Source organism: Clostridium sp. CTA-5 (assembly GCF_054768135.1).
Map to the genome: position 1 here is coordinate 1 of NZ_BAAAAT010000004.1, position 57671 is coordinate 57671.

General features: G+C 25.1%; 44 protein-coding genes, 1 tRNA gene, 2 pseudogenes and 1 CRISPR repeat array (1 of these 48 running past the window's edge). Of the genes and pseudogenes, 36 read left to right on the plus strand and 11 right to left on the minus strand.

Going from position 1 to position 57671, the window contains the following annotated elements:
* Positions 1–387: 387 nt before the first annotated feature.
* Positions 388–630: a hypothetical protein gene (locus ACYUET_RS09635; protein ID WP_460278807.1), complete on the plus strand. Its 243-nt coding sequence runs from the start codon at positions 388–390 to the stop codon at positions 628–630.
* Between the two features lie 59 nt (positions 631–689).
* On the opposite strand, the gene ACYUET_RS09640 is transcribed toward ACYUET_RS09635, so the two are convergent.
* Complete coding sequence (locus tag ACYUET_RS09640; RefSeq protein WP_460279138.1) at positions 690–1283, minus strand: sigma-70 family RNA polymerase sigma factor; 594 nt, start codon at positions 1281–1283, stop codon at positions 690–692.
* A 187-nt stretch (positions 1284–1470) separates the two neighbouring features.
* Between ACYUET_RS09640 and ACYUET_RS09645 the strand changes: the two are divergent.
* From ACYUET_RS09645 to ACYUET_RS09680, 8 genes and pseudogenes are all read left to right on the plus strand, one after another.
* Positions 1471–1737 (plus strand): annotated as a pseudogene (locus ACYUET_RS09645) (N-acetylmuramoyl-L-alanine amidase); the annotation flags it as partial.
* A 332-nt stretch (positions 1738–2069) separates the two neighbouring features.
* Positions 2070–2720: a CRISPR-associated endoribonuclease Cas6 gene (locus ACYUET_RS09650; RefSeq protein ID WP_460279140.1), complete on the plus strand. Its 651-nt coding sequence runs from the start codon at positions 2070–2072 to the stop codon at positions 2718–2720.
* Positions 2720–4123 carry a hypothetical protein gene (locus ACYUET_RS09655; RefSeq protein WP_460279141.1) on the plus strand — a complete coding sequence of 468 codons (1404 nt, stop codon included), beginning with the start codon at positions 2720–2722 and terminating at the stop codon, positions 4121–4123. Before ACYUET_RS09650 ends, ACYUET_RS09655 begins: the two co-directional genes overlap by 1 nt.
* A gap of 16 nt (positions 4124–4139) precedes the next feature.
* Positions 4140–5060, plus strand: a complete 921-nt coding sequence (locus ACYUET_RS09660) for a DevR family CRISPR-associated autoregulator (protein WP_460279142.1) — start codon at positions 4140–4142, stop codon at positions 5058–5060.
* A gap of 23 nt (positions 5061–5083) precedes the next feature.
* Complete coding sequence (locus tag ACYUET_RS09665; RefSeq protein WP_460279144.1) at positions 5084–5722, plus strand: hypothetical protein; 639 nt, start codon at positions 5084–5086, stop codon at positions 5720–5722.
* 13 nt (positions 5723–5735) lie between these two features.
* Entirely contained in the window at positions 5736–7814 is a 2079-nt protein-coding gene (gene cas3, locus ACYUET_RS09670; RefSeq protein WP_460279146.1) for a CRISPR-associated helicase Cas3', read from the plus strand.
* Between the two features lie 204 nt (positions 7815–8018).
* A CRISPR array of direct repeats spans positions 8019–9683; the repeat unit is 29 nt; unit sequence GTTAATGTTTAATAATGTATTATTTAAAG.
* 357 nt (positions 9684–10040) lie between these two features.
* Entirely contained in the window at positions 10041–10127 is an 87-nt protein-coding gene (locus ACYUET_RS09675) for a GGGtGRT protein (RefSeq protein WP_460279477.1), read from the plus strand.
* Positions 10128–10255: 128 nt separating this feature from the next.
* The gene (locus ACYUET_RS09680; protein WP_460279148.1) at positions 10256–10393 is read left to right on the plus strand and encodes a hypothetical protein; all 138 of its coding nucleotides are present in this window, start codon (positions 10256–10258) and stop codon (positions 10391–10393) included.
* Positions 10394–10721: 328 nt separating this feature from the next.
* On the opposite strand, the gene ACYUET_RS09685 is transcribed toward ACYUET_RS09680, so the two are convergent.
* Both ACYUET_RS09685 and ACYUET_RS09690 read right to left on the minus strand, forming a co-directional pair.
* Positions 10722–11663: an IS982 family transposase gene (locus ACYUET_RS09685; protein ID WP_460279149.1), complete on the minus strand. Its 942-nt coding sequence runs from the start codon at positions 11661–11663 to the stop codon at positions 10722–10724.
* Positions 11664–11940: 277 nt separating this feature from the next.
* On the minus strand, positions 11941–13353 hold the full coding sequence (locus tag ACYUET_RS09690; RefSeq protein ID WP_460279151.1) for an MFS transporter: 1413 nt from the start codon (positions 13351–13353) through the stop codon (positions 11941–11943).
* A gap of 145 nt (positions 13354–13498) precedes the next feature.
* Here ACYUET_RS09690 and ACYUET_RS09695 point away from each other — a divergent pair, with 145 nt between their 5' ends.
* Entirely contained in the window at positions 13499–14371 is an 873-nt protein-coding gene (locus tag ACYUET_RS09695; RefSeq protein ID WP_460279152.1) for an AraC family transcriptional regulator, read from the plus strand.
* Positions 14289–14798 (plus strand): hypothetical protein, encoded by a 510-nt coding sequence (locus tag ACYUET_RS09700; protein ID WP_460279154.1) that lies wholly within the window; start codon positions 14289–14291, stop codon positions 14796–14798. Before ACYUET_RS09695 ends, ACYUET_RS09700 begins: the two co-directional genes overlap by 83 nt.
* Positions 14799–14908: 110 nt before the next feature.
* Here the strand turns inward: ACYUET_RS09700 and ACYUET_RS09705 are convergent, their stop codons facing one another.
* Entirely contained in the window at positions 14909–15106 is a 198-nt protein-coding gene (locus ACYUET_RS09705) for a hypothetical protein (RefSeq protein WP_460279156.1), read from the minus strand.
* Between the two features lie 358 nt (positions 15107–15464).
* On the opposite strand from ACYUET_RS09705, the gene ACYUET_RS09710 reads away from it, so the two are divergent.
* The 10 genes from ACYUET_RS09710 to ACYUET_RS09755 all read left to right on the plus strand — a co-directional run bounded on the left by ACYUET_RS09710 (position 15465) and on the right by ACYUET_RS09755 (position 27785).
* Complete coding sequence (locus ACYUET_RS09710; RefSeq protein WP_460279485.1) at positions 15465–15938, plus strand: hypothetical protein; 474 nt, start codon at positions 15465–15467, stop codon at positions 15936–15938.
* 190 nt (positions 15939–16128) lie between these two features.
* Positions 16129–16347, plus strand: coding sequence for a hypothetical protein (locus ACYUET_RS09715; protein ID WP_460279158.1), 219 nt, complete (start codon positions 16129–16131; stop codon positions 16345–16347).
* Between the two features lie 52 nt (positions 16348–16399).
* Complete coding sequence (locus ACYUET_RS09720; RefSeq protein ID WP_460279159.1) at positions 16400–16870, plus strand: hypothetical protein; 471 nt, start codon at positions 16400–16402, stop codon at positions 16868–16870.
* 401 nt (positions 16871–17271) lie between these two features.
* Positions 17272–18729 (plus strand): N-acetylglucosaminidase, encoded by a 1458-nt coding sequence (locus ACYUET_RS09725; protein WP_460279161.1) that lies wholly within the window; start codon positions 17272–17274, stop codon positions 18727–18729.
* 632 nt (positions 18730–19361) lie between these two features.
* Positions 19362–19877 (plus strand): RNA polymerase sigma factor, encoded by a 516-nt coding sequence (locus tag ACYUET_RS09730; RefSeq protein ID WP_460279478.1) that lies wholly within the window; start codon positions 19362–19364, stop codon positions 19875–19877.
* Between the two features lie 11 nt (positions 19878–19888).
* Complete coding sequence (locus ACYUET_RS09735) at positions 19889–20314, plus strand: PadR family transcriptional regulator (RefSeq protein ID WP_460279162.1); 426 nt, start codon at positions 19889–19891, stop codon at positions 20312–20314.
* A gap of 445 nt (positions 20315–20759) precedes the next feature.
* Positions 20760–22055: an FtsW/RodA/SpoVE family cell cycle protein gene (locus tag ACYUET_RS09740; RefSeq protein ID WP_460279163.1), complete on the plus strand. Its 1296-nt coding sequence runs from the start codon at positions 20760–20762 to the stop codon at positions 22053–22055.
* Between the two features lie 471 nt (positions 22056–22526).
* Positions 22527–23846 (plus strand): hemolysin family protein, encoded by a 1320-nt coding sequence (locus ACYUET_RS09745; protein ID WP_460279165.1) that lies wholly within the window; start codon positions 22527–22529, stop codon positions 23844–23846.
* Positions 23847–24341: 495 nt separating this feature from the next.
* Positions 24342–26240: a sigma-54-dependent Fis family transcriptional regulator gene (locus ACYUET_RS09750; protein ID WP_460279167.1), complete on the plus strand. Its 1899-nt coding sequence runs from the start codon at positions 24342–24344 to the stop codon at positions 26238–26240.
* A 489-nt stretch (positions 26241–26729) separates the two neighbouring features.
* Positions 26730–27785: an NAD(P)-dependent alcohol dehydrogenase gene (locus ACYUET_RS09755; protein ID WP_460279169.1), complete on the plus strand. Its 1056-nt coding sequence runs from the start codon at positions 26730–26732 to the stop codon at positions 27783–27785.
* A gap of 740 nt (positions 27786–28525) precedes the next feature.
* Here ACYUET_RS09755 and ACYUET_RS09760 read toward each other — a convergent pair.
* The 3 genes from ACYUET_RS09760 to ACYUET_RS09770 form a co-directional block, all read right to left on the minus strand.
* Positions 28526–29443: a carbohydrate ABC transporter permease gene (locus ACYUET_RS09760; protein ID WP_460279170.1), complete on the minus strand. Its 918-nt coding sequence runs from the start codon at positions 29441–29443 to the stop codon at positions 28526–28528.
* Positions 29443–30309 (minus strand): carbohydrate ABC transporter permease, encoded by an 867-nt coding sequence (locus ACYUET_RS09765; RefSeq protein ID WP_460279171.1) that lies wholly within the window; start codon positions 30307–30309, stop codon positions 29443–29445. Before ACYUET_RS09765 ends, ACYUET_RS09760 begins: the two co-directional genes overlap by 1 nt.
* Before the next feature lie 194 nt (positions 30310–30503).
* Positions 30504–31799 carry an ABC transporter substrate-binding protein gene (locus tag ACYUET_RS09770; RefSeq protein WP_460279172.1) on the minus strand — a complete coding sequence of 432 codons (1296 nt, stop codon included), beginning with the start codon at positions 31797–31799 and terminating at the stop codon, positions 30504–30506.
* Between the two features lie 483 nt (positions 31800–32282).
* On the opposite strand from ACYUET_RS09770, the gene ACYUET_RS09775 reads away from it, so the two are divergent.
* From ACYUET_RS09775 to ACYUET_RS09785, 3 genes are all read left to right on the plus strand, one after another.
* Positions 32283–34064 carry a methyl-accepting chemotaxis protein gene (locus tag ACYUET_RS09775; protein ID WP_460279174.1) on the plus strand — a complete coding sequence of 594 codons (1782 nt, stop codon included), beginning with the start codon at positions 32283–32285 and terminating at the stop codon, positions 34062–34064.
* 284 nt (positions 34065–34348) lie between these two features.
* A complete protein-coding gene (locus ACYUET_RS09780) occupies positions 34349–35236 on the plus strand; it encodes a LysR substrate-binding domain-containing protein (protein ID WP_460279176.1) in 888 nt (295 codons plus the stop codon).
* Between the two features lie 1144 nt (positions 35237–36380).
* A complete protein-coding gene (locus ACYUET_RS09785) occupies positions 36381–36734 on the plus strand; it encodes a hypothetical protein (protein WP_460279177.1) in 354 nt (117 codons plus the stop codon).
* Positions 36735–37724: 990 nt separating this feature from the next.
* Here the strand turns inward: ACYUET_RS09785 and ACYUET_RS09790 are convergent.
* The 3 genes and pseudogenes from ACYUET_RS09790 to ACYUET_RS09800 form a co-directional block, all read right to left on the minus strand.
* A complete protein-coding gene (locus ACYUET_RS09790) occupies positions 37725–37892 on the minus strand; it encodes a hypothetical protein (RefSeq protein ID WP_460279178.1) in 168 nt (55 codons plus the stop codon).
* Positions 37893–37976: 84 nt separating this feature from the next.
* Positions 37977–38075, minus strand: a pseudogene (locus ACYUET_RS09795) (transposase); the annotation flags it as partial.
* Positions 38076–38565: 490 nt separating this feature from the next.
* On the minus strand, positions 38566–38889 hold the full coding sequence (locus tag ACYUET_RS09800; protein ID WP_460279179.1) for a transposase: 324 nt from the start codon (positions 38887–38889) through the stop codon (positions 38566–38568).
* A gap of 548 nt (positions 38890–39437) precedes the next feature.
* Between ACYUET_RS09800 and ACYUET_RS09805 the strand changes: the two genes are divergently transcribed.
* From ACYUET_RS09805 to ACYUET_RS09820, 4 genes are all read left to right on the plus strand, one after another.
* Positions 39438–40448 (plus strand): YeiH family protein, encoded by a 1011-nt coding sequence (locus tag ACYUET_RS09805; protein ID WP_460279180.1) that lies wholly within the window; start codon positions 39438–39440, stop codon positions 40446–40448.
* 413 nt (positions 40449–40861) lie between these two features.
* Positions 40862–42070 (plus strand): NADP-dependent isocitrate dehydrogenase, encoded by a 1209-nt coding sequence (locus tag ACYUET_RS09810; protein WP_460279181.1) that lies wholly within the window; start codon positions 40862–40864, stop codon positions 42068–42070.
* A 358-nt stretch (positions 42071–42428) separates the two neighbouring features.
* Positions 42429–43037, plus strand: coding sequence for a superoxide dismutase (locus ACYUET_RS09815; protein ID WP_460279182.1), 609 nt, complete (start codon positions 42429–42431; stop codon positions 43035–43037).
* Between the two features lie 379 nt (positions 43038–43416).
* Entirely contained in the window at positions 43417–43554 is a 138-nt protein-coding gene (locus tag ACYUET_RS09820; protein ID WP_460279183.1) for a clostri-philic family protein, read from the plus strand.
* A gap of 330 nt (positions 43555–43884) precedes the next feature.
* On the opposite strand, the gene ACYUET_RS09825 is transcribed toward ACYUET_RS09820, so the two are convergent.
* Positions 43885–45111 (minus strand): aminopeptidase, encoded by a 1227-nt coding sequence (locus ACYUET_RS09825; RefSeq protein WP_460279185.1) that lies wholly within the window; start codon positions 45109–45111, stop codon positions 43885–43887.
* A 533-nt stretch (positions 45112–45644) separates the two neighbouring features.
* Here ACYUET_RS09825 and polA point away from each other — a divergent pair.
* From polA to ACYUET_RS09865, 8 genes are all read left to right on the plus strand, one after another.
* On the plus strand, positions 45645–48260 hold the full coding sequence (gene polA, locus ACYUET_RS09830) for a DNA polymerase I (RefSeq protein WP_460279186.1): 2616 nt from the start codon (positions 45645–45647) through the stop codon (positions 48258–48260).
* Positions 48261–48282: 22 nt separating this feature from the next.
* Positions 48283–48879, plus strand: coding sequence for a dephospho-CoA kinase (gene coaE / locus ACYUET_RS09835; protein ID WP_460279188.1), 597 nt, complete (start codon positions 48283–48285; stop codon positions 48877–48879).
* 86 nt (positions 48880–48965) lie between these two features.
* Entirely contained in the window at positions 48966–49520 is a 555-nt protein-coding gene (locus tag ACYUET_RS09840) for a lytic transglycosylase domain-containing protein (protein WP_460279190.1), read from the plus strand.
* 31 nt (positions 49521–49551) lie between these two features.
* Entirely contained in the window at positions 49552–50670 is a 1119-nt protein-coding gene (locus ACYUET_RS09845; protein WP_460279191.1) for a glycosyl hydrolase family 8, read from the plus strand.
* A gap of 430 nt (positions 50671–51100) precedes the next feature.
* Positions 51101–51183: transfer RNA gene (locus ACYUET_RS09850), tRNA-Leu, on the plus strand.
* Between the two features lie 673 nt (positions 51184–51856).
* Complete coding sequence (locus tag ACYUET_RS09855; protein WP_460279193.1) at positions 51857–54133, plus strand: YhgE/Pip domain-containing protein; 2277 nt, start codon at positions 51857–51859, stop codon at positions 54131–54133.
* A gap of 38 nt (positions 54134–54171) precedes the next feature.
* Positions 54172–56460, plus strand: coding sequence for a YhgE/Pip domain-containing protein (locus tag ACYUET_RS09860; RefSeq protein ID WP_460279195.1), 2289 nt, complete (start codon positions 54172–54174; stop codon positions 56458–56460).
* 397 nt (positions 56461–56857) lie between these two features.
* Positions 56858–57671: the 5' portion of a sensor histidine kinase gene (locus tag ACYUET_RS09865; protein WP_460279197.1), read on the plus strand. Its footprint extends 1106 nt past the window's final position; 814 of the gene's 1920 nt are visible here — the first part of the coding sequence; it begins with the start codon at positions 56858–56860; its stop codon lies off the right edge, out of view.

The window sequence follows — 57671 nt, forward strand, 5'->3', positions numbered from 1 at the left end:
AGATGATTACTGTATAAATAATTCCTATACTTAAAATTCCTTTTACTATAGTCTTAGCATTCATTTTTCCTAACTTTAAATTCATACAACTGTTCCTCCTTTTAGAGAATTCTATGATTGAGTATTAATAATTTTTAAAACAAGACCATCTATTAAATATATATGCTTTAGCTTCTAAAAATCTAAAATTAAAAAAAAGAAAAGAATAAAAAAAGAAAAAAATTTTAGAAGTTTAGAATTTAAGAACTTAAGAATTTGCTTGCATAATGCGACTTAACAAGATTTTTAATTTATAATTTTATTATTTTTTATGTATTTTTAAAAATAAAACCATATATCCTATTTAACAATTAATTGTTAAATAAATTTTTAGGAGTGGATAGAAAAATGGTTAGTGATAAAATTAAAGTTTGTTCAGAAAATAGTGAGTGCTTTGATAAAAAGCAAATAGCATTAGCAATAAGAAATGCAACATTTGAAGATCGTTTAGGGTGTTCTTTACTTGAAGAATGTGTTATAAGAGATTGTGAAGGATGTTCGTTAAAATTTATATGTGATGGAATTGATGAGCTATCAAAAGATTATATTGATCATACAACTACAGTAGTAACTACATTTAAATTTGATTAAGATTTTATTTTAAATTAGAGTATATTAAGAAATCCAAGGTTAAAAATAAACCTTGGATTTTAATTTACATGTTCAATTTTTGGAGTAAGGTTACATATATATTTATTAATTTTTTTTAGAGCATTAGTCTTTCTATTAACAGCAGTAGAGTAGCACATATCTTTTAAATCAGAGTAAAGTTTAATTGTATTATTTTTAAAGAAAACAAAATCTATAAGTTCTTTTTCCTCTTCACTTAAATTATTAATGGCCAATTTTAAAGTTTCAAAATTGCATTTATCACAGAGTATTTCTTCTAAATTAGGATTATTAGATGGTAATGTATGTTCTAAATTATCACATAAGGTAAGAGCTTCATATCCCTCAGCAGAACTTCTGTTTTTAGATCTTTTTATAAGATCATTTATATTATTTTTAATGCCATTGGTAGCATAAGCTACAAATCTATGTTTTTCTAAGTTATATGAGTTTAAGCATTTAAGTAGATTTTTATAACATTCATGCTGTATATCATATAAATCATATCCATCTATAAAGGTTCTCTTTGAAAGATTTAATATAAAAGGTCTAAACTCTTCTATAAGTTTTTCTTTAGATAATTTATCTCCATCTTTAGATTTTCTAACTAAATCCTCAATATATTTATAATCCATATAACCCTCCTTGAAATTATTAAAAAATATATTTGAATATCTACATATAGTGTTTTGATAAAAAATATTTCTATATATAGTATATATGTATTTAAAACCATATATCTTAGGCGAATATAAAATTAATTTAGATGAAGCATGATTTTATATGAAATGTATTTTATTTAAGTATTGGAGGGGAATGAAAATGAGCAATTTTGTAATAGCAGTAGGTCATACTGCAAGTGGAAATATTGGATGTGGAGTAGTTGCAAGAATTGATGAAAGTGTATGCACTAGAGAAATAGGAGCGTTAGTTGCTGATTATTTAAAGGATAGAGGTCATGTTGTTAATTTACTTAGGATAGATAAGAGTAATAGTTATAATTTTGAGGACTGTTATGTAAGAGCAGATCAAGCTAATCATATAGCTAAAGATTCAAATGTAGACTTTTATGTAGAAATTCATATTAATATGAAATCATAAAGTTTTTGAAGACTAAAAGATTGAATAAATTTAGTTTAGAATTTCTATTGATGTAAGTCATAATAAGAAAAATAAAAAATGGATTTGAAGAGAATAGCAAATAAACATCTTAAATATATGTAAAATAATTAATAAATATGAAAATATTATATCATATGTTAATTAATGCTATAATAACAAAGAGACTTCAAACTTTAATAAGATTTATATATACCTAAGATTTTATAAACTACATAGAAACATTTAGTAGTTAGAGTATGTGAAGAGCTAATTAATAAAATAAACTAGAAATTTAATTTTAATACTAGGAGGAAAAATTTTTGAGATTTTTAATTAATGCAGATATTATAGAAAAAAGATTGCCTAATAAAAGCAATTATAATTATGAAATATATTCTATGATAATGAACAATGTAAGTCCGAATATTTCCAAAGAATTTCATAAGAAAAATAAAAGTTTTAGATTAATAACATATAGCAATGCTCATATAAAAGAAGATAAGGTACATTTTTATATTGCAGCAAGAGATGACATAGCAGAATGTTTAATAAAGTATTTATCAGCTAATCTGATAGTTAGGCTTGGGGATATGGTTATAAAAATAACTAAAATATTACCTATGGAAAATTTAAAGAAGAGAGAAAAATATTTATTTAAAACAAGCTTAATAGTAAATGTATCAAAAGAAAATAAATGTGTTTTAAGTGACGAATTTGATTATATAGAGAAAAGATTAAAGAATATAGCAATTAGTAAAGCACAAAAATGTGGCATAGATAAAAAGTGTATTGAGTTTGAAATAATAAATCCTACTCATAAGATAAACAAGTACAAAGATGGTCATGTGAATAGTTGGAAGTGTTTTTTGAAAGTAGTTGGAGATTATGAATTAATTAATTTCTTATATTCAATTTCTGGAGTAGGTGAAAATACAGCTACTGGACATGGCTTATTGTGGGAGGTGATATAGTGAAGCAACAAATGAAAGTATATCATTCGTCTAATGAAATCGAAGATATTTGTACAGTAATAGGATTATGTCAATTGTTAGAGATGAATGAAATAAGTTTTAGTACTAAAAAATTAGAAGAATATTATTTAATATCACACGAAACTTTTAACTATGAAGATGCAATATATATACCTATAGAGGAAAAACATTGTTATACATGTAATAGTTCTTCAAATAAAACTGAAAAACTTAAAACTATAAATGGAGTAAATAATTTTTTCGAGAAAAATATAGGGTTAACACTTCAATATTTTTCAACTAATAATGAAAAATTATTAAAAGGAATGAAAAAACAAGGAAGTGTATGTAACGGAAGTTTTTTTAACACTAAAGGCATAAGGGCTTCAACATCTCCTGGAGCATTAACTATTAGCTCTATGAAAAGATCAATAACTTTTTTAGGATGGATCAATGGAACAAATTATATAACAAATGATGATGTTGAAATTAATGCTATTCTTATTCCAAATAAAGCTAGTAGAATTTTAAGACCCTATGAATATAAATATCCAGTTAAAGAAACAAATGAAATGAACGTTAAAACATATTGTGATAAAAGAGAAAAAAGGTCAGATATCATTATGATTTCAGAAATTTATGCTAATACTGCTGCAGAATATCTATCATATTTAGAAAATAGTGATGGATATGAAATAGAAAGTGTTTTGTTTATGGTATTAACAAAATCAGCAAAAAAGCCATTGCCTAATAAGTATTTTAAGTTGCCAGTATATAACTGGAGTATAGAATTGTATAAAAAATTTTCTAATATTTTAGGTATGTCATATATAGATTATGATGTTAGAGATATAACAGCAAGATTTATTTTAAAACCTAATTTAAGTAATTTTCATAAGCTTATTCATATATTTTCTAAGAAAAATCAACTTTTAGAACTAAAATTTAAGGAGGATATTATAAGTATGTATAACAATAAGGTTCAAGAAATCCATAATAATGAAACAGTTAAAAGACTTGGTAAAGGGTTGAATTATCTTCTATATAAGAAGAAAGGTTTTGAAATTCTTACTAGATTATACACTGTTAGAAATCCAGAAAGTTTAGCTATTAGGATAAGAGAGATAGAAGATCAATATATTAGGGTAACTTCTAATCCTGTCATCAATAATGAAGAACTTATAAGTTTAATTAATTTAATAAATACACCAAAGGAAGCAGCAATTTGTGCAAATGCAATAATAAGCTATGCTAGAGTTTTTTATGCAAAGAAAAAAGATGCTTCAAGTAATCCAAGTGAATCTCAAAAAGATGATTCTAATAATGAAGTAGATATTAAGAAAGAGCAAAAAGGATATGAAGAGGCAGAAAATATAGCAGATAAAATATCAATAGATTTATAATTGGGAGGGATTTGTTATGAATAAATTAGCAATAATGTTATTAGTAACACTAGAAGGAGAGGCTTTAAATAATGAAGGTAACATAGGAAATACTATGCAACCAAGACAAATAGAGTTAAGTGATGGTAGTGTGAGAAATGCTATTTCAGGAGAAATGTTAAAGCATTTTCATTCAAGAAATCTTAGACTGCTAGCTGAGGAGATTGAATTATGTGAAACTTGTAAGATCTTTAGTCCAATGAAAAATGGAAAGGTTAAGGAGAAGGATAAAGATTTAAGTGAATGTGGTAATAGAGTAAGAGAATGCGTAGTAGATGATGTTGAAGGATTTATGAATGCTGGTAAAGGAAGTAATGAAAAGAGAAGTAGTTGTATTAAATTTAGTTGGGCGATAGCTAGAGGGGAAAATGATTATCAAAGCATGTTGCATAATAGAGTTGATCCAACAGATAAAAATAATAAAACTAAAAGTCAACAAATTGCAGATGATGGGGAAAGTATAGATACTACCTCTAATGCTAATACAAATAAAAGTCAAAATACACAAATGATATTTTATAGACCAATAAGAAGTAATGAGTATGCATTAACTATTCAAATAGATTTAGATAGAATTGGCTTTGATGATGAAAAGTTAAAGGATGCGGTTTCAGAAGAAATCAAAAAAAGAAGACAAAGTATGTGCTTGAAAGCTTTTAAAAATATGTTTTTAGATATAGAAGGTGCTTTATGTTCAACAAGATTACCTCATCTTAGAGACATTCAAGGAATTATTGTTAATAAAACTAATAAAAATGAAGTATTATCTAAATATTCTGCATTAAATGATGATTTTATAGAAAAAAATAAAGAGATTTCAACTAATAGTACTGAGTTTAAAAATATAGAAGACTTTGCAAAATGTTTAGATAAGTTTATTGAAGATGTTGAAAAATAATTAAGAAGGAATGATTTATAAGTATGTATAAGGTAACTTATGGAACATCTAATCTATTTACCCTTAAAAAATATGAAAATAGTAATTTAAACTGTCAAAGTTATGAGTATCCGACAATATATGCAGTGAGAAGTGCAATATTAGGTGCTATTATTCAAGTTGATGGAATAGAAAAAGCAAAAGAATTATTTCATAAAGTTAAAAATGCAATTATTTATATTCAATATCCTAATGAATTTAAAATAAATGGTTGCAGAATTAAAAGATTTGCTAATAGTTTTTATGATTTAAAAGATGAACAGAAAATAGATAGAGATTACTTAATATCAAAGAATTTTTGCACTTCTATGGGGTTTAGAGAGTATGTTTATTTAAAAGAAATAGTGTTCTATATTGATAATTCAATTTCTGATATTGAATTATACCTAAAAAATATTGATTGGTTAGGTACTGCAGAAAGCTTAGTATATTTGGAATCAATAAAAGAAACTAATAAATTAGATAGGATTTTAAAAGTTGAAAGTAACATCAATTGTAGAAAATATGAACAGTATGATTGGAGTAGTAAGGTTAAATTTGAAAATGTATATATGTTTTCAGATAAATATAATAAGAGGCAGCAAGTTAAGTTAATATGCTCTATTAATAATATAGAAATGTAGAGGATTTATATTAATGTATTCAAATTATTTTGAGATTTTAAAATTTAAAAATCCTAGAGAGATACAAGTTGATGTTAAAAAAGTTATAGAAGATAATAAGGAAAATAATGTACTTGTTATAGCAGGATGTGGAAGTGGTAAAACAGAAATTGGAAATTATTTTCTTTTAAATAAAAATGGAAAAAGGTCAATTTTTATTGAGCCAATGAGAACTTTAGCTACTTCTATTCAAAAAAGATTGGATGAATATAATAAAGAATTAAATATAGAAGAAAATTGGACTATTCAGCATTCAAGTAATCAAGAGGATAGATATTTAGAAAATAAATATGTGGTTACAACAATAGATCAAGTATTAGCTGGTTGGCTAGGAATTGGTAGACACGCATTTATAAAAGGCAAGAATGTTTTACTATCTAATTTTGTATTTGATGAAGTTCAATTGTTTCAACCAGACAAAACATTATTAACAACAATAAATTTTTTAGATAGTATTAAGAAATCAGGTAATAAGTTCTTAATTATGACTGCAACAATGCCAAAATATTTAATAAATTTTTTGAGTAAAAGATATGATATGAAAGTAGTTATAGCTGAGAAAGAAGAAATAAAAGATAGAAAAATATATGTAAATTTTAAAGAAAGTTTAGATTTTTCTAAGATAAATGGTATTAAAGATAGACAAATAATAATATGCAATACTCAAAGCCAACAAGAGCATGTTTATAACGAAATTAAGGATAAAGAAAGATGTATTATTTTAAATAGTAAATTTTTAAGTACAGATAGAAAAAATATAGAAAGTGAATTAGACAGATATTTTAGTAAAAAGTCTAAAGCAAATAATAAAATATTAATTGCTACAAGTATTGTTGAAGTTGGATTAGATATATCTTGTAAATATTTATATTCATATGGATGTCCTATAGATAAATTTATTCAAAGATGTGGTAGATGTGCAAGATGGGGTGGAACAGGATTTGTTAAAATAATACAAAATGATGATAATCTTTTTGATGAAGAGGTAGTAAAGAAAACTTTAGAATTTTTTAAGAAGAGGCCTGATTTAAACTTTATATGGGAAATACAAAAAGATGCAGTTTCAGAAATATTAGATGAGTTTTATAGAGATGCAATTAATGAAGTTGCTATAAGAAAAAATAAAATAAAGCTAGCTAATGGTAGTTTAAAAGATCTTGTTAGAGAAATATATAGCTGTAATATAATAATTGATAATAATATTAGTACGGAGATTTCTAATATTAATAGTTTTAATAGACAAAGCATTAGTATCTCTTTACCTGTATTAAAGAAATTATCAAAAACTAACAAGTTATTTATTTTAAATAAAAATATAATAGAAAAAACATCGTACTCTGATAAATTAGTAAGTGAAACAGTTATAATTAAAGGAAATGATTGTGTATATGATAAAGTTGGTTTTAGATATAAAGAAGGTGAGCAGACATCAACCTTTAAATATTTTAATGAAATAAAAGATAAATATAATATGGATTTTGTTAATTATAAAAATGAAACTTGGATAACCCATGCAACTATAGTAAAAGCTTTAGTAAAACAAAAAATATTAAATAATAAATTTTCTAATTATATTATGGATAATTGTGAAAAAATCAGTTTGATAAGTGGATTACATGATATAGGTAAATTGGATGAAGTTTGGCAAGGAAAACAATGGGCACAAGCAGGTTCAATACCATTAGCTCATTTTCCTTTTAGAACATCAAATCCTAATATATTTAAAAATAGGAATCATAAATTTATTGGTGCAATACTACTTAAAAATTTTTGTAATGATGATTTACTATTTAATATTCCGATTCAACATCATGGAAGAATTATTTCTGATAAACATGATATAGAAGTTTGTGATTTTAAATTGCACAAAAACTATAAATTATGCTTATATGAGTTAGGTTTTATTGAAAACATAGAAGAAGAGGGGCATAATTTGAAAATTAATTATAAGCAAATACTATCACCTAAAAATGATAATTGGAATGACTTTTTATATGTTATAGGTATTTTGATGGAAGCTGATATTGAAGCAATAAATCTATTTCACAAATAAAAAATTATATAAAATTTTTGCAGTAAACTTATAATAATGATTTTGCAAAAAAATAAAAAATATATTGTAATAAAGATAAATTAAGGTTTTCATTATGATTTTATAAAAAATAGGTTTACTGCAAAAAACATCAAATACACAAAGAAATATTTTGTCAAGTGAATAACTAATATAGAAAACCAAAGATTTATGAAGATTTTTAGGGTTAATGTTTAATAATGTATTATTTAAAGTTTACCAATGTTTCGGAGTAAGGTTTTACTCTTTCTTCGTTAATGTTTAATAATGTATTATTTAAAGTTTAAAGCAGCATTAGAAACGGTTAATATCATTAAGAGTTAATGTTTAATAATGTATTATTTAAAGTACATTTTTAAAGTATCAGTAGTCGATTTCGACTCTTGTTAATGTTTAATAATGTATTATTTAAAGAATCTAAAATCTAATATTGTACTTTTCTTAAATTCCGTTAATGTTTAATAATGTATTATTTAAAGTTAAATGGTTATAACCCTGTTATGAATGATGAAACATGTTAATGTTTAATAATGTATTATTTAAAGAATATTTATATGATACTTTTGAGTCGGTAATATATCGTTAATGTTTAATAATGTATTATTTAAAGCAAGATCTTCGATGTGAACAAGAAATTCTAGGAGCAAGTTAATGTTTAATAATGTATTATTTAAAGACCATAATACCAAGTACAGTACAACCGACTGGTACTAGTTAATGTTTAATAATGTATTATTTAAAGTAAATTCTTCTTTTGTAACATTAGCTTTAAGCTGTGTTAATGTTTAATAATGTATTATTTAAAGTTAGGACAAATAGTTTCAATTTGATCTGAAGAAAATGTTAATGTTTAATAATGTATTATTTAAAGATGAAGGCAGCTTGGGACAAAGAAGGAAAAGCAACAAGTTTAATAATGTATTATTTAAAGCCTAAGCTCCTACTTTACTTGCTGATGTATATTTAGGGTTAATGTTTAATAATGTATTATTTAAAGCAATAAGGATTTCCTTCACTTTCTATTGCGATAATTGGTTAATGTTTAATAATGTATTATTTAAAGTTTGATATTCGAATACCTAAACATTTATCATTATATAAGTTAATGTTTAATAATGTATTATTTAAAGGATTCAGATAAGTATACAAAGATGATAGAAGAATTAGTTAATGTTTAATAATGTATTATTTAAAGAACTTTCCTTCTAAAGTTATTTCTTTAGATACAACTTGTTAATGTTTAATAAAGTATTATTTAAAGTTTTCATTTACTTTGTTAAGTAAAGCCAATGACTTATATTAATGTTTAATAATGTATTATTTAAAGTGATCTGTAGTTATAGAAACTGTTATTAAATCACATGGTTAATATTTAATAAAGTATTATTTAAAGTTAAGTTCCATTAATGTTGTTTTTAATAAACCAAGTGTTAATGTTTAATAATGTATTATTTAAAGTAAAATAATTAACACACTTATCTTTAGCAGGAATAAAGTTAATGTTTAATAATGTATTATTTAAAGATAGTAGTTACATTTAAAAATACTTCTATATCATTAGTTAATGTTTAATAATGTATTATTTAAAGTTTTTTTTTCATTAAAATCCGTTGTTCTTGATTCAAAGTTAATGTTTAATAATGTATTATTTAAAGTTGACAAGTGTTTGAATATTTGCTAAATTTGCATTTAGTTAATGTTTAATAATGTATTATTTAAAGTAAATTCTTCTTTTGTAACATTAGCTTTAAGCTGTGTTAATGTTTAATAATGTATTATTTAAAGGAAAAGTGTGTAAACAATAATGGATCTGGCGCTAAAAGTTAATGTTTAATAATGTATTATTTAAAGTTAACTTATAAGAAATGCACTAAGGCTATGTCACTTGTTAATATTTAATAATGTATTATAACTTTATCATGTTCTCAAAACTATAAAGAAAATATATTTTATTACAGAGCTATAAAGACCAAAAAAATTAAATCTTGGTCTTTATATTTAAGAAATATTTCTAGCAATTTTAAGATTATAATGAAACTAAATAATAGTATTTTAGATTTATTTTTTGTCAACGATTTGTCAACGCCAAATAAATTTTTGAGCGTAATAATAAAAGTAATGTAGTGTTAACAAAATTTACATAATAGCTGAAACACTAGTAAAATCAATGTATTACAATGACAGATAGTTATTTAAAATGTAAATATTATTTGCATATTTTATATGGGTAACAACCCAATGGTAGGGGCTACTGTTGCAGTTGCTGTTGCTGTTGAAGAAGGTATGAATAAGTAATTGATATTACTGGGTTTTACAAGATTTTAAATAAGTAAATATTTAAAATAATATATAGCACACATCATATTTTTTAAAATTTGAAATATGACGTGTGCTATTTTCACGTCTATTTTTGGAGGGATTTTATGAAAAAATTAAAGATGAACTACAAGAATGATAAAACTTTTAAAGAGGGTTTTGAAGAGTTTATTTTAAAATTTAATATGAATCAAAGGGGGACAAAATTTGGAATTGGTTACATATATATGGAATGTCTTGAATAGAATGTTGAACGACGTTGAAAAGACGGTCGATAATAAAATACTTCAAATAATACTTGTTTACTGGATTCTTTTTTTTAGTAATTGGAATAACTGTATTTATTTTCAGATTGGCTATTTATCTAATATATGAAGAAATAAGCAATACATATAGAAAATACAATCATTCCAAGAATATTATCCTCATAAGGTGGGAGATAGAGTTAAAAGTATTTTTTGAAAGGATGTATTTTAATCTTAAAATATATAAACGCGTTGTGCTAATTTTTATATTCCAAATTCTTGTAATATAAAAATGCGCAGAATATCCCTGATTAAAATTAACTAAATTTTAACCAAATATTAGATGTTTAATTTGCTCTACATGTAGAGTATTTCCTATAAGTGTATTTAATACAAATGATAGATTATGAGCAAGTATTTTCAGAGTAATTCTGAGCATTAGTCCCCATTTTGACTTAGCTAAAACTCTATTAATATTAAATTGTTCAGCTAATTGAGAAAAACTAGTTTCAACTCTCCGACGCGCTTTTGACAAAGCGTTTCGAAGCTGTTTTTCTAATGGATTTCTGCTATTTTTTCTCTTTAATGATAAGAATAAAATTTCTTTTTCTTTAGCTAATGATTTTTTTAGTTCATCACTAATATAACCTTTATCAGCTAAGATTTTTATAGAAGTATTTGTTTGAATAAGTTCAAAGACAGCATCTCTATCATCAAGATTAGCAGTAGTTAAAAGAAAATCTGTTATAAATCCATCAGTGGTAACTAATGCATGAAGTTTTAATCCAAAATAAGTTTCTTTTTTTGAAGCACAATAACTATAAGTTGATATATCCTTGAATACTTTGTTAAAGTAAGCTCTTCCAAATTTACATACTGGAATAGGCATACTATCAATAATTCTAGTATCGTCATCTTTAAATATTGGTAAACTTGAAAAATATTTTTGAATTTCTAAAATTACTTTGTATAAATTTCTTTTAGTTTTGTTAAACCTCGTTCTATCACAAATATTAGGGAATAAATCTGAAAAGTTCTTTTTAATGAAATAAAACCAAGCTTTTTCAGAATCGATTGTAAGGGCTTCGTCTACGATACTAATTGTAATTATTTCAGAATCTGAAAGCTTAGATTCTGAAATATTTCTTCTATTTTTTATAGAATTAGGTATTATTTCGTTGTAAACATCATCAATTAACACAAAAGAAACTGTAAAAAAGTCTTTTAAATTATCAATTTTTTCAGTATTATAATAAGTGAACTCTAACATTTTAATCATCTCCTTATTATACTTTTGTTGTTAAGTTAATTATAATTTGGATGATTAAATTTTGTTAGAGTTTTTTTATTAAATTTTAACTAGCACAACGCGTTAATATATTTACAATCAGTTCAAGCAACTGATACCACATAAATTAAAATTTTTTAATCAGAAAATGGTAGCCAAGATTTGCGGTCATGGGCTACTATTTTGTATGTTTTTAATAAGTAACACAACAAAAATTAATAAATTCAAAAAGCTAATATTATGAGTCAGATTAAGATTATTAATTAGTAATAGTTTCATATATGTCTTTCTTCATAGCTCTGTTAATTGTTACTAAAACACCAACTAAGCATAATATTGCCAATATTATATATACACCCTTCATTCCAAATACAAATATATCATCTCTTTCAGATAGATATGTTGTAATATGATAACCTATTTTATAACTCATAAGACTATATAAAATAGTAGTTCCTAAGGTTACCCCTATTACTTGTCCAAAATTTCTTACTAAAGAATTAACACTGCCAGCAATGCCAAGCTTGTTTTTTGGTGCTGCAGACATAATCAAATAATTATTAGATGGCTGGAAAAAACCATTTCCTATAGCCATGACTATTTGAAAGGCTATTACAATAAATACGCTTGAATTACAATTCCAAAAAGACATAAGTAAAAAACCTAAACCAGTAAAAATCAAACCTAAAACTGTAATTGAATTTGCACCAATTTTATCGGAGATTGCTCCACTTATAGGAGAGATTAGTGTAATAACTAACGGTGATATCATTAAAATTAATCCTGCTTCATAAGTATTAATTTTCAAAGTATATTGTAAATAAAATGGTACTATTATTCCTGAAGCACTTATGCAAACAAAAGATATGAATGCACAAAGTAAACTAACTGAAAATAATTTGTTTTTAAATATCTCAAGGTCTAACAAAGGATTTACTTTAATTTTTTGAAGCTTAATAAATATTACAAAACTTAATAAAGTTAAAATTAGTCCTCCTATAATTAATGGATTAAACAAACCTAAATTTTGTTCTCCAATAAGTGTACATATTAATGCTGTGCTGAAAATAAAGAATGTAATAGCTCCTGTAATATCTAGTTTCCCTTTTGTTTTATTATCTTGTGGTAGAAATTTCATACCTAATATCAATGCAGTAATACCAATAGGGACATTTACCCAAAATATATAATTCCAACTTAATGAGCCTAGTATTACACCACCTACTGCTGGCCCTAGCATTGTTCCAAGTGCTACCATGGAGGCTAATACACCTAATGCTTTTCCTCTTTCATTTTGATCAAAGATTTCTGTTATTATCCCTTGATTATTTGCCATAAAGGCTGCAGCTCCAATAGCTTGAATGACTCTAGAGATTATGAGGAAAATAATATTATTAAACATTCCACACATAAATGAGGCTGCTGTAAAGATTACAATCCCTATCTTAAAAATAGTGACTTTTCCAACTAAGTCACCTAGCTTTCCGAAGACCATTATTATTGCACAGATAATCGTTATATAGCTTAATACTACTAATTCAATAATAGACATACTAACTGAAAGAGATTTAGCCATTACAGGCAGTGCAATATTTACAATACTCATATCTAAACAAGCTACAAAAGACATTAGTACAATTACAAATAAAATTACTCTGTTATTTTTTTTCATTATTTATCAATCCTTTTTGTTTTATATAGCACTATATTGTTATTTTCAATTTAAATTGTTATATTTATAGTATCAGTTTTAGTTATATTTATCATGAATTATTTTGCTAAGTATTAGCATGATTTTGCTATTAATGGGGGTACATATGAAAGATTTATCAAATTATTATTATAAAGAAATGCCAAATGAAAACTTCTTTGTAGATATTTTTGAAAATTCTCATAATCAATTAGGTTCAACTTTTGAGAGGCATTGGCATGAACATCTTCAATTTTTTTATTTTACAAGTGGAGTGGCTATTTTGAATTGTAATAATACTAAAATAAAAGTACATACAGGAGATTTAGTAATAATAAATAGCAATGAACTTCATGACTGCATAAATCTATGTTGTAATCTTAAGTATTATATTATAAGAGTAGACTTATCATTTCTTTTTAGTAATCAAGTAGATAGTCTTCAAACTAAGTTCTTAATCCCGCTAGCACAAAACCTAATTTTATTTAAAAATTTAGTTAGAGAGGATAAGAATATAACAAATTGTATTGAAAAAATAATTGCTGAGTATTTTGAAAGAAATCTAGGATATGAGTTGGCTATAAAAGGATATTTTTACGATTTAATAGTTCATTTAATGAGAAATTATGTAGAAGAAATTTTAACTCAAAAACAGTTTGAGGAGAGAATAAATAATTTAAATCGATTTAATGACATAATTAAGTATATTGAAAATAATTATTGTGAAAAAATAAAATTAGAGGAGCTTGCTAAGATGGCTAACATGAGTACGTATCATTTTGCTAGATCTTTCAAACAAATTACAGGCAGGTCACCAATAGATTATATAAATAAATTAAAAATTGATAAAGCTTTTTCTCTTTTAAAGGAAGGTAATTTCAATGTGACTGAAGCTGCTTTGAATAGTGGCTTTAATGATGTTAATTACTTTAGTAGGTTATTTAAGAAGTATAATAATATCTCGCCAAGAGAAGCAAAAAAACTATCAAATAAAATATAAATTAAGAAAATATATATTTCTTGGTGCTGAAAATATATATGATTTTTTTAATCCTGCTAAATATGGTTTAGAACCAGAGGAGATAGCTACAGATTGTTGGAAGGGATTTCGTTGTGATTTTTCAATAAGAAATAACAATATATATTTAGATAATTTAAAAATAAATGGTAAAAGCGATGAATATCCTGATATTAATGGAGTTAAAGTTGGTAAAGTAAATTACGAAGGATATCATGTATATAAGAAACTAAATCTAAAATTAATTTATTCAGGTAAAGTAATAATAGGAACAGAACTAAAGAAAAGATTTATTGGAAGAGCTTTTTTAAATCCAGGAGATTATAAGAAGATAATTGAACTTTCATTTCAAAATGGAGAAATTATAGGAATAAAAGATATAACAGATACTTTTGAAGAAGGATTTTAATAAATTTATTATAGAATATAAACAAATCTCAAAGATAAAACATACCTTTGGGATTTTATGGGAAATAATAAATCTGTTTGCACTATAGGGGTAAAATATACCCTTTAGGGTTAATTTACATACTTGATTTTTATATCAATATTAGTAATAATATATCTACCAACTTTTCTTAAAGCAGCCATCTTTCTATTAACAGCAGTAGAGTAACACATATCTTTTAAATCAGAGTAAAGTTTAATAGTATTATTTTTAAAGAAAACAAAATCTATAAGTTCTTTTTTCTCTTCACTTAAATTATTAATAGTCAATTTTAAAGTTTCAAAATTGCATTTATCACAGAGTATTTCTTCTAAATTAGGATTATCAGAGGGTAATGTATGTTCTAAATTATCACATAAGGTAAGAGCTTCATATCCTTCAGCAGAGCTTCTATTTTTAGATCTTTTTATAAAATCATTTATATTATTTTTTATTACACTTACTTAATCAATTTGAGTAGGTGTTTTTTATTTATTAATATATTTGAAGATAATGTTAATATATGCGTAATAAATAGTATCTAGAGGTTTAAGATGAATAGTATAGAATATGATAGAAATGTATTGGGAATAAAAGCCATTCGAGTATCTTTAATTAATAGTAAATTATTATATGAGGTGAATTTTTATGGAATCAAATAAAGAAAATATAAATTTATATAATCAATTTTTAAAATATTCATATTCAGAACTTAAAGAATTATTTAATAAATCTAAAACTAAGGAAGAACAAGATTTTTATATGAGTATGGCTAAAGTAGATGATATTGAAAATAAACTTAGCGAATTAAATTGTTATAGTGAGATTAATAGAGATGAGATAGTTAAAATTATATTGTCGGTTATTTATAAAAAATATAGTAATAATGAAATGGGTATTGTAAAGGCAATTAAATGTACTGATACATTATTAATTCATACAAATCTATCTTATGAAGATGAATATTATGATTTATATGGATTAGATGATTCTTATTATTTAGCTCAAAATGGTACTTATGGTGATTTAGACGAAGTAGCAATTCAGTTTAAAGATGCTATTAGTAGGTATGAAAGTTATTGGAAAAAATTTAAAGAGTCAATTGATAAAATACTTGGATAGGTATAGTAGAATATAGTGTATTAATGAATAAATGATTTATTTTATAATGAGGATAGATCCAATATATACCTGAACTAACTAAAGTTCAGATTTATAAATTAAAGAAAATGAATTTAAGCATATTAGAGTTATTTATAATATGAAATATTTGGAACGAAAGTTGATGAATTAGATTTTTGGGAGATAAATAATGAACTTAATAAATTATTTAGATGTAGAAATAACAAGTCTTTGGAACGATTATGCAGAGAATAGAAATATTAGGTTAAAGAAAATTGCAAATAAAAAATTAAATAAATTAATTGAGTATTTAGAATCAAAGAGTAAAGAAGTTATCAAAAATAGTATAGTAAATAGGCTTTTAATGGATAAAAGAATAAAATATAGAATTTTTCTTGCCTTAAATTGAAATCAATAGTAAAATAATACAGGTAAAAATATAAAAATAGGGGGATAATAAAATGAAAAAATTAAAAACACTACTTTCAGCTTTACTTGTATTTTGTGGATTAGCACTTTTAAATCCAGTACAAGCTAATGCTGCATGGCAACAAAGTGATTCAGGATGGTGGTATACAGAAGGTAACTCTTGGTCAACTGGTTGGAGATTAATTGATGGAAATTGGTATTATTTTTATCCAAGTGGATATATGGCACAAGATTCTATAATAGATGGCTATTATGTTAATGAAAATGGAGCATGGACTACATTTCCAGAAGGAATCAGACAAGCAGAACAAAAAGTTAAACAATATTTAGAAAATAGTGGTGGATATGTTGCTGAACATATTGAATATGATCATACACAAGATAATAAATATGTAATACATTGTTATGATGTTGTTATTCAAGGAAATGGTTTTGGACATACAGCTACTTCAGGATGGTACTATGTAGATAAGACAAGTGGAGCTATTACTTCAATGTACTAAAAGAATAAAAAATTAAGCAATTAAGTTTAATCAGTTCTTTATAAGATAGTTCATAAGGATAAATATTTATTAAAATTACATATAATATGATAATTCAAAAACAAATTAGTTCAACTTAAAGTTTTAAGTTGGACTAATTTGCTTTTTAAAGAGAAAAAATATTAATAATTTTAGAGATTAGATTTTTTCATATAATATTAAAGTAAAATTAAATCTTAAAATAAATGGATAAAAAGAACTACATTGCCAGTAAAATCATAGGAGCTTATTCATAAGAAAACATTTAAAACCCATAATTTATTTACGATAGTATTAATAAGTCATGTTTGAAATTTATAGTAATGTATCGTATCAAACTAGACTTTAAATTTAACTAAAGATAAAAAAGGGGGGGGAGTTCTTTGAATTTTAAGAAAAAAATTAGTTTATTTGTTTGTGCGTTAATATTTGTATTTTTAATACCTGACATTAATGTATATGCAGCTAGCATTAAGGTTAACAGTTTAAATGTAAGTAAACAATCAGCTAAAGTAGGAGAAACTGTAGCTATAAATGCCTCTTCTACTGGAAGCCAAAATTTGCTTTATCAGTTTTCAATATACGATGGAGCCAAATGGTATGTACTTCAAAGTTATTCGAATAAAAGTACTACTACATGGAAACCGTATAGAGCATCAACATCTAAGATAAAGGTTGAAGTAAAAGACAAAAATTCTCAAAAAATTTATGATTCAAAAGAAATAAACTATGAAGTTTATAGTAATGTAAAGGTGCAAAATATCGTCACAGATAAAAAATCGCCTCAGGAAATAAATACAGAGATTAAACTTACAGCAAATACTAATTTATCTACAGGTGTACTATATAAATATTCAGTTTTTGATGGAAAGACATGGAGTGTGATTAAAGATTATAGTTATGATAAATCATATACATGGAAACCAACTGTTGCTGGAACTTATAAGGTAAGAGTTGATGTTAAGGAAGCAAATTCTTTAAGAAATCCAGATACTTTTTTAGAGACAAGCTTTACTATAAGCAATCCACCACAAGTACAACCATTATCAAAAAACAAAGTGGTAAACTATGTAAATACAAATTTGACTCTAAATGGATTTTCAAATAGTCAAATGAATCTTTTAACTAAACCTCAAACATGGAATAATGGAGTTTGGGTTGATGCCTCAAAAGATCAAGTAAACTATTATTTAAATCCAAATAATTTTATAAATGATAATGGAATAAATCAATTTTTAAAATTAAACTATATGGATGGAATTAAAGCACAAGATTTAAATGCAGTATTAGTAGGTAAAGGAGTTTTAGAAGGAAAAGGACAAGCTTTTTTAGATGCAGGAAAATTATATAATGTAAATCCAGTATATTTAGTGGCACATTCACTTTTAGAGACTGGAAATGGAACTTCAAAATTAGCTACAGGTATTTCTTTAAATTCCATACATGAAACATTTGGAGATGTAAACTCTAAAGTGATTTCTTTAAGCAAAGAGTTTAAAGTATATAATGTTTATGGTTATGGAGCTTATGATTCTAATCCCGATCTTTGGGGTTCGGAAAAAGCTTATAGTGAACAGTGGTTCAGTGTAGAACAAGCTATTATTGGAGGAGCTAAATATATATCTAAAGGATATATAAATAATTCATCTTATAATCAAAATACATTATATAAGATGCGATGGGATATGAACACCTTATCTAAAACACCGAATGCACAATATGCTCATCAATATGCTACAGATATAGGGTGGGCTTATAAACAATCACAAATAATGAAAAATATTATAGGTAAAATGAGTAATTCTACTTTTTACTATGAAATACCTAAATTTAACCAATAATTTTCTTTAATATTTGGCTATGTTTTAAGTGAACGTTTATATTATAGTATAAAGCTCATGGACAGGGGAATTTTTTAAGAACTCTAAAAATAAAGCTTAGTCCAATTAATGCATGCTCCCAATCGAAGATTGCTGACAAGCAATTAATTGTACAAAGCTTCATTAAGAGTTCTAAAAAGTAAATTCCAATGCCAGTTCGCCCTTATACTATAATATCAACACTGTTTTAAAACATAGCGTAATATTTATATATTTTGTTAGATTATCTTTTAAGTGAAAGCTGATATTATAGTATAAATAGAATTCTTATCATCAGATAAAGCTTGTCTTCTACTAAGGGTTAGAAGGCGTTAAATATAATATTAATGTCATTAACCAATTTTCGTTTATATTAAATTCTCTAGTTAGAAGTTGTTATATATACTATTAAGTTTTTATAAAAAGCTCAATGTTTGGATTAAATCCATAGATTGAGCTTTTTTTCTTATGTATGATTTTTGTATTAAAGTGTTTTAAAAGACATTCAAAATAATTTTCAATAAAATTTATTTTTATTGAAAATTATTTTTATTGAAACAAAACTTGGAATTTAAGTATCATTATTAGTGTAAGGAGTGTGAAATGTGCAAGAAATGGATATAGAGAAATTAATTACTGACATATATAACAATACTTATGATGATGTATTGAGATATGTAGTATCAAAATGTAGAAGTAGCAATGATATAGCAGATATAATGCAAAATATATATTTAAATTTTTATAAAGCTTTAAAAAATAAAAAAGAAATAAAAGAACCTAAAAAATACTTGATTAGAATTGCAAGAAATGAAGTATATAAGCAATATGGAGTATTAAAAATAGTACAAGATCATATTCCGGTATTTTCAGTAAATGATGAGAAACAATTTAAAAATATTCAAGAAGATTTGAATATTGAATCTAACTATGAGGAAGAAGCGCTATGTAAGGAAATATGGAGTTATATAAAGAAGAAGGACATACTTACTTTTAAGATATTTGTTTTATATTTTCAAAGTGATTTAAAAATAAAAGATATAAGTAAGAGTCTTAATATAAGTGAGTCTACTGTTAAAAATAGATTGTATCGGACAATGAATAAGATAAGTGAAGAATTTGAAATATAGGAGGGTGTATTTTGAATAAAGAGGATATAGTTAAAAAAGCAATTCGTAAGGGATTAGAATCTAAAGAAGAAATATTACAGAATATTCTAAGTGTAATAAGAGATGAAGAAGAAATAGAAAATAAAAAAATTGATTTAGAAATATTAGTGCTAGAATTGATTCAAAGAAAAGATATGTATGGATATGGGATAAGTAAGGAATTAGGAATTAAGTCTAAAGGGGCACTTCTAATGCAAGAAGGTGAAATATATCCAATTCTGCATTGTTTAGAAGGAAAAGCTTTATTAGAATCTTATTGGCTCTATGAAAGTGATGAAATAGATAAAAAATATTATAGGTTAACTAGAAAAGGAAGAGAATATTTAAAATTTAAATCTCAAAATAATAAAAACATTAAAATGTTAGAAAATATGGGGAGATTACAAAAGATAACATAAGTATATTTAAAAATGGCTATGTTTTAAGTGAGTGTTAATATTGTAGTATAAACAGAATTCTTATCATCAGATAAAGCTTGTCTTTGGCTGATGGTTAGAAGTCGTTATCCAGGAACGTGTATCTGTTATGAAATTACAGATACTAGCTATCGGATAAAGCTCATGGACAGAGGAATTTACTTTAAGAACTCTAAAATAAAGCTTAGTCCAATTAATGCATGTTCCCAATCAAAGATTGCTGACAAGCAATTAATTGTAAGATTAAAAGGAAACTCGACTCATATACATTCGCTGAGTAAGTTTAAGTGACAAAATATAAAATTTTGACTTTCACTTAAGAGTTCTAAAAAGCAAATTCCAATGCCATTTCGCCCTTATACTAGAATATCAACACTGTTTTAAAATATAGCCTTAAAAATAAATAATTTGGTGAGGTGATGGGAAGATGACTATAAAAGATAGTAATGAAATAAAAGAATATATTAATGATGTGTGCTCCCAAGTGAAGAATAAGAGGGTTCATAATGAAATAAAAGATGAATTAAGTGCACATTTAGAGGAAAAGGCAAATGAATATATAAAATCAGGAGAAAAAGAAGAAAATGCTTTGAAAAAAGCAATTAATGAAATGGGATCATCTAAACATGTAGGAAGTGAACTTAATAAGTTACATAAGTCTAAGCCAGAATGGAGCGTAATAGCTTTAAGTGTAGGACTTATACTATTAAGTACAGTAATAATAAATATTTTTGAAAAAAATTTTGGAGTAAGCAATAATCATATATCAAAGAATACTATTATGTTTAATATTTTAAGTATAATTATATTATCATTAGCTTGCTTTATAGATTATAGAAAGATTAAAAAATGTTCAAAATATATTTATGTTGTTGGTTTATTTGCTTTAGTTTATACTGGATTTTCAGGAATTCCAGCTTATAATGGAGTAAAACAATGGATACAAATAGGGGGATTGACTATAAACATTGGATATTTTGCACCAATAATAATTATAATTGCTTTAGCTGGAATATATGATAAGTATGATTGGGCTGATAAAAGAAAAACTATAATAGGCTTATTCCTAGGATTATTACCATTAATATTACTTGTTAGAACAAATTCATTATTTAGTTTTATTATTTATGGAATTTCATTAATTGTATTGTTATATTCATTTAAAGTAAGTAAAAAGATATTAGGATTATTTGCTAGTGTTGAAGCATTACTTATAATTTTAAGTAGGATAGGTTTTGAAACTAATTTAAATTTTATGGATATAAGCAATAATATCAATGGATATGGAGATATTAACAATAAACTTAATATAATTAGAGATTCATCAGTATTAATTGGAAGAGCTAATAATTTTGATATAAATATTATTCCAGATTTTTATACAGATTATATACTTTCATATATAATATATAATTTTGGTTGGATAGTTGGTGTTATTGTTATTACTTTAATTGGAGTACTAATAATAAGAATGATTAAAGTAGCAATCTCTGTAAAAAATACTTATGCTAAATCATTAGTTTTTGGAGTTGTATCTATAATAATAATTCAATTTATTGGCAATATATTAATGACTTTTGGAGTAACTATAAGTGCATCTGCTCTAATGCCATTACCTTTTGTAAGTTATGGAGGAACAGCTACTATTATAAATATGTTTATAGTTGGAATTATAATTAATGTATACAAAGGAAAAAGTATATCTAAAATTGAAAATATATAAGCTTCAATAAAGTTTGCTCATTAATATAAATCTTAAAATATTTATAAACAATATTACTGATTACTATAGTGAGTAACTTATATAGAAAATTTATGATATATATGCTTCTAACTAGATATTATTAAGTAAAGATATAATTTTCTATAAAAATTCTATAAAAAGACTATATACGTAATAACTTAATTAGAGTATATATATTATTAGGTTAAAAATTGGAATAAAAGATAGAGAAAGTAGTAGAGAACGATAAAAAGGGTTTCTACTACTTTTGTTTTTTTAGAATTAAAGTGTTTAAATAAGGAATAATAAAAAATAAATGAAAGAATTTAAAGACAGTTTTTCACGAAAGTATAATATTTTATATTATATATGTTGTAATAATAATTATTCAATAAATAAAATAACTGTATAATCATTTGTTGAAGATTTAAATTTGCAAAATATATACTTAATTTGGGGGAGGAAATAATTATGGAATTAGAAACTAATTCTTCAAATATAACTTCACAATTAATTTTAATACTTATTTTAACACTTTTAAATGCATTTTTTTCATCAGCAGAAATGGCTATTGTATCTTTAAATAAAAACAAAATAAAAATTTTAGCAGAAGAGGGGGATAAAAAAGCACAATTGTTAGAAAAACTTATGGAAGAGCCAACTAAATTTTTATCTACCATACAAGTAGGAATAACTTTTGCAGGTTTTTTCTCAAGTGCATCTGCTGCTATTGGATTATCTGAGAGTTTTGCTTTATTTTTATCTAAATATAATATTCCTTATGCAAAAAAAATATCATTAATAGTTATAACAATCGTATTATCATATGTAACACTCGTATTTGGTGAGTTATATCCTAAAAGAATTGCTTTGCAAAAATCAGAACAAATTGCAATGTTTTCTGTTAGACCTATAATTTATGTTTCTAAATTGACTTTACCATTCATTAAATTATTATCTATTTCAACTAATATATTAATTAAATTAACAGGTATGGACATAGAAAATTTAGAAGAGAAAGTATCAAAAGAAGAAATAAAATCTTTAGTAGAAGTTGGTCAAGAACATGGGGTTATAAATGAAACAGAGAAAGAAATGATAAACAGTATATTTGAATTTGATGATAAGCTAGCAGAAAAGGTAATGACACCAAGAACTGAGGTATATTTAATCAATATAAATACGCCTTTAAATGAATATTTAGATGAATTATTAGAAGAAAAATATTCAAGAATACCTGTTTATGAAGATGATATTGATAATGTTATAGGGGTACTATATATGAAGGATTTTATAATTGAAGCTCGTAAAGATGGATTTGAAAATGTTGATATAAGAAAGATATTACATTTACCATATTTTGTACCTGAAACAAAAAATATTGATCAATTGTTTAAAGAACTTAAAAATTCTAAAAAGCATATGGCAATATTAATAGATGAATATGGAGGTTTTTCAGGAATAGTTACAATAGAAGATCTTATAGAAGAAGTTATGGGAGATATTGATGATGAATATGATGATGATGAACCATATATAAACAAAATAGATAGTAATACATTTATAGTTAATGGATTACTTTCAATAGATGACTTAAATAATAATCTTGATTTAAATTTAGTTTCAGATGATTGCGATACTATAAGTGGATTTTTAATTAATTATATAGGAAGAATTCCAAAAGATTCAGAAGAAAAGATTATTGAATATGAAAATATAATATTTAAGATCGAAGAAGTTAAAGAAAAAAGAATAGAAAAGATAAAGATATGTATACAAAGAGAAGAATAAATTCTTTAAATTATGTCAATATAATTTTGACACATCGTTTGTTAACTGAATAATAATTCATTTAGTTAACAAAAGTATGTGTTTGTTACTTAAAAAATTGTTATATTAATTAGAATAGTTTAAGCTTTTACATTTAAAAATAATAAAAAAATTTTATTTGAATAAACTGGAATTATTGAGTTATAAAGGAATGTAGGCTAAAATTTATAAAGAGGGGTATATTAATTTTAATTAAAAAGATTTGGTCATTATTTTAGTTAAAATAAACCTTATTTAAAAGATAGGTTATGTTTTAAAACAATGCTGATATTGTAGTAAAAAGCTCATGGACAGAGGAATTTACTTTAAGAATTCTAAAAAGTAAATTCTAATGCCAGTTCGCCTTTATACTAAAATATAAACATTCACTTAAAACATAGCTAAAAGATAAAATTTATATTCAAAAATAATTACTATCATTATTATAAAAGAATAATAGTGCGGGGGTAACATTAAATGTTTAAAGAAAACACATATAATTATATATTAGATAAATCTCATAACAGATGTATTAAATATGGCGTAGAAAGAAATATTCCTCATCCTTTAAGAATACTTAAAAATAAAGAATTTGATATATTAATAGAAGAAAATTGTGAATTAATAAAAATAGCAAGACCCTTTATGGAAATACTTTATGATTTTTTGAGAGAATCAGGGTTTTCATTATATCTTACTGACAAAGATGGAGTTGTTCTGACTATTATAGGTGATGAAGATATAATAAAGGATCAGACTAAGGTTGGAATTATAGAAGGAACAGATATGAGTGAAAAAAGTGCAGGTACTAATGGAATAGGAACTGCTCTTTATGAAGATTCTTCAATTCAAATTTTAGGAGAAGAACATTTTATAAAAGTTTTTCATATTTGGACATGTTCTTCAGCTGTTATTCATAGTGAAAAAGGAGATATAATTGGATGTCTTAATTTAACAGGAAGACGTCAATTAGCTCATCCTCATACTTTAGGGCTTGTAGTAGCAGCAGTAAAATCTATTGAAAATCATTTAAAGGTTGAAAAAACTCAAAAAGAGCTATTTAAAGCACATCAATATCTAAATAAGGTTATGAATTCTTTAAACTTAGGAATTTTTGCAGTAGATACTGAAGGATTAGTGACGGCTATAAATAATAGTGCATGTGATATGTTACATATAAAAGAAGAGGATGTTTTAAATAAAAATGTAGATACGGTTTTAGATAATTGGGAAGATATATTTAGTCAACTTAAGAATGGAGAAGTATATGAAAATATAGAAATTATATATTCAGACAAAAAGAAAAGATTTAATTTAAATGTATATCCAATAAAAGATAAAAACAGAAATATAACTGGTATGGTGTGCATATTTAAGGATATGAAAAATGTATATAACTTAGTTAATAAGTATACAGGAAGAACAGCTAAATATACTTTTGATGATATAGTTGGGAAAAGCGATAATATTTTAAAATTAAAAGAACAGGTGAAAAGTATATCTAATAGTCCTTCTACAGTACTTATTCAAGGGGAGAGTGGAACAGGAAAAGAGCTTATTGCTCAGTCTATTCATAATAATAGTGATAGAAAAAACAATAGTTTTGTGGCAATAAATTGTGGAGCAATACCTAAAAGTTTAATAGAAAGTGAGCTATTTGGATATGAAGAAGGAGCTTTCACTGGTGCAAAAAGAGGGGGATGTGCAGGAAAGTTTGAACTTGCTAATGGTGGGACATTATTTTTAGATGAAATAGGTGAAATGCCATTAGACATGCAAATAAATCTTTTAAGGGTATTACAAGAAGGTAATATTACTAGAATAGGAGGCAATAAGTGCATTAATGTAAATGTAAGGATTATTGCTGCGACTAATAAAAATTTAAAGGAAGAAGTGGAAAAAGGGACTTTCAGAGAAGATTTATATTATAGATTAAGTGTAATTCCAATAAACGTACCACCATTAAGAGAACGGAGTGGAGATATAGAACTTCTTATAAAACACTTTTTACAAGTTAAAGCTGTTAAGTTAGGAAAGCATATTCCTAAAATAGAAAAAATCATATATCAAAATCTTTTAAATTATGCTTGGCCAGGAAACATTAGAGAATTAGAAAATTGTATTGAGAATATTGTAAATATGAATGGAAATACTTCTTTTAATTTTGAAAATAAATTATTAGTAAGAGAAAAAAACAATAATAATGATATAGATTTAAAGTATGATATGTGTTCACTAGAAGAATTGGAAAGAAGAGCAATAAAAGCTTGTTTAAATAATTGTGATGGAAATGTCACTAAGTCTTGCAAAATACTGGGAATAAATAGAAGCACATTATATGCAAAAATAAAGAAATATAATATTAAGTTTAGATAAAATCTATTTATGTTTATTAAAATTATAAATAGACAAGCTTTAATATAAAACTATTTTAAATGCTATGCTTTAATTTCTATGTCCATGAGCTTTAATACTATAATATCAACATTCGCTTAAAACATAGTTATTTTAAAATATACTTAATAAATATATTACTTTAATTATGTATAAAAACACAACAGTGTTGCAAAATACAACAATATTTCATAAAAAGTGTTGTATTTTACAACATTTTTAATTTTTAAATTAGAAAATTATATTATGTATTTAGATTATTTTTATTAAAACAAATGACATAATATGTAGTATTATAAGAAATATTTAGAATAAATAAAACTTAAAAGAATAGATTTGGCATAAGAATTGCTTAAATATAGTATTGTAAAGCCTAAAATAAAATTTAAGAATGTTTCTATAATCATAAAAGACATTTTTAAAAATTTTAGGAATAATGAATAAATTAATATATATTAGGGGGAGTTTACTATGAAAGGTTTTGCTATGTTAAGCATTAATAAAGTAGGATGGATTGAAAAAGATAAACCAGTTGCAGGACCATACGATGCAATTGTACGTCCATTAGCTGTTTCACCATGTACATCAGATATTCATACTGTTTTTGAAGGTGCACTTGGAAATAGGCAAAATATGATTTTAGGACATGAAGCTGTAGGAGAAATTGTTGAAATCGGAAGTGAGGTTAAAGAATTTAAAGTTGGAGATAGAGTTATAGTTCCTTGTACAACTCCAGATTGGAGATCTCTAGAAGTTCAAGCTGGTTTTCAACAACATTCAAATGGTATGCTTGCTGGATGGAAATTTTCAAACTTTAAAGATGGAGTTTTTGCAGAATATTTTCATGTAAATGATGCAGATATGAACTTAGCACTTTTACCAAAAGAAATACCTTTAGAAAGTGCTGTTATGATAACAGATATGATGACTACTGGTTTTCATGGAGCTGAATTAGCTGATATACAAATGGGTTCTAGCGTTGTAGTAATAGGAATTGGTGCAGTTGGATTAATGGCAATAGCGGGTGCTAAATTACGTGGAGCAGGTAGAATTATTGGTGTAGGAAGTAGACCAGTTTGTGTGGAAGCTGCTAAATTTTATGGAGCAAGTGATATTGTAAATTACAAAAATGGTGATATAGTTAAACAAATTATGAATTTAACCAATGGAAAAGGTGTAGATCGTGTTATTATGGCAGGCGGTGGTCCAGAAACACTAGCTCAAGCAATTTCTATGCTTAAACCTGGTGGGGTTGTTTCAAATGTTAACTATCATGGAAGTGGAGATACTTTACCAGTACCACGTGTTGAGTGGGGCTGTGGAATGGCTCATAAGACTATAAGAGGAGGTCTTTGTCCAGGAGGACGTCTTAGAGCAGAAATGTTAAGGGATTTAGTAATATATAATCGTGTTGATTTAAGTAAATTAGTTACACATGTATATAATGGTTTTGAACATATAGAAGATGCACTATTATTAATGAAGGATAAGCCAAAGGATTTTATCAAAGCAGTAGTTATATTATAAAATATAGCATTTAAAATTAGGTAGAAATATTTTATTTCTGCTTAATTTTAACAAACATATTGTGAAGGAAAGTATTAAAAAGTAAGACAAAATAACTGTATTAAGTTTAAAAAACTAAGAGAATTTTTGTAGGCAAATTTACTAAATAATATTATTAGAGTATTACTGAAAATTTTGATTTTCAGTGATACTTTTTTCTTTAGGAAATTGATAATTTAGTTCAATTTATGTATAACTTAAAAAATAAGTTATGTTAACAAATAATTATTTAGATTTTAATGAGTTTATATAATATAAAAAATAAATCAGAAAATTCTTAAAAAAGTATTGAAATCAATTACAAAATATTATATAATAAAATCAAGATAAAGAGTTAAGTAATTTATCTTAGTGGACTGACACTTAAATCCGGCAGAAGAGCATATCGTAAAAAAGGTATGTAGTTGGTGACGGGCAACGGAAAAATCCCGGAAGCAATGTACGATGTATGGCGTACCCAGTTGGCGGACAACTTAAAAATCAGTTACTAAGAAAGAGCAAACATTTTCAATGTTTGCTCTTTTACTTGTATATTAAGTATAGGCATGTACTAACTGATTAAAATAGATAATTAAATTTTATTTAGTGGATAGCAATAAGGAAAATCTGTAAAACATTAAAAGAGAGTTAATTATAAAAAATTGAATTAAAAAAGGAGATGCACTTTAAAGTACATCTCCTTTTCAGTATTATTTAAGAAGTTATTTAATAGATCCTTGCACAATTCCAGCAATAATTTGTTTTTGAACAAAGAAGTAAAATAATATTATTGGAATTACAGCTAGGATTAATGCAGCCATTGCTAATTCCCATTGCTTTGAGAAAGCTCCAAAGAAGTTATTCATAGCAAGAGGGATTGTATTTATTTTACCATTAACTGTAAGGAAAGGAAGTAGGAAATCATTCCATATCCATATTCCATTTAATACAGATACTGTAACTGTAGTTGGTTTTAATAATGGAAGTACTACTTTTGTATAAACCTTCCATTTGCTACAACCATCAATAATTGCAGCTTCTTCAATTTCTTTAGGAATACCTTTTATAACACCATGATATAAGAAAATACTCATACTAGATCCAAATCCAATATACATAAATATAAGACCATAATGAGTTCCAAGCATACTAAAATTAATAGAATCAATGCTTAACATCCCCATCCATTTTACTAATGGTAGCATTACAGCTTGAAAAGGAACAACCATAGCAGCAACAAAAAGATAAAATATAACACTACTAATTTTTGAATTATTACGAACAAGTGCCCAAGATGCCATAGAAGAAAATAGCACTATTAATGCTACACTAACAACACTAATTATCACAGAATTTATAAATGCACTTCCCATGTTTATTCTTGATACTGCATCTGCATAGTTACTAAAATTCCAAACTGATGGCAATCCAGTGGTATTAGTAAAAATTTCTCTTCTTGTTTTGAATGAATTTATAAACATTAAATAGAAAGGAGCTAAATAAAGTATTAATAGCAACCATGTAAGGATTTCTAAGAAACCTAAATTTTTACTATATCCACTTAGAGTTGTTAATTTTCTAGATTTTTTAGAACTAACATTAGTAGTTATTTTACTATTTTTAACAACATTTGTTTCCATTAAACTTCTACCTCCTTTTTCTTATTAAAGTAAACTTGAGTTAAAGAAAATGCGGTTACAAATATAAAGAATATAATAGCTTTCGCTTGTCCTATACCCATATTGTTTGAGGTAAAGGCTTCTCTATAGATATTTAGAGCTAACATTTCAGTATTCTTTAATGGTGTTAATGAAAAGTTTAAATCAAACATCTTAAATGAGTTTGCTAATGTTAAGAATAAACATACTGTAATAGCAGGTCTTACCATTGGAATAGTGATATGTTTAAATGCTTGAAATCCACTAGCACCATCAATATGACTAGCTTCTAGTAAATCAGTAGGAACATTTTCAAGTGCAGCAACGTAGATAACCATTATATATCCAGCATATTGCCATGAAGCAACAATAAGCATTGCTATCATTGCAGTAGTGGTATTTTGAAGCAATGAAGTAGATAGAATATTTGAACCTATACGTGCTCCAATTGATGTAAATACAGAGTTAAATAAAAATTGCCATATAAATCCTAAAATTAAACCACCAATTAAGTTTGGCATAAAGAAACCAGTTCTTAAAAAATTCTTAGTTTTTAAATTTCTAGTAACAATATAAGCTAAACCAAAACCTATTAAGTTAATACTGATTACACTTGCAATAGTATAAAAAATTGTTATTTTAAAAGAATAAAGGAACTGAGTATCTTTTAAAATTGCTAAATAATTTTGTAATCCAACAAATTTATATTCTGGATTAGCACCGTTCCAGTTTGTGAAAGTGTAGTAGATTCCAGATATAAAAGGAATAAAGACTACCATGATAAGAGAAAATAGGCAAGGTGCTATGAAAAGCCAAAAATCTCTTTGTTCTTTACGTTTTTTACTCATATTTTCACTCCTTTGTAATAGAAATTATTGCAAATTTATAGTGTGATTCATACTGCATATTTTGCTGTATGTATTAGGCACATGAAATAAAATAATAGAAGAGCGTACTAGTCTATTATTTTTTTTGAATGTACCTTATAAGGTAATAAACATCCATAAGGAGAATAGCCTCCTCATGGATTTAATTTTAAAAGTTATTGTTTAGCAGTAGCATCTTGTAATTCTTGAAGCATTTGAGTTTTATCAATTTCTCCCTTAGCAAATTTAGAGAATACAGGACCAACTTTTTGTAATGTGAATCCATCTGGAAGATTTGTGAATGCCCAAGGAAGAGTCTTTCCAGCTTTGTTATATTCAACAATATTTTTAGCTAATTCGTCTTCAGGTTCAACTGTAAAGTTAGTAAATGCAGGAATCATATTCATATCTTTAACTATAGATTCTTGACCAGCTTGACTAGTTACCATCCAATTTAAGAATTCTTTAGCTTCTTTATTAACAGATGAATCTTTATTAACAGCCCAATACATAGGAACACCAACAGGAATACTTCCACTTACTTTAGTATCATTGTTAATAGCTAATGGAACAAAACCTTTAGGAAAATCTGCTTTCATGTCAGCTAAATCTTTACTAGTCCAGTTACCTTGATGTAAGAAAGCAGTTTTATGTGATGCTCCAAAGTTACCAACTTGAGCAGGATAATCTATTGTATCTAGAGTAGGACCACCGCCATATTTAACAAGTAATTCAACTAAATTCATCCAGTCTTTAAATGCTTGATTATTGACTAAATCAGCCTTTCCATCAACATAATCTTTAACAAATTGACTTGGATTTTCTTGAGCAGCTAAAGGTATATTAAATGTATGATTACCAGTAACCCAAGTTTCTTTAGTTGTATAAGAAACAACATTATCAATTCCTAATTCAGCTTTCTTAGAATCTAATTTTTCAAATGCTGCTTTAAGTTTATCAAAAGTATCTATAGAAGCAGGATCTATTCCAGCTTTATCTAAGATATCTTTATTGTACATTAAACCATAACCTTCAGTTGCAGCTGGCATTCCATAAACTTTGCCATCAAATGAAACTGAATCTAATGTTCCATGAACTGCATCTTTTACCCAAGGTTCATTAGTTAATTCATCTATTTTATGTTCCCAAACTTTATAATCACCAGCACCTTGTATCATAAAGATATCAGGTTCAGTACCTTTTGCAAATTCAGCTTTTAAAGCTGCACCATAGTCAGCTCCTCCACCTACAGAAGTAATGTCAACTTTTACACCAGTTTCTTCTTCATATTTCTTAGCTAATTTTTGAAGTGCATCATTGATTTCAACTTTTAGTTGGAATACCTTAATTGTTTTGCCACCTTCAGATTTTGCAGTAGCCTTATTACCAGATGATGAACATCCTGCAACAGTCCCTAGTAGAAGTGAAGCTGTTAATACTGCAGATAAAGTCTTTTTCATTTTAAGTTTCATTGTTACCCCTCCCACAAAATGTTTGATAAATGTAATAATATCCGGAAACGATTCCGAAAAATGTAGTAATAAAAAGATACATTAACTAAAAATACATACAAAATTGAAATATATAGTAGAAATAACATATATTTAATCAATGTATCCGTTTACTTCGGTCCTTTAAAAAAATTGCTTATATAAAATATAAGAATAAAATTTATCGGAAACGGTTCCTAAAATTAATATATACTTGTCCAATTAATGAAATCAAGTTAATATCAATTTGTTACTATACTGGAATTATAGCACCATATATTTCAAATTTCAAGTATTAAATAACAATTATTTCAAAAAAATTGAAATATATGCTTAATTAAAGGTATACATTACTTAATATTGAAAAAATATCCTATAAATGTTAATATTATTTTGGAAACGATTCTAATTAATATATATTTTGATGTTAATGTGAAATTAAGATATATTTGAAAGGATTATTTTATGATAAAAAAAGTGATTTTTAAGAGTAACATTATCAAAAAGAATGAAAAAAATAAACTAAAATGCTTAAAAAAATTAAAAGATTTAAGTGTGAAAATAAAATTGAGAGTGTCTTATGCTATATTATGCATACTTATAATAGTATTAGGAGTAGCTTCTATTACTGGAATTGGAATAGTAAATAAAAATGCTAATAATATGTATAATATTAGTTTTCAATCAATAAAAACTTTAGAGAGTATAAATTCTAATATTAAAGAAGCAGACTCTTACCTTGTTAATATATTTATGAGTTCTGATAATGGAAATATAAATATATATTCTAATAAAATCAAAATATTATCTCAACAAACTAAAGCTTTAATTAATGATTATGAAAAAGTAAAAATAACTAAAGAAGAAAAAAATAAATATGATCAATTGAAAGAAGCACTAAAAGCGTTTGATGAATATACAGATAAAGTTCTTAATTTGATTAATAATAGTAATATAGAAGAAGCTAATAAAATATATAATAAATCAATGATAAGAGTTAAAAATAGTATATCTGATCTTTTGAAAACTAATATTAATTTTTCTGAAGCTAATGCAGAAAAAAACAACGTAAATAATAATAATGTTTTTAATAATGTTTTAGTGTTAACTATTGGAATAACTGTTATTAGTATAGTAGGAGCAATGATATTAGTTATTTTAATAAGTAGGAGTATACTAAAACCATTAAAAAAAATAGAAGGTCTAGCTGAAAGAATTTCAAAATATGATGTTTCTAAAAATATAGACATAGATAGTAAAGATGAATTTGGAAAGACTGCAACATTATTAAATAAATCACAAGAAAATATAAGAGATCTTATAACTATAATAATGGGAGAAACATCTAATATAAGTGCATTAAGTGAAGAATTGTCTGCAACAGTTCAAGAGGTGACTTCAAAGGTAGAAACAGTTGATTTATCTACGCAAGAAATCAATGGAAGAATGAAAGAAAGCATAACAACTTATGAACAAATTGCTACTTCTATACAAGATGTAAATACTAATATGGAGAATTTATCTAAGAAAGCTATTGATGGAAATAATAATGCTAATCAAATTGAAGAAAGAGCATTAATGATAGAAAAACATAGTGAAGAAACAATGGAAGAAATATCTTCAATATATGGAAGAAAGGAAAAAGATATTATAAAAGCAATTGAAGATGTTAAGGTAGTAAATGAAGTAAGAAAAATGGCAGATGCAATATCAAATATAGCAAGTCAAACGAATCTTTTGGCATTAAATGCGACTATTGAAGCAGCACATGCAGGGGAAGCAGGAAAAGGATTTAGCGTTGTTGCAAATGAAGTTAAACGACTTGCAGAGGAATCATCAAATACAGTAGAAATTATTAAGAAGACTATAAACAAAGTAGAGGAGGCAGTTAATAATCTTTCACGTCATAGTAATGAGATTCTAAAATTTATAATAGAAGATGTTAATAGAAATTTAGAAAAATATTCTTCTATTGGACAAAAGTATAGTCAAGATGGAAAATTTATTAGCAATATGTCTCAAGAACTAGCATTAATGTCAGAGCAAGTTGAAAAAACTATAGTGGAGGTAAATAAAGCTATGATGAATGTAGGAAGTGATAGTGAAAAATCAGCTGAAAGTGTAGACTTGATTCAAAGAGGATTACATGATACAACTTTAGCAATGAAACAAGTTCTATCTACATCAGAAGATCAAGCTAATATAGCTTTTAAAATTAATGAATTAGTAAGGAACTTTGAAGTTTAAAATGAAATTAGTTAAATATATACTTTAAATAAAAAGTGTCACTGCTAAAGTTGACACTTTTTTATGTACAATAATTCATATTGAAAGATATTAAGGCTTTTGTACTTATAAAAAGAGGATTATGTTAAAAGTATATCTCTTATATAATAAGGTATAATATTATCAATTAATTTAAATAAAAAAATTATTAAATATAAAAAGATTGCTTTTAAAGTAACCAGTGTAATACATAGTTTTAATTTATCTATGAGTATGAAAATGAAATGTTGATAGGGAGATATAAGATGAATTTTAGAAAAATAAAGATATTCTATGAAACAGCAACAGAATTAAATATGACAAAAGTAGCAAAAAAATTATATATAAGCCAACCATCTATAAGTCAAGCAATACATGAAATAGAGGAAGAATTAGAGATTAGATTATTTGATAGAATAGGGAAAAAACTATATTTAACATATGAAGGAGAAATATATTTAAATTATTCTAGAAGAATACTTAATCTTTATGAAGAATCAATAAGAGCTATAAGTGACATAAATACTAATGAAAAAGGTAAGATTAAAATTGGAGCAAGTACAACAATAGGAATATACATATTGCCTGATATAATAAAAGGTTTTCTTAAAGATCATAGTGAAATTGAAATCTCTCTTAGTATAGATAATACAGCTAATATAGAAAAAATGATACTTCAAAATAAAATTGATTTTGCTTATATTGAAGGTACAACTAGTTTAGATGAGATAGTTCAATCTAAAGTATGGAAGGATGAGCTTATATTTATATCTAGCTTAAATCATTCTTGGGCGTTAAAAAAAATTTTAAGTAAGAAAGACATAATAAAAGAAAAACTTATAATGAGAGAAAAAGGAAGTGGTACACGAGAAATAATAAAATCATATTTAAAAAAAAATAATATAGATTATAGAATTTTTATGGAGCTTGGGAATACTGAAGCTATCAAAAAAAGTGTAGAAGCTAATTTAGGGGTTAGTTGTTTATCGTTTAGAAGTGTAGAAGAAAAAATAAATAATGGGTGTTTAAAGGGATATAGATTAAAAGAGGGAAAGATAACTAGAGATTTAAGTTTAATCTATCATAGGGATAAATTTTTAACTAAAAGCATGAAAAATTTCATAAACTATTCATTAAAATATAAGAGAATGTAAAAGGATTTGTGTAAATTGAATATTTCAATATATTGTGGGACTGTCGTACTAAATAATTAGTGCTTAACCTCTTTTGCATATAAAAACAAATCTAAAACTCATTTGAGTTTTATGATAAAATATTTTTATGCTAATAAAAAACATTTTACAAAAAGATTATACCTTGGCCAGAAGTTGTATTAATCCACGGATGTTGGAAAAGAAAAAATGGTGTTAGTATAAAGCAATTGGCACATTAAGATACACTAAGTAAAGTAATATTTAGTTAAGAAAGAATGTGTATGCTATTAAAAAATAGAAGATGATGTTTAAAATAGAAATATATGAAAATAGATCTATATAAACAAGAAATAAGTTTAGCAGAGCTAAGTAGGTAATATGGCATTGCAAAATCAACAATCAACGGCTGGCTTAGAAAGTATGCTTTAAGGATGAATTTATTAAACTATTAGATAAAAATTTAGAGCATGTTTCTCATGAAATTATAAATGATACTATTTATATATGTGTTTTCTACTTGTAAGGCATGTAAAGGATATTAATGTGGGGATTATTCAAATAAAGTTCACTCTAAATATAAAAGAATATTTCAAGATTTACTTATGCAAAATAAAAAGGTTGAAATAATTTTAAATAATAAAAAATGTTTTTGTTATAATACAAAGTGTTCTCAAAGAACTTTTGTAGAAATATTTTCTTGTTTTACAGAAGGTTGTAAGATTTTCATTAAATGAAAGCTTGATTTTATCTAGCTTTAGGATTATATGAGTACAAAAATGGAAACGTATAATATTAAAAAAATCATCCAGAAGGGAGCGTGGCGCAGCCGCTTTTTTATTTTTAATTTAAATGAAAGAAGATAACTTATTTAGAGGAACAATATATACAATTAAGAACTGTATCAATTTCGTATAGTGGTGCTGCAGTTATCTTAGGTAGAAAAATAATAAAAAAATTTGGAGATATAAGTCACAATTAATGGTAAAAAATAGTGATTAGGGTTGAAAATATTCTTTGTAAGGCAATAGATTGTAAATAAAGGGTAATTTATACAAAATTCTACTTAACTTAAGCTTTATTCTAAAATTATATTTACATTTAAATCAAAAAAATGGTAAAATATTAAATGAAAGGAAGCGATTATATGAAAAAGAAAAGAATACTATCATTTATTATGTCTCTTGCTTTATTAGGGACAAGCAATTTATTATTTGCTAGTAATAGTGCAAGTGCAACAGAAGTAAAGGAGGCAAAATCTATATCAGATTATTGTAGTGTGATGAAGTCAAATGACAGTAACACATATACTGTAATACACAATACGCCTTTAATGACTGGTGAAGGTGGAACAGGTTATAAAATTCGTACTGTTTATAAACGAGACACTGTTAAATTAATTTATGGTATCCAAGGAAGTACTGGAGCTGATGGAAAAACATGGGTTAAGGTATCGTATAAAGGTGCTACTGGATGGATATGTTATGATGCTATAGTATAATTGTATAATATATGCTCAAGAATAAGCTAAAGAACATAATTCAACACATAATTTATTTTATGAAATCAAACTATATGTGTGTTTAATATAGTAGATAATTTTGTATAAAAACAAAATTATCTACTGTTTTTGTTTTATATAATAAATTAGTGAGTTTGGATTAATATACTATAATAGTACACTTTTAATTAGCTTTAGCTTAATAGATATTATTACTTTAGATTTTTCTAAATCTTTTTTGATAAATTTATATCTAATATTAAAGTGATATGAAATATTAGAATATAATTTTCAATAGATACAATTTATTATTGTAATGTATTTATTTCTGTCCTTTTTATTTTTAGAAAAGAGTCTTTTATTAGCTAATCTATAGACTGTTATTTGTATAAAATTATAATAATTAATTAAAATACTTATTATGATTCCAAGCTCATTTTTAAATACAATTTTATTAAATAACTAAATTAATTTGTAAATATATAGTTAAAACTATTCAGATATATTATAGCAAGCGGATTTTAAACATTAACTTTCATAAAATGTAAAACAAAATTTAGATAGTGTTAATTTATTTTTAAATAATAGAATTTTTTAAACCATTTTCGCCCAGATTCAAATATGCTATAAATTCTTATTTTTTATCATATAAATTTTTAATTACTCCAATAAGTATGTTCTTTTTATCTTTACCACAAGAAATTCCTAATGTTTATTATGAAGCAATAAAATATTGAAATACAGAAATAATGTATCTTTATATATTTAATATTCATGCTCAAGTAGACTTTAAATTAAAACTATTACTTTTAAAATGTTTAAACATTTCTTCAATTTGAAATCTTTTTTATATTATCTTATACAAAAGATTGATCTAAATTATATAGTTCTTTTAATATAGAGAATAATTGCTGCATTTTAGCTTCATATAATAAATCTGAAACTTGATTATCATAAACATTAGCTGTTGTTAAATCAAAACTAAAGAAATTATAATATTAGTAACTGTGTTGCAATACAATGTAATTTATAACCTTTATAGTAACCTAGGAGAATACCATTTCTGGATTCAGCTTCGCTATCATATTTTGAACTTCTTAAAGCAGTGCGATTTATTGCACATACTCTAGTTCCTAGATTGATAAGTTCAATAAACATAGCATAAATACCCCAATATATATGTTTTTCTAAGCATTTAGCTCTTAATGAAAAAGTAGAATAGTCTGGCATTTGCTCAAGTTGAATTAAAGCTTGAAATACATAGTATTGTTTTATACGATATTCAAGTGCTCTTAAACTAAAAATACTATTTTTAACACCGTATAGTATGCAAGTAATTATCTGTTCATATGAATACTTGCGTGATCAGTCTTTAGTATTTTGAGTATTTGAGTTTAATCTAGTAAATTCAATTTTAACAGCTTCAAAAATTTTATAATAATTATTTTTGCTTTTAATATTTAATGATATAGTCATATTCGAGTCATTCCTTATGTGATGTATTGGTGTTTTTAGCGAAATAATTATATCACAAAGGAATGACTCTATTTATTTTTACAAATTTTGTTTATTCAATAAGCTATTATATTATAAATTTGAGACGTTAATTTTATATTATAAAAGTGTTTTGCTTTATTTTTTTAGGTAATCTTGTAACTTTTAAATTTTCTGTCTATAGTTATTCCTAAATATTTAGTAGATCTAAAACAGTATTTCAAGTTAAGCTTTTCGTCTATAAATTTAAATAAATCTATACTTTTAAATCTTCTATCTGCAAGTAGTGTTGCATTATAACTATAAATAGCCAAAACTTTGTGTAAAAAATTAAGGACTACTTTAGATGTTTGAAATCTTTATACGGATATCCTAAATAATTTCCTAAACGTTCACCTCTAAACCTTGCAATTATATTATGATTTAGAGCCTTTTGCCTCTGAAAAAGCCATATAAAATTTATATCTCTTTTACAGCCTTTATCAAATTCTCTATTGGAATATATTTTATTCATATATACATAAATTAATATTCTAAATAAGGTGGTAGGATCGATTGCTGGATTTTTACCTATTGTAGAGTATGTATTGTATAAAGTTGTATAATCTAATCCCATCGTAAGTTCTAATAGCAATCTAACTGGATTATCTTTTGATATCATAATTTCAGTCTTAATTGAGAAACCTATTTATTGCATAGGTATCATATTTTTATGAAAATTTTTTATGATACTATTATGCATAAAAAAAGAATTCGAAATTAGAATTCTTTTTTTGTTATCATCTAATATCAAAATTTATTTTGATACAGCACCATTCATATAGTTTTTCTGTATTAATACATTTATTACTTAAAAATCTTTTAAGTCTCTTAATTTTACTTTCTCCTTTGCAAGAAGAGTATAAACCTTTAAGTTTTAAGTAAGAATATGAAAAATTTTATTGAATATTCTTTAAAACAATAAATTAAAGAACATAAAAAATAATAGACGAATTTAATAGTCTATTATTTTTTTTTGTGTTTAAAATTAAGAGATGTTTTAAATGAATTTGATAGTGTTTAAAAATATAGAATAATATTAAAATTATATATAACTAAATACTTATTGATATTATATTATAATAAGTATTTTCTTTTATGAAATTCATATAATATAATTAACTCGAATTTAAGAAAAGCTTAAGATAAAAATAAATTTGAGGTGATTATATGAAAAAGAAAATTAAAGACATTATACCAGGTCTTGCAGTATGTATATTTATTGCTATTTTAGGAAAAATATTGGGAAATTTTATGCCAACAATAGGTGGAGCTAGTTTTGCAATTATTTTAGGAATTATATTTGGAAATACAATATTTAATAATTCTAAGTTTGATAAAGGTTCTAAATTCTCAGAAAAGGATCTTTTATCATATTCAATAGTACTTATGGGATCAACTATAAGTTTTATGCAAATAAGTTTACTTGGTTTTAAAGGAATTATATTTATAGCAATTCAAATGAGTTTAACTATTTTAACTACAAATTTTATAGGAAAGAAATTAGGATTTTCTAAGAAATATTCTTTACTTATGGCATCAGGAAATGCAGTTTGCGGTTCATCTGCTATTGCATCTGTATCACCAGTTATTAAGGCAAATGATAAAGATAAAGCTATTTCAGTAACAGTAGTCAATTTAACAGGTACAATTTTAATGTTTCTTATACCTATAATTACTACATTCTTATATAAAAATAGTTTAACTCAAACATCTGCAATGGTTGGAGGGGTATTACAATCAGTTGGACAAGTTATAGCTTCTGCAAAATTTATTAATGAAGATGTTGTAACTTTAGCTACTATATTTAAAATAATAAGAATAATATTTTTAATATTTGTTGTTATAAGTTTTTCAAGAGTCAAAGTTGAGGAAAATGAAGAGATGTCAGAAACTGAAATAATAAAAAGAGAGAAAAAATCTAATATTCAAGTACCATGGTATATTATAGGATTTTTTATATTATGTTTAATCAATAGTTTGGGTTTAGTACCTAACATAATTCAAAAAACATTTAAATTAATAAGCAATAATTTTGAGATAATTGCATTAGCAGCTATTGGAATGAGGGTTAAATTTTCAGATTTAATTAAAGAGGGACCAAAATCTATGATGTATGGAATTATAGTAGGTAGTTTTCAAATATTATTTGCGCTTATATTGATTAAAATAATATTTTAAAGTTAACATAAGTTCTAATTAATAAAATTATTTATAAATAGCATAAGTGTTATATCTGATATTAAAAAATAAAAATATAATTTTAATGAAGGGATTTTTTAAAATATATAATTTATATTTAAATATTGTATAAATAGAATTGAAAAGAAGCTTATAATTATTTTAATATTTTTATATAACTTAGAAGTATTACATATAATATAACTTAGAAAAATGAATATTTAAAATAGGTTTTTATTATAGCAAAAACTTATTATATTGTTTACAGTAAATTAATAATGTATAATATTTATCAAGTGATTCATAGAATTTAAGTTTAAGTATAAAGATTTTATACAGCTGAATTTTAGATGAAACTTATAGAGATATTAATATAGATAATATCTTACAAAATAGAAATGGGGGCAATAAGAATGGAAAAAATTAAAATGTCTAAACCAATAGTTGAGATGGATGGAGATGAGATGACAAGAGTTATTTGGGGGCTTATAAAAGAAGAACTTTTGAATCCTTTTATTGAATTGAATACAGAATATTATGATTTAGGATTAGAATATAGAAATGAGACTAATGATCAAGTAACAGTTGATGCAGCTAATGCAATAAAGAAACATAAAGTAGGTGTAAAGTGTGCAACTATTACTCCTAATGCAGATAGAGTAAAAGAATACAATCTTAAAGAAATGTGGAAAAGTCCTAATGGAACAATAAGAGCAATTTTAGATGGAACAGTATTTAGAGCACCGATTATAGTAGAACCTATAAAACCTTATGTGAAAACATGGAAAAAACCAATAACTATAGCTAGGCATGCTTATGGGGATATTTATAAAGGTGTAGAAATGAAAATAGAAGGAAAAGGTAAGTGTGAACTTGTATTTACTTCAGAAAATGGAGAAGAGAAAAGAGAATTAATACATAATTTCCCTGGAAATGGTATAGTGCTTGGAATGCATAATTTAGATAAATCTATAGAAAGTTTTGCAAGAAGTTGTTTTAATTTTGCAGTAGATACAAAACAAGATTTATGGTTTGCAACTAAAGACACAATTTCTAAAAAATATGATCATACTTTTAAAGATATTTTTCAAGATATGTTTGAAAATGAATATAAAGAAAAGTTTGAAGAATTAGGAATTAAATATGTTTATACATTGGTAGATACTGTAGTAGCAAATGTTATAAAATCTGAAGGTGGAATGATTTGGGCTTGTAAGAATTATGATGGAGATGTTATGAGTGATATGTTAGCAACTGCATTTGGTTCACTTCCTATGATGACTTCAATATTAGTTTCACCAGAAGGAAATTATGAATATGAGGCAGCACATGGAACTGTTCAAGATAATTACTATAGACACTTAAAAGGTGAGGAAACTTCAACTAATTCTATAGCGACTATTTTTGCTTGGACAGGAGCATTAAGAAAAAGAGGAGAATTAGATGGAAATTCTGAACTTATGGTTTTTGCAGATAAATTAGAAAAAGCATGTATAAAAACAATAGAAGATGGAGTAATGACAAGAGATTTAGCAGTACTAGCAGAGCATAATAATATACAAGTCGCAAACACATTTGAGTTTATAGAAGCAATTAGAAATAGATTAGAAGAAATTTTATAAGGCATATGAAAGAAAATAATAAGTCAAAGATTTTGAGGATATTTTGCGTCAGACAAGGAAGTGAAGCCACGGAATAGTTAGGCTATTGCGAGGTTTCGCTGACGAAGTATGACACAAAATAGACCAAAAGATTAACTTATTATTTTTTTGAATATGCCTAAAGAAGTATATTTTAAAATAGTGTTGATATTATAGTATAAAGCTCATGGACAGGATTAAATTCCAATGCCAGTTTAGGCTTATACTAAAATATTAATATTCACTTAAAACATAACAAAATAAAAAAATTTCATAATAAAAAAATTTATAAATATAATAGTATAGAGATTTTTATAAATTATTAATAGGAGATTATGAAATGAAGTATGACAAAATTAAATTACCTTACTCATATGATGCATTAGAGCCATATATTGATGCACAAACAGTAGAAATACATTATTCAAAACATCTTCAAACTTATGTAAATAATTTGAATAAACTATTAGAAGGATATGATAAGTTTACAGATGAAAAAACATTAGAAGAGATACTTGCTCATCCAACTAAAATACCTAGAAAAATTAGACAGGGTGTTATTAATCAAGGTGGCGGTGTGGCAAATCATAATTTATATTTTTCAATTTTATCACCAAATCCTAAAAAGGCTCCAGAGGGAATGTTATTAGAACAAATAAATTATACTTTTGGAAACTTAGAAAATTTAAAGGAAGAGATGAGCAATATATCCATTAATCAGTTCGGATCAGGATATGGATGGCTTGCAAAAGACAAAAAGGGAAAATTAAAATTAATAAGTACATCAAATCAGGATACTCCTTTAAGTTTAGGGTTAACACCTATATTAACAATAGATGTTTGGGAACATGCTTATTATTTAAAATATAAGAATTTAAGAGCAGAATATGTTAAAAACATATGGAATATTATTGACTGGGAAAGAGTTGAGGAACTTTATAACTGTTAATAATTAGAATATATTAGTTGAAGTTCTAAGTTTTAGATAGGATTTTTATCTTATGTAAAATTTAGAACTTTTTATGTTTATTTATAGAGGTAGTATTTTTAATAGAGAAAATTATAAAATTGTTAAACTATTAAATACTGATAAAATCTAAATTAAAAATTAAAAGTGTGAATTAGTGTAAAAGAATAAAATATATAAACTTTTAAACTAATAAGGTAGAAGGTATTAATTTTTGTGTTTTTCAAATAAAAAATATATATGTAAAAAATTAGAATGAATTAAATTGTTATATAAGTACAAAATATTTAAGAGATACATTTAAGAAATATAATGTAGTTTTTTATTTACAGAAGAAATTTAAAGAAGGGATGTGTTTAATATGGTAAATAAACCTGGCGCATGCAACCGAGTGCAAAAAGGTAAAAGAAGACAGAAACTTCATGGTAATCAAGATAATGTTGGAGATCCAAAAAATCCACCAGAATATACAAATTATCAAGGAGAACCTTTAGATTAATTGTAGTATAAAAATAATAACTTTTATTGTAAGAATTTAGATTCATAAAATATAAACAGACTTCTTAGTATTAGACAAATTGAAAAAATAATAAATTAATATAATCGTCTATATTGTGTTATATTGTGTCAGTAAACTGAGTTAATAGCTCAATATTAATTAATTTTCTTCAGTGTCTGATACAAAATATATAATGCCTTTTTAATTTATTATTTTGTTTCATGTGCTTTAGATTACTATATAATCTAATACTAAGAAGTTGTTATTTTAAACTTTATAACTTCTAATAAAGTTTAAAATAAATTAAATGTTTTAATTTAGAATTAATATTTATGCCCAATTACCATTTTTAAATATTTCAACTTTTGTACCATCTTCTTTGATTCCAACTATATTCATATCTTTTGTTCCAATCATAAAGTCAACATGAGATAGTGAATGATTATAGCCAGCTTTACTTAATTCTTCTTTTGACATATTTTCTCCATTTTTAATACAACAAGAATAAGCATTACCAAGAGCTAAATGACAAGATGCATTTTCATCATAAAGCGTATTATAAAATATTATATTTGAATTAGATATAGGGGAGTCAAAAGGTACTAAAGCGACTTCACCTAAATGTTTTGATCCTTCATCAGTTTCAAGTAATTCTTTTAATACATCATTACCAATTTCAGCAGAATAATCTACTACTTTTCCATTTTTAAATGTTAGTGAAAAATTATTTATTATATTTCCACAATAGCTTAAAGGCTTTGAACTAAAGACTGTACCATTAACCCCATCATATTTTGGCATTGAATAGACCTCTTCTGTTGGCATATTAGCAATAAAATTAAAACCAGCTTCACATCTATCTTCTCCACCACACCAAAGATGATTTTCTACAAGTTCAATTTTTAAATCTGTACCTAAAGAATTTTTAAATTCAATATATTTAAAATTATGATCATTTAATTCTCTTACTTTATCATGAAGAATAGAAGTATGTTCATCCCAAGCTTCTATCGGATCAGCTTTTTTAAGTCTCATTATTTCAAAAATTACATCCCATAGCTTTTCTATAGCTTTTTCAGTAGGAAGTTCACTAAATACTTTTTTTGCCCATGCTTCAGTTGGGATTGATACAATACACCATGAATTTCTATTTGATGAACATCTATCATGATAATTTTTTAATGCCATACTTCTACTTTTTTGATAGATAGAAATTTTAGATGAATCTACATCTTTTAAAAGGTCTGGATCAGAAGCAGAAATACTTATAAATGCAGCACCATTTTCAGCAAAATAATCATATTTATCCTGTTCAAATTTATAAACATTCTTTAGTGTTTCATTAGAAGCATTAAGTAATCTTGTTTTATTGAAATTTGCATCAGAATAATTTATATAAACATCTAAAGCACCTGCTTTATATCCTTCTTCAGCAATCATTCTTGCAAATTCACTACATTCTATAGGAGAATTAATAACCAAAAGACCATTTTTTTGTAAGTTTACTCCTTTAGCTACAGTAAGTTTTGCATAGTTTTTTAGTAAATCTTTAAACATTTAACAATCACCTCATAAATTATTTTAATCTTCAGCTATGTTTTATTAATACTAATTAAAACATAGATTAATATTCAATTAATTTTTACAATATTAGTATTTATTTAAAATATATACCGATATTTTGACTATATTTTAAATAAATGTTATTATTAACACTCTAAAATAAAGTATTAACTATAATTTTAGTAAATTTTTAGAAGATAGAAATTTTAAAATATAGATTTAATAATCATTTGATATTTATTATGTCACTATTTTGATAAAATGTCTAAATTTATTTATATAAATTTAAACAAATACTATATTTAAGATTGGAATTAAAAAATATTTTAATAATAAATCTATTTATAATTTATAGACAAAAGAGTTGCTTTTTAAGATTTATATGAATTAATATTAGAAAATATGGTTACCTTTATTAAAGAATAATGATTTTACTTAATAAAGATAGTATAATGTTAATGTATGACTACTTTAAATTAATAAACAATACATAAATTTATTTAATATTATTACTAGGAGGATTAGAAATGAAAAGGTTATTAATTTTAGATTCAAACTCACTAATGAACAGGGCTTTTTATGCATTGCCTCCTCTTACAAATAGCGAAGGAATAAATACTAATGCTATTTACGGCTTTACAAACATGTTATTTAAGATGAAAGATGAAATAAATCCAGATAGCATAATTGCTACGTTTGATAGAAAAGCGCCAACATTTAGACATAAAGAATATGAAGAATATAAAGCAGGAAGAAAGAAAATGCCACCAGAACTTGGTGAACAATTTCCAATAATTAAAGAATTACTGAAATTTATGGGGATAAAAACTTTTGAAATAGATGGTTTTGAAGCAGATGATTTAATTGGAACTATATCTAAATTTGCTGAAGAAAATGGTATGGAAGTTTTTGTAGTTACTGGGGATAAGGATGCTCTTCAATTAGCTTCAGAAAATACTAAGATTGTAATAACTAAAAAAGGTGTTACAGAAACAGCAATTTATGATTATAAAGCGTTTATGGATGAATTTGAAATAACACCAACTCAATTTATTGATGTAAAAGGACTTATGGGTGATAAATCTGATAATATTCCAGGGGTTGCAGGTATTGGTGAAAAGACTGCATTTAAACTTATTAAAGAATATGGATCTGTTGAAGAGGTATTAAAACATATTCCAGAAATAAGTGGGAAAAAGTTGAAAGAAAACTTAGAAAATAATATGGAACAGGCTGTATTTTCTAAGAGATTAGCTACTATAATGAGAGAAGTTCCTATTGAATTATCTATAGAAGATATAGAAAGTGATAATGAGGTTAATTTAGAAGAATTAAAAAAATTGGCTATAAATCTTCAATTAAAGTCTGTACTTGCAAAGTATAATTCGAATAATGAAGAGGAAGAGCTAGCTGAAATTAATAATATAGAAATTAATATTATTGAAACATTAAATGATATGAAAGAAACTTTATCAAGTATTAAAGATAGAAGTTATATTTTATTTACTTTAAGTAATCAATCTAAATATTCTAAGTTAGAGTTAGAACATTTGATATTAGGACAAGAAAATAAAGCTAATATTATAGATTTTAAACTGGTAAGTATGGAAAATAAAGATGAAGCTTTAAAACTTTTAAAGAATTTTATGGAAGACAAAAGCATAAATAAAGTAATACATGATGGTAAAAATTTAATTACATTTTTAAATAAATATAATATAGGAATTGAAGGATTTGATTTTGATACAGCTATATCTGCATACTTAATTGATTCTTCAAAAAATAATTATGAGATATTAGATTTAATAAATCAATATTTAGGCAAAAACATTAAAGGTGAAGGAATAAATCTTAAAGGAATATGTTGTAGTTATTTAAAAAAATTATATGATACATTAAAAGAGAAACTTACAAAGGAAAACATGGATGAGTTGTATTATACAGTAGAACATCCATTAATATATGTATTATCATCTATGGAAAGCATTGGATTTAATATAAATAGAGAAAAGTTAGAAGAATTAAGAGTAAAATTTAATGAACAGATTGAAAAAACTGCAAAGGAAATATATGATTTAGCAGAAGAAGAATTTAATATAAGTTCACCAAAACAATTAGGAAAAATTCTATTTGAAAAACTTGATTTACCTGTTATTAAGAAAACTAAAACAGGATATTCAACAAATCAAGAAGTTTTAGAAAAGTTACTTGATAAACATCCAATAATATCTAAAGTAATGTATTATAGACAAATTACTAAGATTAATTCTACATATGTAGAAGGCTTAAAAAATGTAATAGATGAAGATGGGTGCATACATTCAAATTTTAATCAGACTGTTACAACTACAGGAAGATTATCAAGTACAGAGCCTAACCTTCAAAATATTCCAATAAAATATGAAATGGGTAAGGAAATAAGAAAAGTATTTATTCCTAGAGAAAAAGATGATGTATTAATTTCTTGTGATTACTCTCAAATAGAATTAAGAGTTTTAGCTCATGTTGCAGATGATAAAAATATGATAGAAGCATTTAAACATCATAGTGATATTCATACTAAAACTGCATCAGAGGTCTTTAAAGTGCCAGTTGATGAAGTTACATCTATAATGAGAAGTAATGCTAAAGCAGTAAATTTTGGAATAGTATACGGTATAAGTGATTTTAGTTTAGCACAAGACTTAAAGATAACTAAAAAAGAAGCAAGTGAATATATGGCTATTTATTTTGAAAGATATCCTAAAATAAAGGAATATTTAAATTATGTGAGTGAGTATGCTAAAGAAAAAGGATATGTACTTACTATTTTAAATAGAAGAAGATTTATACCAGAAATTAAATCTTCTAATAAAATAGTAAAAGCATTAGGCGAAAGATTAGCAATGAATGCACCAATACAAGGAAGTGCAGCTGATATTATAAAACTTGCTATGGTTAATGTTTATAATAAATTAAAAGAAAATAACTTAAAAAGTGAATTAATACTTCAAGTACACGATGAACTTATATTGAATGTAAAAAAAGATGAATTTGATATAGTTGAAAAATTAGTAACAGAAGAAATGGAAAATGCTATTAAATTAAATGTAGCACTTGATGTCGATTTAAAATATGGTGCAACTTGGTATGATGCAAAATAAAAATGGGAGATGAACTTTTTAAATGATAAAAATAGGGTTAACAGGGGGTATAGGAACTGGAAAGAGCACTATATCTAGTATGTTTAGGAATGAAAATTTTATTGTTATAGATGCGGATATGACTGCAAAAGAGGTTTTAGAGAAAAATCCTCAAATTTTAGATAGAGTTAAAATTGAATTTGGATCAGGATTTTTTGATTGGAGAGGAGAATTTAGAAGAAGAGAATTTGGAAATCATATTTTTAAATTCCCAAAACAACGAAAAAAATATGAAGATATTATTATGCCTTATATAAAAAATGAAATAAAGAATAAAGTAGAAAAATATGAAAAGCAAGGTGAAAAGGTAGTAATAATAGATGCACCAACTTTAATAGAAAATGGAATGCATGAAGAAGTAGATTATGTTGTACTTGTCTGCGCAGACAATAAAACACAAATTCAAAGAGTAAAACAAAGAGATAATTTAACTCAAGCAGAAACAATAAGTCGTATAAATGCACAAATGCCTTTAAATGAGAAGAAAAATTATTCAAATATTATTATTGATAACAATGGGGATTTGATTGATACACAAAAGCAAGTGTATGATTTAATTGATTTTATAAAAATATTATAATTTTTAATTGGATTTTATAATGTTTAGTAGATATTAAGTAGTTATACATTAATTGAGTATATAAATAATTTAGTAAGGAGAAAAACATGAGAGCGCGAAAAAGTAAATTTCTTATAGTAGTATTAATTTTAATAGCTATAGGGATTGGGTCTAAGTATTTAATAAAACAAGTATTTTTTCCTTATAAATATAAAGAATATGTAGATAAATATAGCAAAGAGTATGATCTTGATCCATTTTTTGTATTGGCAGTTATGAAAACAGAAAGTAATTTTGATAAAAATGCACGTTCTAACAAAGAAGCATTAGGTCTTATGCAAATAACAATAGAAACTGGTGAATGGGCCGCTGACAAAATGAATTTAAATGATTTTTCTAAAGAGAGATTGTTTGATGAAGAATATAATATAAAAATGGGATGTTGGTATCTAAGTGAATTAAGAAAAATGTTTAATGGAAATTTAGAACTTATAGTTGCAGGTTATAATGCAGGACCAGGAAACGTTAATAAGTGGCTTAAAGATGAAGAACTTTCGGAAAATGGAATAGATTTAAGTTATATACCTTTTAAGGAAACAAAAAAATATTTAGACAAAGTAACTACTTACTATAATATTTATAAATATTTGTACGATAAGTAAATAAATATTTATAAAAAAGATGAGGGGAAATATGAAGAAAAAAGTTATATTAATTGGTGCAACATTATTATTAATAAGTACTGTAATATATTATATTGCAGCTCCTTATTTTAGGACAGTATATAGTGAAAAAGTATGGTTAGGAGCAAATGTATCAAAAGAAGAAAATATGTTATTTGATTTTGTGAATAACAATTTAGTAGATAGTAATGGGGGCATATATACAAATTATGCTGATATAAAATCAGAGGGAGATATAACAAAAGGTCATGCTATATTATCAGAATCTCAAGGTATAATGTTGTTATATAGTTTAGAAAAAAATGATAAGATAATGTTTGATAAAACATTAGAATATATAAAAAATAATATGATACTTTCTAATAATCTTATAAGCTGGAGAGTAGAAGCAGGTATAAAATCGGATACATCTGCAACAATTGATGATTTAAGAATAGTTAAAGCACTACTATTAGCAGAAAAAAGATGGAATAGTAAAAGCTATAGAGTAATGGCTATTAAAATATCTAAGGGAATATATAAAGAGCTTGTAGACAATAGTACTATTGTAGATTTTAATGATAGATATAAAATGAGTGATATTACTACTTTATGTTATTTAGATATTGAAACATTAAGAATGTTATCAAATTTAGATTCTTCATGGAAAAAGGTATTAAATGCTTCAGTACAAATTATAAATAATGGATATATAAGTGATGAAGTGCCTCTATATAAAAAAGAATTTAATAGAAAGCAAGGAACTTATGATGATAATGACAACATTGATACACTTTTATCTATGATTGTAATACTTAATAGGCAAGAAAATGGTCAGGATATAAGTAAAAGTGCTGAGTGGATTAAAAATAGATTTAAAACGGATGGCTTTATTTCAACTTCATACTCACAAGATGGAAAAGTGGTATCTAATATAGAATCAACATCAATATATTCATTTATAGTACAAATGGCATCTAGAATGAATGATGAGGAATTAGCAAACCTTGCTATGAATAAAATTCGTGCATTTCAAATAAGTAATTTAAATAGCCCAATATACGGTGGATATGGAATGGAAGATGGAAGTCAAGTTTATTCTTATGATAATTTAAATGCTTTAATGTCATATAGATATTTTAAATATTAGTAAGATAATATGAAGAGATATAAGTTCCATTAAGGTTTATTCAGTAATATAAATCTTAGGATATTTATAAATGCTATGACTCATCAGTATAGTGAGGAGCTTATATAGAAAATTTATGATATATTATTCTAAGTTAATATTATATATGTATTAACTTAATTAGAACATATATAAGTTTTTAAAACATAGCGTTAAAATTTTATAAAGACTTAAGAGTATAGAGGAGTTTGAAGTGATAATTTACAATGAGCAATTGATTAAGTAATTTTTAAAGAATTTATAATAAAATATATGCTTTAAAAATCTTGCAGAGATTTAGTCTATAATTGTTCATTGTTATTTATCAATTATAGAAGACCTTAGATATGTTCCGTAAATTATGATTGAAGAAGTTATAAAAATGTTTTACAATTAAATATGAAGAATATATGCAGGTATGCTGGAACTGGCAGACAGGCACGTTTGAGGGGCGTGTGTTGTAGTGACGTACGGGTTCAAGTCCCGTTACCTGCACTGTTTATAGGGTTTTAACCACCTAAAGGATTAGATTTGCACACACGTCTTTTGATAAAAAATAGTCGATACGTGTGTGTATTTTTTATATTAACTGATAATAATTATATATTATAATTGTTTATTTTTGTTACAATATTTACATAAAATAATATTTAAAAGTATATATGATACATTAAAAAAATAGACTTATAATAAAGACTATTAATTTATAGGTTAATTATTTTAGGATGACTGATTAATACATATGTTTTTATATGAAGATACTATACATATTTTAAGAGTAAGAATATTATATGCATAGTATTTTTATTTATTTATAAAATAAAAAAATATTTAAGAAAACGTATTCCTAGCTTGCAATTAAGCATAAAATGACTTATAGTCATTTTATACAATATATAAAAAGTGTGTTATAAATTACTTTTAAAGTATTATAAATAGGAACTAATTAGTTACTAATAATACATTTGTGACATATTTATCAAGAATTAAAGCTATTTAAAAGCTTTAAATTTTCCTTTATAATAATAAAGGAGTCTTAAAAAGCTTTAATTATAATATATATGAATTTTAACCAATCGATAAAGAATTTATTATCTATATAATAAGTATAGAGGGGGGATTAGATTAGGATTTATAATATCATTATAGATTCTAACAAGTAAGCATCATGAAGAATATAATAAGAATTTTTAAACGGGATGTAGTTAATACATTTACAAATTGGGTAGCAGTAGTTGTAATGTTAGGACTTATGGTTATTCCATCATTTTATTCATTAGTTAATATAGAAGCATCATGGGATCCATATTCAAATACAGGTGGTATTAAGATTGCAGTTGTTAATGAGGATAAAGGTGCAACTTTTAAAGAAGAAGATATAAATTTAGGTGATGAATTAGTAGACAATTTGAAAGAGAATGACAAGATGGACTGGACATTTGTGGACAAAGATACAGCAAAGAATGGTTTACTATATGAAAAGTATTATGCAATGATTGAAATACCTGAAGACTTTTCTGAAAATGTCACGACGTTGGTAGAAAAAAATGTTAAGAGACCTAAACTAATATATACTGTAAATGAAAAGAAAAATGCAATAGCACCTAAAATTACGGATGCAGGAGTTAAGACTGTAAAAAATCAAATTGATGATAATGTTGTAAAAACAGTTTCTGGAGTCCTTTTTAGAGCTTGTGACGAATTTGGAATTGAATTAGATAAGAATAGACCTGAATATAGAAAAACAATAGATCAAATATATGAATTAGATGAAAACATACCAGAACTTGAATCTTTATTAGATAAAGCAATAGATGGTACAGGAGAACTTTCAGATTTAGTTGTAAAAATGAATGAAGTACTTCCAAATGTCTCTAATACAATAGATTTAAGTGATGAGTTTTTAGAAAATACTCAAACATTTTTTGATAAAACACAAGGTGAATTATCAGATATATCACCAACAATAAAAGAAGATTTAGTTATGTCGGAAAATTTGCTTGATACTACAAGTGTTCAGCTTCAAAATCTTCAAGAAAATATAATTCCTGAAGTTTATAAGAAAACATTAATAGCAGTTTCAGATACTGCTGATACGGGAAGTACATTAACTCATGATACGGCTTCTTCACTTAAAAATATAAAGAAAATGTTAGATAAAATAAGTAGAATAGATTTTTCAAAATTTACTATAGGTCTTGAAGATAAAGATGGATCATCTGAAATAAACAAACAACTTAATTCATTAAAAAGTATACAAAGTAATATAAAAGATATCAGTAGAAAAATCACTAAAATTACAGATAAATTAGACAATATTAGTGAAAGACTTAATGTTGTTAAAGATAGAGCAGATGAAGAAGTTGAAGAATTAGATAATGGCAAACAATTAGATACCCAAGTTATTGGAGATATGAAAAGTGTAATAGATGATATTCATAAAGAAGTAACTGAAATAACAGATAGTTATGATTCTGAAATTGTTCCAGCTATTCAAGATGGATTTGATTCAGTAAAAATTATTTCAGATAACGTGTCAGAAGTATTAAAATTAGGAAGAAATACCTTACCAAATTTTGAAGAAATATTAAGTGTATCTGAAGACTTTGCAAATTTATCTACTGATGAATTAGTAAAATTAAAAGATAAATTTCCAGAATTTAAGGATAATGTACATGAGTTAGCTGATAAATTTAGAGAGTTTGATGACGAAGATAAATTTAATGAAATATTTGATATGATAACAAATGATTGGGAATCACAAAGTAATTTCTTATCTAGTCCAGTTGAGATAGAAGATAATAGATTATTTCCGTGGCCAAATTATGGTTCAGCAACAACACCATTTTATACAGTTTTATGTTTATGGATTGGTGGGTATATGCTATCAATTATTTTAGGAACAGAAGCACATCCATTTGAAGATGGAGATGAATTTAAATCCTATGAAGTATACTTTGGTAAAATGTTATTCTTCTTATTAATAGGAATAGGACAAGCAATAATAGCAGGTGGAGGAGCGTTAGTACTTTTAGGAAGTTATGCAATTCATCCAATATTATTTATGCTATATACTATATTTGTAAGTATTGTATTTATGATTATAATTTATACTGCTGTTAGTGTGTTTGGAAATGCAGGAATAATGTTTGGGGTAGTATTATTGGTAATACAAGTTGCAGGGGCAAGTGGAAATTTCCCAATAGAAGTTAATCCCGAAGTATTCCAAAAGATGTTTTCATATTTGCCATTCACATATGCCATAAGTGGAATGAGACAAATAATGGCTGGTATAGTGTATTCAGTGCTTTTTAAAGATACAATTATATTATGTATATTTATGTTTGTATCGCTTATTATTGGATTATTATTTAGAAAAACAGTGAATAAAAGAAGTAAAAAGTTTGGTAAAAAGTTAAAAGAAAGTCAAATAATGAGTGCTTAAGAATCACTTTATATATTTGGATAACAGAGGTAATAAATATGAAGAATATATTTAGAATTTACAAAAGAGACATGGTTACAATAGCTACTAATTGGGCTGCATTAACTATGATGATAGTACTTATAATTGTTCCATCTTTATATTCGCTAGTTAATATAAAGGCATCATGGGATCCATATTCAAGCACAAAGGGAATTAAAGTAGCTATTATTAATGAGGATAAGGGAACTGTATTTAAAGAAAGAGATATAAATTTAGGGGAAGATTTAGTTGAGAAATTACAAGAAAATGATAAACTAGGTTGGACTTTTGTTGATAAAGAAACTGCTAAAAAAGGTTTATTAGAAGAAAAATATTATGCAACTATTGAAATACCAGATGGTTTTTCAGAAGCTGTTACTACTGTTACAGGTAAAGAGGTTGAAAAACCAAAGTTAATATATACTGTAAATGAGAAGAAAAATGTAATAGCCCCTAAGATGACAGATGCAGGAATAAAAACATTAAAAGGACAAATTGATGATAATATTACAAAAACCATATCAGGGGCAATGCTTAGAATATGTAATGAAACAGGATTAGATGCAGACGAAAATCGATCAAAACTTAGAAGAATTATTGATGCTATATATGAATTAGATGAGAATATGCCAGATTTAAGAAATGATTTAGATGATGCAATAGAAGGTACTATAAGTATGACTAAATTATTGCAAAAAGCAGATGAAATGGTACCAATAGTATCTGATACAATTGATGCAACAACTCAGTTTATAGATAATAGTCAATCTTCATTAGATCAAACCGAAGGAAATCTTGCTGATATGTCTCCAATAATTAAAGACAAATTAGTTATGTCAGAAAATGCTTTAGATGCTTCAAGTGTAATATTAGGAAATCTTGATGATAAGATATTACCTGAAGTTGCAAAAAAAGGTTTTATTGAGCTTGGCAATTCAGCTGATTCATTAAAGAAAGTTATTAAAACTACTAAAACTCAACTAAAAGAAATGAAATCATATATAGATAAACTTAGTGATATAGATATAAAATTAAAGGAAGTATCAAATGACAATCCAGAAGAAGCAGCTAAAGAGGAAGCTTCGAATAAAAAGGATTTAAAATATCTAAAAAGTGTGCAAAAAGATTTAAAGAAACTTAGTAGAGAAATTTCAGATAGTATTGATAAATTAAATACAATTGATGATAGATTAGATGTTGTTATTGACAGATCAAAAGAGGAAGCTCAAAAAATAGAGAATGAAGGAAGATTAGATATTCCAGCTATTAAAGATACAAGAAAGATACTAGATGATGTACATTCATTAGTTGCTACGTTTGTAGATAATTATGATTCACAACTTGTACCTGAGATAGAACAAGGTTTTAAATCTATTAGAGATATATCAGACAGTGGATTAATATTGCTAGAACAAGGAAAAGATATATTACCAGACGTTGAGAATATATTAAATAGTTTCACAGAAATATCTGATTTGTCTAACGATCAATTAGTTAAGCTAAAAAATGATTTTCCTGATATTGAAGAGAAAATACATAAATTAGCGTATAAACTTAGAAGATTAGATGAAAAAGATCAAATTGATGAATTATTAGATATGGTAACTAATGATTGGGAAAGTCAAAGTAATTTTTTATCTAGCCCAGTTGAAATAGAAGATAATAGATTATTTCCATGGCCTAATTATGGGTCAACTGCTACACCATTTTATACAATATTATGTTTATGGGTAGGAGGTTTATTGTCATCTGCATTAATGTCATTACAAGCACCTAAATTTGATGATGATATAGAATTTAAAGGGTATGAAATATATTTAGGAAAATTATTATTATTTTTATCACTTGCAATATGTCAATCAATTGTAGCAAGTATAGGGACTTTGGTAATGTTAGGCAGTTATACTTTACATCCAGTTATGTATGTTTTTTATACAGTATTTGTTAGTATAGTATTTATGACAGTTATATACACTGCAGGAAGCTTGATGGATGATGTTGGAAAAGCTATTATAGTAATTATACTAGTGTTACAAATTGCAGGAACAAGTGGTAACTTTCCAATAGAAGTTACACCTGTATTATTCCAAAAAGTATTTCCGTATTTACCATTTACTTATGCTATAAATGGAATGAGACAAATTATGGCGGGAATAGTATATCCTATATTAATTAAAGATATAGCTATATTGTCTATCTATATGATAGTTTCATTAATATGTGGAGTGACATTAAAAGGGGTTACTAGTAAAACAACAGAAAAACTTGTTAAAAAATTAAGCGATAGTGGAATACTTCGACATTAAGTATTTATAATAAAAGTTGCATAACTATTTATTTGGTTATGCAGCTTTTTTTATTTTTAGTAAATATAAAAATTTAGGAACATCAAATAAAATAATAGAGCAAAGAGATTATGTATATTCTGTATCAGACAAGGAAGCAAGTTTAGTTAATAGCATAAAGTATTAGATAAATTAGCTGATGCAGTATGACGCAAAATAGACAAGTATACAAGGTTATTATTTTTTTGAATGTTCCTTAAATATAGGATTAATTTATATCAAATGTTAATTTATATAGGTATATATAAAGTTTTTTACTGTTAATAATGAAAAAATCAACTTAATTTTACAAAAGTGTAAAAAACATTATGTACATTTAAAGCATAATAAAGTAAAATTAATAGAAGGTGAGGAAATAATGGAGAATTATGAAAGAATAAGAAATGTTACATTTATTAACCAAAAAAATGTAATAAATACTTGCTTTTTAAGTGTAATATTTTACTGTATAATGAGTTTATTTTTTAAAGGAGATTATTTAACTTTAATTTTATTTTTTAAAACTTATTATTTAATAGGTGCTTTGGCTTTTGTAATTTTATTGAAGCCAATAGCTCAAATGTATAATCAACATGTAATACAGAAAATTTATATTTTTACTTATTTAACAATGCTTATCTATTTAATAGTATTTATAAAAAATATGGCGAATATATCACTTAAATGCAATTACGATACTGAAATGGATGTATTCACTAATATTGTGATATTTTTAGAAATATTTTTAAGTTTTATGATTATAGAATATAAAGTTAAAAAAGAAAAAACAAATACAAAATTATATATTATTTTGCAAATTATTATTGGTATTATTTTTATTATGTTTAATAAAAATTTAAATTCTATTAATTTAATGCTTTTATTTTCTATTCAGATTTTTTTTGCAGTAAAATCAGTTAAAAACATACTAACAATAAAAAATAAGAGTAATTTTAATATTATAATTTATTATTTATTAATTTTAAGTTTAATTTTTATAACCAATATACTTTATAATTTAAATTTATATGAATTAAGTATTTTTATATACCTAAGAGAATTGTTAATATTAGTATCGTTCAATATATTCTGGAATATATTTTCAACTAATTTAATAAAAAATCCATATAAACATTTATGTAAATCTTTAATGAAGAAAAATGAAAGTTTAAGTAATTTATCAAAAGATATAT

What these genes read in the sequence shown, in the direction of transcription:
- ACYUET_RS09635 (WP_460278807.1), top strand. Translation starts at nt 388, where the DNA reads ATGGTTAGTGATAAAATTAAAGTTTGTTCAGAAAATAGTGAGTGCTTT.
- ACYUET_RS09640 (WP_460279138.1), bottom strand. Translation starts at nt 1,283, where the DNA reads ATGGATTATAAATATATTGAGGATTTAGTTAGAAAATCTAAAGATGGA.
- ACYUET_RS09660 (WP_460279142.1), top strand. Translation starts at nt 4,140, where the DNA reads ATGAATAAATTAGCAATAATGTTATTAGTAACACTAGAAGGAGAGGCT.
- ACYUET_RS09665 (WP_460279144.1), top strand. Translation starts at nt 5,084, where the DNA reads ATGTATAAGGTAACTTATGGAACATCTAATCTATTTACCCTTAAAAAA.
- cas3 (WP_460279146.1), top strand. Translation starts at nt 5,736, where the DNA reads ATGTATTCAAATTATTTTGAGATTTTAAAATTTAAAAATCCTAGAGAG.
- ACYUET_RS09680 (WP_460279148.1), top strand. Translation starts at nt 10,256, where the DNA reads ATGAAAAAATTAAAGATGAACTACAAGAATGATAAAACTTTTAAAGAG.
- ACYUET_RS09685 (WP_460279149.1), bottom strand. Translation starts at nt 11,663, where the DNA reads ATGTTAGAGTTCACTTATTATAATACTGAAAAAATTGATAATTTAAAA.
- ACYUET_RS09690 (WP_460279151.1), bottom strand. Translation starts at nt 13,353, where the DNA reads ATGAAAAAAAATAACAGAGTAATTTTATTTGTAATTGTACTAATGTCT.
- ACYUET_RS09695 (WP_460279152.1), top strand. Translation starts at nt 13,499, where the DNA reads ATGAAAGATTTATCAAATTATTATTATAAAGAAATGCCAAATGAAAAC.
- ACYUET_RS09700 (WP_460279154.1), top strand. Translation starts at nt 14,289, where the DNA reads ATGTTAATTACTTTAGTAGGTTATTTAAGAAGTATAATAATATCTCGC.
- ACYUET_RS09710 (WP_460279485.1), top strand. Translation starts at nt 15,465, where the DNA reads ATGGAATCAAATAAAGAAAATATAAATTTATATAATCAATTTTTAAAA.
- ACYUET_RS09715 (WP_460279158.1), top strand. Translation starts at nt 16,129, where the DNA reads ATGAACTTAATAAATTATTTAGATGTAGAAATAACAAGTCTTTGGAAC.
- ACYUET_RS09720 (WP_460279159.1), top strand. Translation starts at nt 16,400, where the DNA reads ATGAAAAAATTAAAAACACTACTTTCAGCTTTACTTGTATTTTGTGGA.
- ACYUET_RS09730 (WP_460279478.1), top strand. Translation starts at nt 19,362, where the DNA reads ATGGATATAGAGAAATTAATTACTGACATATATAACAATACTTATGAT.
- ACYUET_RS09740 (WP_460279163.1), top strand. Translation starts at nt 20,760, where the DNA reads ATGACTATAAAAGATAGTAATGAAATAAAAGAATATATTAATGATGTG.
- ACYUET_RS09745 (WP_460279165.1), top strand. Translation starts at nt 22,527, where the DNA reads ATGGAATTAGAAACTAATTCTTCAAATATAACTTCACAATTAATTTTA.
- ACYUET_RS09750 (WP_460279167.1), top strand. Translation starts at nt 24,342, where the DNA reads ATGTTTAAAGAAAACACATATAATTATATATTAGATAAATCTCATAAC.
- ACYUET_RS09755 (WP_460279169.1), top strand. Translation starts at nt 26,730, where the DNA reads ATGAAAGGTTTTGCTATGTTAAGCATTAATAAAGTAGGATGGATTGAA.
- ACYUET_RS09760 (WP_460279170.1), bottom strand. Translation starts at nt 29,443, where the DNA reads ATGGAAACAAATGTTGTTAAAAATAGTAAAATAACTACTAATGTTAGT.
- ACYUET_RS09765 (WP_460279171.1), bottom strand. Translation starts at nt 30,309, where the DNA reads ATGAGTAAAAAACGTAAAGAACAAAGAGATTTTTGGCTTTTCATAGCA.
- ACYUET_RS09770 (WP_460279172.1), bottom strand. Translation starts at nt 31,799, where the DNA reads ATGAAACTTAAAATGAAAAAGACTTTATCTGCAGTATTAACAGCTTCA.
- ACYUET_RS09775 (WP_460279174.1), top strand. Translation starts at nt 32,283, where the DNA reads ATGATAAAAAAAGTGATTTTTAAGAGTAACATTATCAAAAAGAATGAA.
- ACYUET_RS09780 (WP_460279176.1), top strand. Translation starts at nt 34,349, where the DNA reads ATGAATTTTAGAAAAATAAAGATATTCTATGAAACAGCAACAGAATTA.
- ACYUET_RS09785 (WP_460279177.1), top strand. Translation starts at nt 36,381, where the DNA reads ATGAAAAAGAAAAGAATACTATCATTTATTATGTCTCTTGCTTTATTA.
- ACYUET_RS09790 (WP_460279178.1), bottom strand. Translation starts at nt 37,892, where the DNA reads ATGTTTATTGAACTTATCAATCTAGGAACTAGAGTATGTGCAATAAAT.
- ACYUET_RS09800 (WP_460279179.1), bottom strand. Translation starts at nt 38,889, where the DNA reads ATGATATCAAAAGATAATCCAGTTAGATTGCTATTAGAACTTACGATG.
- ACYUET_RS09805 (WP_460279180.1), top strand. Translation starts at nt 39,438, where the DNA reads ATGAAAAAGAAAATTAAAGACATTATACCAGGTCTTGCAGTATGTATA.
- ACYUET_RS09810 (WP_460279181.1), top strand. Translation starts at nt 40,862, where the DNA reads ATGGAAAAAATTAAAATGTCTAAACCAATAGTTGAGATGGATGGAGAT.
- ACYUET_RS09815 (WP_460279182.1), top strand. Translation starts at nt 42,429, where the DNA reads ATGAAGTATGACAAAATTAAATTACCTTACTCATATGATGCATTAGAG.
- ACYUET_RS09820 (WP_460279183.1), top strand. Translation starts at nt 43,417, where the DNA reads ATGGTAAATAAACCTGGCGCATGCAACCGAGTGCAAAAAGGTAAAAGA.
- ACYUET_RS09825 (WP_460279185.1), bottom strand. Translation starts at nt 45,111, where the DNA reads ATGTTTAAAGATTTACTAAAAAACTATGCAAAACTTACTGTAGCTAAA.
- polA (WP_460279186.1), top strand. Translation starts at nt 45,645, where the DNA reads ATGAAAAGGTTATTAATTTTAGATTCAAACTCACTAATGAACAGGGCT.
- coaE (WP_460279188.1), top strand. Translation starts at nt 48,283, where the DNA reads ATGATAAAAATAGGGTTAACAGGGGGTATAGGAACTGGAAAGAGCACT.
- ACYUET_RS09840 (WP_460279190.1), top strand. Translation starts at nt 48,966, where the DNA reads ATGAGAGCGCGAAAAAGTAAATTTCTTATAGTAGTATTAATTTTAATA.
- ACYUET_RS09845 (WP_460279191.1), top strand. Translation starts at nt 49,552, where the DNA reads ATGAAGAAAAAAGTTATATTAATTGGTGCAACATTATTATTAATAAGT.
- ACYUET_RS09855 (WP_460279193.1), top strand. Translation starts at nt 51,857, where the DNA reads ATGAAGAATATAATAAGAATTTTTAAACGGGATGTAGTTAATACATTT.
- ACYUET_RS09860 (WP_460279195.1), top strand. Translation starts at nt 54,172, where the DNA reads ATGAAGAATATATTTAGAATTTACAAAAGAGACATGGTTACAATAGCT.